The sequence below is a fragment of the Haloferula sp. A504 genome, assembly GCF_044385805.1.
In the GTDB taxonomy this organism is placed as follows: Bacteria; Verrucomicrobiota; Verrucomicrobiia; order Verrucomicrobiales; family Akkermansiaceae; genus Haloferula.
In genome coordinates, this window is the sequence record NZ_JBISBU010000003.1 from 115,344 (window position 1) to 171,981 (window position 56,638).

A 56,638-nucleotide genomic window follows, 5' to 3' on the forward strand; every position below is an offset into this window, starting at 1 on the left:
CCTCGAGCGGATTCGGGGGCCGGACCAGATCCGTCACGTCGACCGGCTGAGGGCCGTCACGCTCGAGCTCGAGCCGCCGCCGGGACAGCCGTTGGAGACGGTGATCGAGGAGGTCAATGGGGTGATCGCTGAGCTTCGGGCCGATGGCGTGATCCCGCCGGGGGTGGACGTCGGGCTTTCCGGCTCGGCCGGCAAGCTTGCGGAGATCCGCAACTCCCTGCTCGGTGATGGAACGATCAAGGGCACGGTCGCGAGCAGCCTGTTCATGGCTTTTCTCGTGATCTACCTGCTGATGGTGATCCTTTTCCAGAGCTGGAGCTATCCGCTGGTGATCATGCTGAGCGTGCCGCTCGCGACCTTCGGCGGATTCCTCGGGCTGGCGATCGTGCATCGCTGGAGCGAGCTCGACCGCTACATGCCGGTGCAGAACCTCGACATGCTCACGATCCTCGGTTTCGTGATCCTGGCCGGCGTGGTGGTCAACAATGCCATCCTCATCGTGCACCAGGCCCTCAACTTCATGCGCGACTCGGATCTCGATCCGCAGTCGGCGGTGGTGGAAAGCGTGCGTTCGCGGGTGCGGCCGATCCTGATGTCGACGCTGACCTCGGTGGGCGGGATGCTGCCGCTGGTGCTGATGCCCGGTGCCGGCTCGGAGCTTTACCGAGGTCTCGGGGCGGTGGTCGTCGGCGGGCTTTCGGTGAGCACGGTCTTTACGATGGTTCTCGTACCCACGGTGCTGAGCTCCATTTTCGCACTCAAGCCATCGACATCCGAAGCGTCATGAAGAGGCTGTTTTCCATGATACCGGTTGGTGCCGTGCTGCTTGCAGGCTGTGCGGTGGGGCCGGACTACCAGGTGCCCGGCGCCGAGCTGGAGGCGGCCTTCAAGAATGCCGGCTTCTCGAAGCCGCCGCCCGAAGGGTCGTGGTGGGGGCTGTTTGGTGACAGCGAGCTGAACCGCTACATCCGGATGGCCGAGTCGGACAGCCCGACCGCCCGGGCGGCCCTGGCGCGCTACGACCTGGCGCGGGGGACGCTGGGCCTCGAGTCGGCCGATGCGTGGCCGGCGGTGACCGCGGATGCTTTTGGACGGCGGCAGAAGGACAGCGGCAACTCGAATTTCTCCGCCGGCACCTACAACGACTACCGGGCGGCCCTGAATGTCTCGTGGGAGGTCGACCTGTGGGGTCGCGTGCGGCGGAAGATCGGCGCCGCCGTCGCCGAGACCGAAGCGGCGGGCTACGAGTATCGCGGAGCACTGCTCTCGCTGCGGGGAGAGGTGGCGCGCGCGTATCTTTCGCTGCGCTTTGCCGATGCGGAGATCGCGCTGCTGGAGAGAACCGAGACACTCCGCGCCGAGGCACGGCGCTTGATGAAGGCCCGCTTCGATGCCGGTGCCAGCAGCCGCATCGACCACGAGCGTTCCATCACCGAGCACGAAAGCGTGAAGTCCGAGATCGCCCAGCTCCGCGCCGAACGGGGGCGTTTCGAAAATGCGCTGGCGGTGCTGGTCGGCCGCAACGCCTCGGGATTCAGCGTGCCGGCCAAATCGGGCCGCCCCGCCGTGCCCGCGCCGCCCGGGGCGGTGCCTTCCGATCTGCTGCGTCGTCGCCCGGATATCGCCGCCGCCGAGCGCCGTCTGGCCGCTTCCAGCGAACGGATCGGCCTGGCGATCGCCAGCTACCTGCCGAAGCTCACGCTCACCGGGGAGGGCGGCTTCCGCTCCCTGAGTTCGAGCGATCTTTTCAACTCGGGCTCGAAGCTCTGGTCGCTGGGGCCGGAGCTGGAGATTCCAATATTTCAAGGTGGTCGGGCCTTCGCCGACAAGGATCGCGCCGAAGCCGCCTACCGGGAATCCCTCGAACTCTACCGGGACGCGCTTCTCAAGGCGGTCCAGGAGACCGAGGACTCGATGCTCGATGCCCGCCAGCTGCGATCCGCCTCCGATTCCCGTTGGCGGGGAGCGGGCAGCGCGAAGACGGCGGCGTCGCTCGTCCGGAAGCGCTACGAGGGTGGGGCGATCGATTACTTCGAGGTTGTCGAGTCCGAGCGGACCGCCCTCGTGGAGCAACGGGCGGCCCTGGCCATCGAGCGTGCGCGGGCGCTGGCGGCGACCCGCCTCATCCAGGCCCTCGGCGGTGGATGGAAACGTTGAGCTTTTCCAGTTGGCTTGACCCCGAATTCCGCCTTTAGCTGGGGTCATGAAACAATTTCTCCTACCCTGCCTTTGCCTGCTTTTCGGCACGAACAGCCTCCTCGGTGGCCTGCCCCAGCTCAGCGAGAAGCCGTGGATCGGGTGGTTCGCCGGCTACGAAGAGCGGGAGTACCGCTTCGGCATCATGGCCGACGGCATCGCCGCGCTGATCCCGCTCAATGATCGCAGTGACGAACCCGTGAGCCAGAAGCACTGGATCGAGATCGAACCCGTGATCGAAGAGGTGCTTGCAGGAGGGCGCGTGGTGACCAAGCAGGCGGACGACACCGCCTGGGAGGGCCTGACCGAGCCCACCGAAGAGGGCGGCAAGATGAGCTACCGCGGAAAAGTGACCGGAGGGGCGACCTTCGAAGTCCACTTTGAAACCGAGCGCGGTAGGATTCTCGCGGGAGGCCGTATTCTCGACAAGGGGGACCTGACCGAGCATCCGATCCGGCTCTCCATCCGGGTCAAGGTTCCCAACGTCTACCAGTTCATCGAGGATGAGGAAAAGGTCGAGGACCTCGCCGACGGTGATCGCATCCGCCTCGTCAAGGCGGACGGCAGGAAGGAGTCGCTGGATGCGTGGGAGCCGGTGTGGGCCGACAAGGACATCAGCGATCCGGGAGTCCGGAGCGCCCGGATCGACCTCGAAGGCTACGATGGACGCAAGATCGAGCTCGAGGCCGGCGACAAGGGATTGTTCGAATTCTGGAACGGGGAAAAGCGGCCGCTCTACAAGGGCTTCACCTTCGGCTGGAAGCCGGATCCCGCGAAGGACCCGGAAGGCAAGGCGCGCTTCGTGCTCGAGTTCGGTTGATGCGGGGTTGTCAGGACGATGGATGCCCCGCAGGCTCCGCGCCCGATGGCCATCCGACAGATCCTGACCCACCCCGGCGGCGCGCATAAGGACGAACTGCTCGCCTGCGCGGTGCTGGCCGCCGCGCACGGCTGCGGCATCGTCCGCCGTGAACCCAGCGACGGCGATCTCGCCGACCCCGGCGTGGCCGTCGTCGATGTCGGAGGTGAACATGAACCGGAGCGGTCCAACTTCGACCACCATCAGTTCGGCCCCGATCACGAACCGGTCTGCGCGCTGAGCCTCGTGCTCCAGCATCTCGGGATTTACGACGATGCCCGGCGGTTCTGCGACTGGCTGGAAACCACCGAGCGGCTCGACGTGACCGGGCCGCGCGAGACCTCCGCATGGCTCGGCATCGAGCCGGACGTCCTCGGCCGCTTGAACTCACCGGTCGACATCACCCTGCTGCGCCGATTCGCCTCGGTGGATCGGGTCGAGCCGGGCGAGGCGCTTTACGAAATCCTGCGTTGGGTCGGCGCCGACCTGCTGGAGTATCTGAAGTCCCTGCGCGAGCGGCTCGAGTATGTTGGTGAGCACGCCGGAATGTGGGAGGTGGCGGACCTGAACGTGCTTTTCATGCCGCGAACCGACCCCTTGCCACCGGAGCCATCCGCCGGTCTGGGTCGCCACCTCGAGGCCATCGGCATGGAGGAAGCGACCTCGGGCCTGGTATATCCCGATCGGCGCGGACCCGGCTACGGCCTGTCGCGTTTCCGGGATGATCCGCGCTTCGACTTCACCAGGATCGAGGGTGAGCCGGATGTTCATTTTGCGCATGCCCGCGGGTTTGTGGCCAAGACCTCGGCGACGGATCCAGAGCGGCTCAAGGAGTTGCTCCGGCTTGCCCGGGTCTAATGCTTGGGGGCGCCCCGCCTCCCACGCTTGCCCTCCGGGCCGTCGCAGGCTTGGATGCGACTATGAAAAAATTCCTGCTTTGCCTCGCCCTGATCCTGCCTCTCGCCGCGGAGGACCGCCCGCTGTTCCTGCCTTTTGATCTGACACTGGGCGGTGAGAAAGCCGTCATGGAGAACGGCAACGAGCTCTTCGCCCAGATCGACAAGCCGGTGAAGGCGGATGCCGTGCTCGAACTCGAAGCACAGGTCCCGTTGCTCATCGTCAACGCGTTCCCCTGCAAGGAGGACGGGACCGTCCTCGAGACCCAGACGGCGGCGGTGATCGTCGCCAACAACACGAAGCAGGTGAAGCTGAGCGATACGATGGACAAGAAGAAGCTCGAGCCCGGGACCTACCTCGCCAACGTCGTGGCCGGCGGCAAAACGTCACGCATCGTCTTTGAAGTCGGCGAGGCGAAGAAGAAGGTCGATTTCTCGAAGATCCTTGGCTTCCTGAAGAAGAAGTCGGAGTAGGCCGCCGACCGTTACCCGTTGTCCTTGCTCTCGGCCTCCTCCCGCCTGAACGACTTGACGATGGCGAGGCAGGCCTCGCGGGTCTCGTCGGCGAGTTGCGGATTCATGGTCGAGACGATGCGGACCAGGTGCTCCTTGGTATCGACGAACACCGCAAACATGGCGATCGATCCCTCTTCCGCATTCTGCGGCGCAAGGGTGAGGAACTTGGCGTCGCAACCGTCCAGCGCGCCATCCGAGAGCCTGGCCTCGCCCTTGAACTGAATCGCCGCCGCGTAGCTCTTGGCCGAGGCCTTGCCGGTGGCGTCAAGATCGGCCGAGGCCCCTTCCGGGACGGCATCGCAGTTCACGCTGATGATCACCGCCTTGTCCGGACTTTCACGCGCGAATTCCGCGTCGGCCGACGGGGCCTTGGTCTTGGTCCAGCCCTGGGGAAAGGCGAGCGAGTAGGCATCGCCGGCAAAGGTGACCCGGTCGTTTGCCAGAGCCGGAGCGAGGAGGGCGAGAAGGAGAATTGGCCATTTCATGGTTCTCACCTTTCGCCCGGCATTCCTACGGAGTCGAGCGGAAAGCCCCACCCATCATGAGCTGGCGGCTTCGCGACGGCTTCGGGCAGCGCCCCTTGGGGCGGTGTTCGAGCGCTTCGGGAAGGCCGGACTCGCGGCGCAGTCGCCACGCCCAGAATGCGATCATGAGCAACCACATGAAGGCCGCGTAGATGAAGTGGGAGACCCGAATGGCCGGGACAAAATCGGCGGCCACGCGGGTTGTGGCGGTGAGCAGGCCCATCACCCAGACGCCGTGCATCCACTTCATCGGCGTGGCCAGGCGGTCATGCCGCTCGTTGTGCCCGAGGATCACCCGGGTCGCGGCGCAGAGCATCAGGAGACCGGCCCCGGCGATGAACATCAGGTGGATGTTGCCGATCCGGAGGGCAGGGTAGACCGCCCCGAGACCCCAGCCGATGACGGCGGTGGGAAGAATGATGCGCAGCGCGAGCCCGAGGCCGTTGACCTTGGACAGCGCCAGCCATCCCGGCACCGCAAAGGCGAGGTAGGTGATGACGGTGATCGCCCGCAGGGCCATGCCGGGACGCCCGCCCCAGGCGACCTCGATGGCGAAGCTGGCGATCAGCACGATTCCGGCGGCGAGGGAGATCAGGAACGGTCGCCACCATCCGGCGGGAATGGTTTTCGACTCGGGGAATGAATGGGGCGAGGGGAGCCCGAAGAAGCGGGGGAGGAGGTAGGGGGCAACCCCGAGAATCGGCAGCCACAGGAATCCCTGGAAGAGAAGCAGACGGCAGAACTGCCGCAGGGGCGCGGGGAGTGAGAGCACCCCGTCGGCACTCAGCACGAAGGAGGACAGCGCGGCACCGAGAATCCCCAGCAAGGCCAGCGGCATCCCCGGCGGCGGGACGTCGCGTCGGCCGATGAAGAAGCGGGCGCCGAGGGAGAGGAGGACACCGGTCAGCCAGAATCCAGCCAGCAGGTCCGCCGTTCCGACGGCCGACAGGGCAAGGGCGAGCATCATGGCCAGCGCCACCCCGAGGTGCCACAGCAGTTCGAAGCGGCACCATGGATGACTCCCGAGCAAGCGCGGTCCCGCGGTTCCGAGGAAGCCGGTGACGAAGCATCCGCCGAAGCCGGTGACCATCCAGCGGGCGTGGGCCTCGAGCGGCCAGCCGTCGAGCCATCCGGCGAAGTACGCCGGCCATAGGAGCACGCCGAAGATGGACGCGGCGATTCCCAGGGGGAAGAACACCCGGAAGGGTTCCGCCGCGGCTCGTTCGATAAACTTCACGCGGTCAGGGTCTCCTCGAGGATCTCGCTCTCCGCGAGGTAGCATCCGGGATCGCTGCCCCAAAGGTCGTCGTTGCAGAAGGCGGCGCGGGTGCGGAAGCCGCCGCCGCAGACATTGAACCACCGGCACGAACGGCAGCGACCGTGCATGCGCTCGCGGCGCTCGTCCTGGCTGAGCAGGCCGATCTTGCGGATCTCCTCGAGCATCGGAGCGGTCGGGGCGTATTTCTCCTCCCAGATGGTGGAGAAGGGGGTGCGCTTGACGTTGCCCAGCAGGACATCCTGCCAGAACTGGTCGGGATGGACGTTGCCCTGGGTGTCGATGTTGGCGATGCCGCGCCCCGAGCTGTTGGCACCGCCGCCGTTCCAGCCGAGGAGTTGGCGCGCCTGATCGAGGTTCGGGTGGTTCTCCTGTTCCATCCGCAGCAGCAGGTAGGCGCCGTCGGCGGGTTGGGTCACGGTCAGCAGCTCGCGATGGACTCCGCGGGCGTGCCAGTCCTCGACCCGGCTGATCAGCGTGTCGATCGCGTGGCGGGCGGCATTCGGGTCGAGCACCTGCAGTTCACTGCCGCGGCCCGCGGGCACGAGGTGGTAGAAGCAGACGCGCTTGATTTCCTCCTCCTCGATGAAGTCGAGGATGCGCTCGATGTTCTCGACATTGTGGCGGGTGAGGGTGAGCCGCAGGCCGGTCTTCTGGTCCACGTCGTGACAGTGCCGGAATCCCCGGACGGCGGCCTTGAAGGCACCCTCCTTGCCACGGAAGTGGTCGTGGATCTCGCCGATGCCATCGAGCGAGATGCCCACGTAGGCAACCTCCGCCTGCTTGAGCTTCGCCGCCTTTTCCGGGGTGATCAGCGTGCCGTTGGTGGAGATCGTCAGCTTGAGACCCTTCTCCGTGGCGTAGTCGACGAGATCGAAGAAGTGCGGGTGAATCATCGGTTCGCCGCCGGAAAACAGCAGTGAGGGGACCTCGTAGGCGGCGAGGTCGTCGACCACCGCCTTCATCTGGTCCCAGTCGAGTTCGCCGGGGTACTGGCGGGCCATCGAGTCCGAGTAGCAGTGGATGCAGCGCAGGTTGCAGGTGCGGGTGATGTTCCAGACGACGATCGGGCGGCGCTTGCGGGCGCTGCCGGGGGCGCCGTGCCCGTGTCCGTAGCGGAGGTGGTCGGCCGGTTGTTCGTGGCCGGTCCAGAGTCGGGTGAGGTTGATCATGGGATGGTGGGTGGAGCGCGGACTTCAGTCCGCAATATGGTCTTCTGTCTTCAGTCTTGGAGTCTTCATTCTTTTCGGTTCGTAAACGCAGGCCGGGTCCGAGGCGAAGGGGTCGCCGGTGAGGCCGTAGGCACGGGCACGGGAGCCGCCGCAGACCTTGCGGAACTCGCAGCGGCCGCACTTGCCGCCGAGGGCGTCGGAGTCGCGGAGGCTGACGAAGAGCGGGTGCGCGCGGTAAATGTCTGCGGGATGGCGATCGCGGACGTTGCCGCATTCCATCGGCAGGAAACCACTCGGGCTGACGACTCCGGTGTGCGAGATGAACATCACCCCGCGGCCATCGCGGATGCCGAGAGGGGAACGCATGCCCTGACGCCCCTTGTGGCCGCCCATGCCCCGCTGGGCGAGGACCCGGCGGAAGTGGTGGCCCTCGGTGGTCTTGACCGCGAAGGGTGCCTTTCCGACCAGGTCGGCCATTTCGCCGAAGATGCGCTCGAGATCGTTGGGATCCGGAACCTCGTCGGCCTGCGCGCGTCCGGTGGGAACGAGCAGAAACAGGCTCCACATGGCCGGCTTGAGCTGGAACATGAGGTCGCGGAAGGCCGGGAACTCGTCGACGTTCGAGCGGGCCAGGGTCGTGTTGATTTGAATGGAGAGGCCGGCCTCGTGGGCGAGCTCGACGGCCTTGAGGGTGCGCTCGAAGGTGCCTGTGAGGCCGCGGAAAGCGTCGTGGGTATCCGCCGTGGCCCCATCGAGGCTCAGCGAGATCCGCTGGATCCCGGCGTCGCGGATCTTCGAAAAGTCGTAGCTGGTGAGTCGCGCGGTGGCGGCGGGACTGAGTCCGACCCGCATGCCCGCATCGCTGGCACGGCGGGCGATCGTGAGCACGTCGGTCCGCATCAGCGGATCTCCCCCGGTGAGGATGAGCATCGGCGGGGCGAGTTCGGCCAACTGGTCGACCAACCTCAAGGCCTCGGTCGTCTCAAGCTCCTCCGGGTGACGGTGGGACTGGGCTTCCGCCCGGCAGTGCCGGCATGCCAGGGCGCAGGCCCGGGTGATTTCCCAGAAGACCAGAAACGGCCGCTCGGCGAAGGGATCGGGTGGGTGGACAGGGGCAACCATCAGCGTGCCCCAGAGAACGCTTGGAGCGCGAGATTCGCCACGCTCCGGGCGGCAGGTTGTGTGCATATTTTGACCGGTAGGACCGCGCCAACTGGGTAATCCGCCGGTCCAGGCGCCCGATGACCTCGCCGGAGGCGCGGGATCTACCAGATCACTTCGACGCCCAGGCTGGGAAAAGCACGATCCCGCGTGAGGATCACCAGTCCTTCACTCAGGGCCTGGGCCGCAAGCATCCGGTCGAATGGATCGCGGTGGGGGTGTTCGATGGAAGCGGCGTCCGCGGCATTGGGCAAAGTGAGGGGGAGGGGAATCCAGCCTTCCTGAACCACGGCCCGAGCGAGGCTCTGACCGTCAACACGTGAAGCAGCCAAGAAAAACGCCCGCTTCCGAAATGGAAGCGGGCGTTCTTGGAGGTTTGGAGCGGGTGTCAGACCGAAATGTCTGACCTCCCTTATTCGCCGAGTCCGAAGCGGACGAAGCGGCGGATGACCAGTTCGTCGCCGAGGGTCTTGCCGGTGGCTTCGACCAGCTTGCCGACCTTCTGGTCGGGATCCTTCACGAAGGCCTGCTCGAGGAGGCAGCTCTCGGCGAAGAATTTCCCGATCTTGCCCATGATGATTTTCTCGATGATCTCGGCGGGCTTGCCCTCTTCCTGCATCTGTCCGCGATAGACGTCCTTCTCCTTCTCGACCAGTTCGGCCGGGATGTCGTCGCGCGACAGGCCCTGCGGCGCGGCGGCGGCGATGTGGAGGGTGATGTCCTTGACGAGATCCTGGAACTCCTCCTTGGCAGCGGTGTCGCCCTTGTCGGCGCCGACTTCGACGAGCACGCCGACCTTGCCGCCCATGTGGATGTACTGGGCGATGGCACCACCACCTTCGAGGTCGAAGCGCTCGAACTTGCGGAGCTGCATGTTCTCACCGAGTTCGATGACCTTCGATTTCACGAATTCGTCGATGGTCATGTCGCCGTGCCGGACCTGAAGGGCTTCTTCGAGGGTCTTGGCATCGCTGGCAGCCAGCGCGTCGGCGATGGCGTCGACGAAGCCGACGAAGTTGTCGTTGCGCGACACGAAGTCGGTCTCGCAGTTGACCTCGACGAGGATGCCGGATTTTCCGTCCTCGGAGAGACGGGCGGTGATGATGCCCTCGGAAGCCTCGCGATCGGCCTTGCCGGCGGCTTTGGAGATGCCCTTCTTGCGGAGGTAGTCGACGGCTGCTTCCAGGTCACCGTTGGTTTCGGTGAGCGCCTTCTTGCAGTCCATCATGCCCGCGTTGGTCTTGTCGCGGAGTTCCTTGACGAGTGATGCAGTGATCATGGGATGGGATGGTGAATTGGCTTCGGGAGGGGACCGCCCTTGCCAAAGGCGGGCGGTCCGGTCACCGGCTCAGCCCTTCTTGACGAGGACGTCGACGATGTTCTGGAGGATGATGCGGATCGAGCGGACCGAGTCGTCGTTGCCCGGGATCGGGTAGTCGACGATCGACGGGTCGGCATTCGAATCGACGATGGCGACGATCGGGATGTTCAGGCGGCGGGCTTCGGCGACGGCGATCGACTCACGGGCGGAGTCGACGATCACCAGCGCGTCGGGCAGGCCGTCCATGCCGCGGATGCCGTTGAGGTTGCGGCGGAGCTTGTTCTTTTCGCGGGTCAGCGCGGCGAACTCCTTCTTGGAGATCGTCTTGAATTCTGGCGACTTCTCAAGGCCTTCGAGCCACTTGAGGCGCTCGATCGACTTCTTGACCGTCGACATGTTGGTCAGCATGCCGCCGAGCCAGCGATGGTTGACGTAGAATTGCTTGGTCGCCTCGGCGGCCTGCTCGACCGCCTCCTGGGCCTGGCGCTTGCAGCCGACGAAGAGGATCTTCTTGTCCTTCGAGGCGAGGCCGGAGAGGAAGTCGGTGGCCTTGTCGAGGCACTTGACCGTCTGCTCCAGGTTGATGATGTAGATCCCGCCCTTGTCCTTCATGAGGTAGGGCTTCATCTGGGGATTCCACTTCTTCGTCTGGTGACCGTAGTGGACGCCGGCGTCCACCATTTCGCTGATGAGTTCGTTGATCATGGGATGGGGTCCCGCCTTGATTCAGGTCGGGCGATTCTTGGGAAACCCGCCGCGTGGTCGGTCCCTCCGGCTTCCCGTTGCTTGCTGGCGGCGTTTGAAGGGACGCGCGGGATAGGGACGCAGCCGACTCTTGGCAAGCCGGAAGTCGGAAAATCAGGGTGGGGAGCGCCGGCATCCTGCCGGCATCACCGGTCTTTCCGCCCGGTGTCGGAACAATGGGTCCTCCAGCGACGGGCCGTCACCACCAGGCGAGGCCGTGGCGGTCCCAGAAGGCGTTCAAGTCGCCGACGCTGCCCTTGAAGACGTTGCGCTCCATCGGATGGGCCATGTTGCCGAAGTAGCGGGGGCTGCGCCAGCGGGCCGTGTCGTAGTGTTTCGCGTTCGACCGGCCGTTCTTCCAGATCACGCCACCATACTGCCACATCGCCCAGTCGCTCCAGATCCCGTACTGGTCGGTCAGGTCATCCGGGGTGAGATCCCCCGATCCCATGCTGCGCTCGGTGCCGGCGGGGCCGTAGAGGGCGATCCAGTAGGGTGCGCGACGGATGACCCGCTTCTGGGCCGGGCTCGCGCCGTTCAGTCTCGTCCGCAGGCCGGCGCTGTTCTCGAGGTAAACGACGGGAGTGACGCCCGTGCGTTGCTCGACGCGGCGGATGAAGTCGACCAGCCGGTCGGGCGTCGATTGCGTGTCGAAGTCCCCGACCAGGAGGATCTTGCGCCGCGAAATTCCGCGGGCCCGGGCGACGGCCTCAACGCGATCGACGAAGGCATCGGCCTGGGCGGTGGCCGAGGGGGACATCGTGACGAAGTGGTAGGCTCCGAGCAGCATGCCCTCGCGGTCGGCGGATTCCAGGAAGTCCGCGAACTTGGTATCGAGCTCGTTGCCCTTGGCCGAGCGGGCGATGAGGCCCAGCGCCCCGTTGCGTCGCAGGGCCGAGACATTGTTTTCGCTGTAGCGGTCGCCTCCGCGCTGGACCTCCTTCGGATCCCAGCCGGAAACATTCAGCACTGCCGGGGATTGACTGACCGAGGTGCCGCCAAAACCGCCGCACTGGCAGAGGAGGAGGGGGAGCAAGAGCAGGGCGATGATTCTCAGCATGCTTCATCCCACCATGGCGGCGGAGCATCCGGCAAGTCCCCGGTAGCGGGGCAGGGGGGATCAAGTTCCCGTTTCGAAATTCTTGACACCCGGCCATTGGAAACGCTTTCTTCCGGCCCCGCGCCGCGTGCGGCCGGTCACAGCACCCGTAGCTCAATTGGATAGAGCGCCTGACTACGGATCAGGAGGTTTGGGGTTCGACTCCCTACGGGTGCGCCACTTTCAAGGCCCTGTAAATCCTTGGTTTACAGGGCCTTTTCTTTGCTTGGACGTCTGCGAGCACGATTCCGAGGAAGTCCACAAAGTCCGCCTGAATCTGCAAAATTGGGGATTTTTGGGCAACTCTCGTGGCAACTGTCTAAGGTTCCCAAAATAGTCTTGGTCATCATTCGGCGGACCCCGGGCGTTAAGCGGGATCCAGGAACTGGCAGGCAATTTACGGTGGATGAACTTGGAGCTGCGAGCCCGCGATTTGTGAGGCATCCTCCGACCATGTCTCGACAAGCCAAGAAGAAGCAGAACCCGAAGGACTTCCCCGAGTTCCCGGTGAAACGGGAGGTGATCTGTTCGATGTTCACTCCGCCCCTGCCCAAGAGCACTTTCTACGACCGGGTGGAGGAGGGGAAGATCATCCGCATGGCGGAGATGCCAGGGTTCTACCTGTTAAATGCGACGCTTCACCGTCTGGGTCTACCTCTGGTGACTCAGCCTCCGGTGGAGATTGAAACGCGGAGCATTGAGGATATCGTCTGCCTAGCTTTCTCCCTGATCGACCCGAGGGTCTTCCCGGAGCCCGCGTGGCTGTTGAACTGCGAAGCGATTGACATGAAGGATGTTGATCATGCTCGACGGATCGCAAGGCAGCATAGAGATGCCGTTGAGACCTGCGAGCCGGTGCAAGTCAAGCTGGCCTACTTCCAAGGCGTCCTCGATGCCCGGCACGCAATCCGGAAGGAAACCGAGGGCGACGACTGACGCCGGCTCAAACGAGCCCCCTGTCACCTGTCGGTTCGAGACGCAATCCATTCCGCCTCGTTTACTCAGCCGCTATGAGGAGCGGATTTGCGCCTCGAGAACTCCAAGCCTGTGCTGGTTGGAGCAGCCAACAGTCTTTTCTCCGCAGCCTTGGCTTCTCCATCTGACAGCTCGTAGTCGGCGCGAAAGAGACCGACAACGTGGTTCTCCAGGGCAAAGGACTCTATGGTTGAGGCGAGCGACTGCTCCAGCGCATGGGCCACGGCGGGGAGCCGTTTTGCTTTCCTTGCCGCTTGCGCAACGAGCGTGACAGCACTCGCGAGTCCCTCTTCCCAGAGGCCGTCCCGCTCCTCCATTATGGCACTCAGCATCGCGCGATGGTTGGTGTAGTCTTTCTGGACGTAGTCCGATCTCGTCCCGTCCTCCCGGGTCTTCTTGTCACTGACGTCCCACACCTTCTTCTGGCTGCCCTTGTCCTTCCTGAAGACAATTTCGCAGCCCAACTGGTGGCGGATTCTGACGGCCATGTCGTGGGACATCTTGAGACGCTTGTTTTCGAGCTTCTCTACGGTGTCCCTTGCCAGACCAATCTGATCGGCCAGCTGCTGCTGGGTTAATCCTGCGGCCTGGCGGACTCGGCGAAGGGAGCTGGTGACTGACGGTTGGCGAGGCATCGGCGTAGCGGAGTGGTGCGTATCAAACTGATCCCGGCAGCGAAACGGATGTAGTACCAGGGCGGCGTTGCGGATAAGGTGCGTTACGTGCTCGCAGGGACAGCTATTTCTCATGATTCCCCTCGGCGCGTCTGATCCTATGAATAACCAGAGCATTGAAACGAGATTGGTGGACGCCGCCCGGATGGCGGCGATCCTGAGCGTGTCTCCCCGCACGGTCCTGTACTGGGCTGAGCGGGATGAGATTCCGGTTGCGATTCGGAAGGGCCGGGTGATTCGGTTCGACCCGGAGGAGGTCTTTGAGGCGCTACGAAACACGCCGCTTAACAGAGAGGAGGGCCAATGAACCGGGAGACTGCGTTGCCCCTCACCGAGCTTCGAGGGAGCGCCGATCTGACGCGGACCCCGGAGGCCCGGATTGTCAGGGCTGCTGAACAGGACGGCGATGTTGCGTCGATCTCGCCCGAGCGCCTCGGACTGGAAGACTGCCCTCACGCAGGGGGTGGAGTGCATGACTGGCTCTTCTCCACCGCCTGTCAGCTCGTCCGCATGGGCGTGACTGACGATCAGATCGCCAAGCTACTCACCGAATGGACGACGCACGTCAACCGGTGCATCTACGACCGCGAGGTGCAGGATGCCGTTGGCAACGCCCGGCGAATCGTCACCGGGCTGGACTCCGAGAGGGTGGGGTGGAAGCACCGCGTGCAGAAACCATCCTGGCAGGAGAAGCTCCATGCCCTTGCCAGAGCGAAGCGGGAAACCGGGATCACAAGCCTCGATGGGCTGATTGCATCTTCTCCTTCTGCGCCACCTGAAGCCACGGACGACTTCATCGACGCGTTGTTCCCTGCTGAGAGCCTGATCTGTGCCGGAAGTGAGGTTTGGAACTGCAAGGTCTCGCCACGTGAGGAACTGCGTGGTTGCTGGGACAGCCTCCGGCACATCGTGCCATCCCCGATGAGTGCTGAAACCGGGATCAATCTTCAGGGCGAGGTTTCAAGTCGCTGTCTGGACAACACGGGTCCTCGCCGGTTCCTCGTGCTCGAGTCTGACGAGTTGAACTTCGACGACGCCTCAGCCATGCTGATGTGGATCGGGCGTCGGCTGCCCCTAGTTGCGGTCGTCTACAGCGGCAACAAGTCGCTCCATGGCTGGTATTACGTCGAAGGGCGGGACGAGGACGAGATCGACCGCCTACGTTCGGAACACGAGCTGCTGTGGCTTGACCCCAATACGTTCACTGTATGTCACCCTGTTCGCACGCCGGGTGTCGTGCGCAAAGATACAGGGCGGATGCAACGCTGCCTGTGGTTCGCAGACCTCGAAGGGGAAAGGGGTTCCCAATGAGTGTGTCGCCAAGTGAAGCCCCACCAGCACCACCGATTCGTGAGCAGCATTCCAGCAATGGAACCGCAGCATACGGGCTGCAAATGGAGCCGTCTGGGCCGCCGCAGCCACCGCCTGAACGCCTGCGTGCCAGGAAGCTTAGCGAGCTGGTGGTGCCGCGGGATCAGATCAAGGATCTCTACAAGCCGGTCCTGATCGACGGGTTCCTCCGGAAGGGTGAGATGGCCATCATCTCGGGTGGATCCAAGACCCAGAAGACCTGGCTGGCCCATGGAATGCTGGTGTCGGTGGCATCCGGGAAGCCGTTCGTGGGGCTTGAGATCTGCGGAGAGCACCGCGTGCTGCTGGTGGATTACGAACTAGACGTCAATACGCTCACGGCCCGGCTTTCGATGTTTGCCGGGCCCGGCGACAGGTTTGAGCCGGCAGCAACCTGGCTCGACAAGGTGGATGTGGTCTCGGTCCGAAACGAAAGGAAGGAGCGGAAGCTGGAGAGATTCGGTGCCGTCGAGGATATCCGTGCACTGCTCCAGCAGGCAGAGGACGATCATGCGTCCTATGATCTCGTCGTGATTGACTGCCTGAGCCGGGTGCCCGATGTTCTCGAAGTCCAGAGCGAGATCGACAACCACTCTCTGACCAAGACCTTGGAGCGATTTCCGGGGCTCTGCGACGAGTTCGGGTGCGGCATGGTCGTCATGCATCATACCGCGAAGGGATCGGGCGTCGGTCGAGACCTGATCGACCGGGGCAGGGGAGGCAGCGCGCTTGCTGCCGTGCCCGAGACCATCGGATCCCTGATTAAGGACGGGGGTGACGGGACGTGGCGGCAGTTCGAGTGGGTCGCACGCACCTTCAAGCCGACGCCGAGAAAGGTGATCGTTCTCGATAGCAAGAGTCATCCGGCCCGCTGGGTCGAGACCCATACGGATCCGGTTCAGCCACCGAAAGGCGGCGAGGGCGTCGGCGACAACCGTCAGGAGATCCTATCGGTGTTGCGGGATCTCGGACCCGAGGAATGGATCACTACTGCCAAGCTGCAGAAGGAGCTAAGTGACCGCATGGTGGAAATGAAAGACAACACGGTGCGCAATCACCTCAAGGGCCTGGTTGGGTCCAAGGTCGTGGAGAGTGAGCTGGCCGGGCAGAAGAACACGAAGCGTTACCGGCTAAAGGTGGGCCCCGTGGAACTACAGGTTGGCGGGGGTGCGAGCGGTGAAAAGTCGCCCGAAATGTAAACGGCTAGGTAAACGGCACCCCGGTTCCGGGGTGCCGTGGAACCCCTGAGAAATGGAGGTTTCCAGCAAATGGTAAACGGCAAGTCCCCTATAGACACATGCTGTTTGAAATATCCATCGGCCCGGAGGCAAATAGGACGGACGGGTCTACGACCGTCCATTTGCTCCCTTCTGGGCCTATGCGCACCCGGAGGAGGAACATGGACGTTTTCGCACCAAAACCAGATTCCGGGCCCTCGGATTCACTGCGACGAGGGGGGCAGCGCTGTGAATCTTGGAATGGGTTGGTATGGGGCTCTCTCGTACGCGCTGGCCTACGCGACACCCGATCCGGTACTTGCACCCTCCCGGAGCGTTCGCGTACGTCAGAATCGATCCTCGTACGAAATACACCGCAATCTGACCCGTTCATCGGGGATCTTCCTCGTCGCCGGCTCCGTGACATCGGAATCCGGGCGAATGGTGTCAAAATGACCTGTGTAGGTTCAGCACGTATGTTCCCGGTTTCTCGGCAAAATGTGTGTAGGACGAGCACCTACCTTCTTGTCCCGGGAATCCGAAGCTGAAGGCCCGAAAAGCTAGGTTTTTCCGGGCTTCCAGCGCCCGGAGGTGGATCTGGCGGAAGAGGCGTTGGCACGAAAGGGCCATGAGGCGGAGAAAATACGGATGATGGTGGGCTTTTGCGCGATGCCCGGATGATCGTCGGGCAGGCGGATCCGCCGAGAGTGCAACATTAGCCGACGGATTGCCTCGGGTTTGATGACTCATGGAGCAGCAATGAGAACGAAACGGTAGAATCGGCTCGCGGTTGCGGAGGGGTGACTCTCCGTCTTTGGCGGCCCGCTATCGATCCATTGCAATCGGTTGGCAGGTGCAGTGATGCTCGGAAGCACCCGCATCCAAGTGGTCATGTCCGGGCTGTACTCCACCGCGTAGGTGGCGCCAGGTATGCTCGCAATCTCGATCAGATGGTCGCCATTGCCCAACTTTTCATTCCGGGTGACATCAATCCCGGAGTCCGCCGCAACGGGTGGGGTCTCAGGGACCGGGAGCAAGTCGATCTTGTAGGTTGGATTGAAGTTGGGATCAAGCGACGGACGGTAGAACTCGACAGCGAGGGTGACGGAGTCACTTGGGCCGAGGGACTGGTTGTAAAGGAGGTAGGACAGGATCTCTGGAGGCGATCCCAAGCTGGCAGTTCCTGACGCGTTGTAGACGATGACGTCGTCAGGAAGGCCATCCACGAATAGTCGTATGGCGGGGATGGGATCAGCGTTTCCGTTGGTGATGGTGACTTTGCTGAAGAAGAGCCCGCTCTGGAGGTTGATGGCTGGAGAGGCGATGACGCCGACTTCGGTATCTGCCGCACTAATGATGGAGGCGGCTGCGGAGGCGCTGTTGTTGGTGCCGTCCGGATCGGGTTCATTGACAGCAGTCACCGCAAAGGCGACCGGAACATTTTCGGTACCACTCGCAGCACCGGCATCTGCGCGAATTGTCAACATCAGGGAGGAAGAGGATCCGCTCTCAAGGTCTCCCACCGTCCAGACACCCCCGGAGAAGGTGCCGGCGGAGGTGCTTGTTGCGGTGATCGCGACGCCTGGAAGCATGGACGAAGTTTGGGTCAGTTCGACTCCGGTTGCATTGGTTGGACCTTTGTTTGTTATTGTCACGCGGAAGGCTTCGGACGCATCGCCGCCTGCTACTAGCGTCGGCTGAAGTATGTCTATGGATGCCTCCAGATCGCATTGCGGATCCGGTATTCGAATGATGGACATCGTATCGAAAAGAGTTCCATCGGTGACCGCGTTCGAACGAATTATTCTTGCTCCACCGATCAATTCGTTGGGCGAGTAGTCGGTCCCCGAGAAGAAGCCTGAGGTGGTCGCGCCCCAAGCCACCCTGTAGCCGTAGCCGTAAAAGAGAGGAGCGCTTCCTTGATTCCATTGGATGGCTCCGAGATCCGGTCCGATGAATGCCCAAGTCGAGCCAATCGAAAACGTACCAAACTCATCCGGAACGTCGAAGCGTGTACCGTCTGAGCTTTGAGCGTGCATGATGATCGGAAGTGAAGAAGCGCGGGGCGTCCATGTGTCGGGCAGCCCGGGACGTTCAATCCACGACTCAAGCGTGAACGTGTCAGATTGCGTGTCTAGGATTCCGATCCATTGCACCTGAAATCGAGAATCCAGCTCTACCCGGTAGCGGGCTGCTTCTGCAGCGTGAGTGGCGATTCCCCACGCAACCAATGCCACAATTTGAAGTCTTGAGGGGGGTGTGCTGTGCCTCGTAACGACAGGTTTGACGGAGGCATTGCAGTTCCAATTCTTCATAGCTACTCGCCTTTGCAACAAACGCCGTATTAGTAGCGAAATCCAAGACCGATGCCGAGGCTCCAGCCTGAGAGGTCGATCTCGAACCGGCTTGGTCCAACGTTTCCATGCAAGGTCTCATTCCAGTCGTAGCGGAAGAAGCTCTCAACGCTCCATTGATCATTGAAGAGGTATCCCGCACCTCCTTTCACGTAGAGCCCCCAGAGGAACTCGTCGCCGCTTGACGCTCTGGCGTAGGTCCGAAGCGTGTTGACTGCAGGATCAACCAGCTGTGCGTTCCACGCGGCCTCCCAATCGGCGTGGTTGATCACCGCGCCTGCACCAAAGCCGACGTAGCAGTTCGTCGCAGGGCTCCACTGGAGTTCGCCGCCCAGCGCAAGACTGTAGAGGTCGGTCGAACTGTCGAAAAGATAGCTTGAGGTGCCTCCCGTGGGGGTGAGGACCGTCATTCGGCTGGTCGGTTGATTTCCAATCAAGGGTCCGGGTCCGGCAAAGCTGCCGACATAGCCCGGGGCGGGTGGGATGACTCCGTTCAGGGCGTAGCTGTCGAGTGTGGTGACCCCGGAGATAGGCATCCGGCTGACTGTGGTGCCGCCCAGGCCCACGAACGAAAAGTTGGCACCGAATCCCGCGACGAGGTGGTCTCCGATGGGTCGAAGATACGATGCCTCGATGTAAGGTGCGATCTCCGTGTTGGCATCGTCCTGTCCGATCCCGGGGGGAGCGAGGGCAATCCCGCCGGTCGAAGTGTAGGTAAGATTACCCCCGGCAACCTGCCCAGCGTTCTGATATCCCCAGAAGGTCGTCAAGCCGGTGAGCGGCGTCGCGGCCCCCTCGTTGACAAAACCGTCGTCGTAGGCGCGGTCAGCGTTTACCCCAGCTGGTCCGGTCGCCGGATTCGGTGAGAAGAAGTTTCCGGCGAAGGGGCCGGTTTGCAGGTTCGGGTTCACCGAGAGCTCGCCGATGTTCCTCCACATGACGCCGGTTCCAAATTGCCACGGACTCACCTCAGTGGGTCCTTCGATAGGAGACTCGGGCAGGACATTCCCGGCGAACAACGGGGTCGCGAGGAGGGAGGCGATGACGGGACGTGTGGTCATTGTCGGAGTGGTCGGGCTTAGCGGGAGGTAATGAGGACGAAGCGGTAGAATCGACTGCCGACCGTCGAAGGGTGGCTCTCCGTTTTGGGTGGTCCGTTGTCGATCCACTGAAGCCGATTGGCCGGCGCGGTCACGGTTGGGCTCACCCTTTTCCATGTGACCATGTCAGCGCTGTATTCCACCGCGTAGGTTGCCCCTGGAATGCTGGCAATCTCTACGAGGTGATCCCCATTACCCAGCCTCTCGTTCCGGGTGACATCGATCCCGGAGTCCGCAGCAATGGGCGGTGTCTCGGGTTCGGGGAGCAACTGGAGCACGTATATCGGCGTGAAAGTCGGATCGAGAGAGGGTCGGAAGAACTCGACGCTGAGTGTGACCGAGGAGGTCGGCGCAAGCGACTGGTTGTAGAGCAGGTAGGGGAGGTCCGCCGGGGGTGAGCCGAAGCTTGAGGTTCCCGTGGCGTTGTAGGCTACGACATCGTCCGGGAGGTTCTTCACATAGAGCCGGAATGCAGAAACGGGCTCAGAATTGCCGTTGGTGACCGTGACCTGGCTCACGAAGAGGCCACTCTGTAGATCGACAGCTGGGGCAACGGTGATGTCGACGCCGGCATCCGCGGCGCTGATGATCGAGGCCGTTGCTGCCGCGCTGTCGTTGGTTTCATCCGGGTCGGGCTCGTTGAGTGCGGTGACCGAGAACGCGAGAGGCACGACCCCGGTTCCACTCGCTGCGGCGGGCTCGGCCCTGACTGTCACCACCAACGTAGCCGACGCTCCGCAAGCGAGGGAGTCCAACGTCCATACACCCCCGGAGAAGGTGCCGGCGGAGGTGCTCGTGGAGGTGATCGCAACACCCTGGGGCATTGACGAGGTTTGGGTCAGTTCGACTCCGGTGGCACCATCTGGGCCGTTGTTCGCTACCGTCACGCGGAAGGTGTCGAGAGCATCGCCGCCAGCAACCAGCGTCGGGCGCAATACGTCGATCACGGTCGTGAGGTCGCTTCGTGGTTCAGGGACGGCAGATGCGACACGGAAGCCCATCGACGAAGCTCCCTTGGCCACCCCGATGCCATGCCGAGCAGAGGCCTTCAGGTAATCGAGCGTGTTGCCGAAACCAAGATTCGTAAAAGATCCCCCCCTGACTGATCGAGGCTCAAGTGCATCGTCATTGAGTCCGAGGTACGCTGATTCGACGAGTTCTTCCACGTTGCCATTCTGCGCCATCGTCCCCCACGGGCTCAATCCACCGGCATTCGTGATGATGGCCGGAGACGCAAAGTATGGTCTCCCATAAACGGCTGTGCCCGGGGTGGTGCCTTCCGAAACGCGTGTCGGCAGGGAGTCGGTGCCCGTGGCGTAATCCCAATACGTCCCGTTGCCGTTGTTTGGGATCGGATCAAAATACGCCGCCTTGTACCACTCGTTCTCACTGGGCAAAAAATAGAGCGCTCCGGAATTGCGGAATGGATTCTTTGGGTCATAGCCTGCATCTCCTTGCTCCCAAAGGAATATTCGGTCGTTACTACCTGCGACTGGATCAACCTTGTAGGCTGGTGGGTAGCAATGCTGCGTGTTTAGCCAATTCACGAACCGCGCTGCTTGGTTCCAATTGATGTTTGTGACCGGATGGTCGAGACTTGCTGAAGTCGGGAATATTGAGGGAAGACCCTTCTCGATGGCGTCGGCGTTGTAGGAGGCCAGCATGCGACCACTTACCTCATATTTTCCAATCCGGTAATCGTAGCCCACTGATCCATATCCGGTGTCATCCGGGGCGTTGCCTGGGGAGCCGATGACTACGAAATCAATGTCGAACTGGTTTTGACCAGTGCCGAATGTGTCTCCCGCCGCAGACGTAGTCAGGAATAGGGCCGACAGAATGCTGCCGAAGACCGCGTGAACCGGGCTCATGACAAGCGCACTGCTGCCCTTTGGAAACTACAGCGTCACCTTGATGCGGTCGAACTGCGCCCGGAGGTCCGCAAGCTGCTTCTCGGTGCGCAGGATGTCGGCATGAATCGATCCCAGCTTGGCGAGCTTCTGCTCAAGGCTGGCCGAGGCTGCCGGGGCCTTCGTTGCGGTCTTCTTCCCGGAAGGGGCGGGGGAGGCTGCAGGAGATTTCTTGGCCCAGCGACCGATGGTGATCTGCGTGATGCCGAACTTGCGTGACGCTGCGGCGGCACCACCCCGGCCCTTGTCCGCGTTCACCTCGTTTACAAACGCGATCACCTCGGCCTTCGCCTTGGCGGTGTAGCGCTTGCCCCGGGATCCGGTCTTCTTCTTGGCAACCGGTTCGGGTGCCGGGGTCGCAGGTGTCGGAGTCGCAGGTGCCGGGGTCGTCGGCGCTTCCGCGGCAGGTTTGGCGACCTTCTTGCGCCGGGCCCTCTTGGTGACGGCTTTCTTAGCGGGAGCCTTCTTGGTGGCGGTCTTCTTCCCGGCAGGCTTCTTCGACGGTGCTTTCTTCTTCGCAGGCATGGAGTTCAGTTGGTTGATTGGACTGGGCCTTGTTCCATACGCGACCCATGCCGACAAGTGCGATTGTAGGCATGCAGCACTCGCATTGGTGACGTGGGGCGGCGCTAGGCGTTAGGCGAAACCATGGAGCGCAACGAGCCCCGTGACGGGGTTATGTACGAGTGATCGCCCCGGGATGGTTCCGCGGTGCGCATCGCCCGGTCGGGCGGTTCCGACCGGTCTAAATCATCAACCTCAATCCCCATGCCCCGAAACACCACCTACCAACCACCCTTGTCCCGGTTCCTGATCAAGGCGCTCCACCACGAAGCAAGGCTTCGCAAGGAGCCCATGACCCGGCTCCTCGCCCGCATCGTGTCCGATGCCCTCGAACACAGCGAGGGCATGCGAAAGGCCCGTGCCGAAATGGCTGAATCCGCACCAGCCAGGATCGCCGCCTAAGCCTTCTGTCCCATCTCTGGCCCGTCCCGCCATCCCGGCGAGGCGGGCCTTTTCACGTACTGAAACCACCAACCAAACCAGCCAATGGCCATCAAGTTAATCGCCAACTACAGCAAACGCCTGGGCCTTCCCGGGTATTCCAGCCACCAGTTCTCCGTCTCGGTTGAGACCGAGCTGGTCGCCATCGACAACGTTCCCGATGAGGCGGAACGCATCTACCACCTGCTCCAGACGAATGTCGACGAACAGATCAAGGCCACCGGATTCGTTCCGCCCGGAGATTACGGCATGGATGACGCCCCGGCTTCATCCAACGGCACCAATGGTACAGCCCGGGCTATTTCAAATTGGCACTGCTCGGACAAGCAGCGCGACCTGATCCTGAAGCTGGTCGACGAGCACAGCCTCGACAAGGACGAGGTCGACCACCTCGCCCGCCAACGCTTCGGCAAGGGCGTGAAGCAGCTCAACAAGATGGAGGCGTCCGGGCTCATCGATGAGTTGCTCGAAACCCACGGTGGAGGCAACGGCAAGGCCCGTTCCAACGGCACCCGCCGCAACGCCTACGCACGGAACGGAGGTGGACGATGAGTCTGACGCTTGTCGAGCAGATCGCCCGGCAGAGTCCTGCACCCCCGGTCGAACCGGTCACTTCCGAAGTGCCCGATCACATCAGCCCCACGGCGGCGAAGAGTTACCTCGCGTGCAGCCTTCGCTTCTACTTCGAGCGGGTCTTGTGCCTGCCGAGGCCGACTTCGCCGGCACTCCATCTGGGCAAGAGTATCCACGCCGCCCTCCAGTGCTTCCACATCGCCTTGTGGAGGGGAGGGGACTGTTCTCCAGAAACCATCGCTCTGGCCTTTGACGGGGCCTTCAACGCCTTGGAAAAGGACGAGGGTCCCATCGCGTGGACTGCGAAGAAGACGCGTGAGAAGGCGCGTGAGGACGGCCTGCGGGTCGTTGCCGCCTACCTCGATAGTCCGGAGGTCGCAAAGGAGCCGCCCAAGGCCGTGGAAGTGTTCCTGCATGAGAACATCGACGGTTTGTCGGTGCCCTTGACCGGCGCCATGGATCTGGTTCGCCAGGACCTTACGCCGGTCGACTTCAAGAGCGCCGCTGCCCGCCCGGATTCGGACACTGCGGCATTCGAGCATGAGATCCAGCTCGTCAGCTATCAGCTCATGCTGGAAGCGGCTACGGGGGAAAGCCCTCCGTCACTGGAGTTGGTCTACCTCGTGAAGACCAAGACGCCGCAGGTCATCAAGGTGACGTCGCCCCCGGCTGACCGGCATCGCAAGGAGCGTGTTGTGCGCCTGCTCGAAACTGCGGTGAAGGGGATCACGGCAGCGCGGTTCCATCCCCAACCAGGCATGCAATGCTCGTGGTGCCAGTTCAGGAAGGAGTGCGCCGCCTGGAAAGGAGGTGCTTCGTGAATCCGCTCGAGCTGTGGCCCTGGGCTGTGCTGATCGGCTTGGCGATCTTTGCCTTCCTCCTGATGGGTCCAATCGTGTCAGGGATACTGCTGCTAATTGTCCTGGCAGTGGTCGTTGCAAACCTTCTGGACTAAGTCGGTTCACACGCCCGCTTCGGATCATCTCCGGAGCGGGCGTTTCTACTTTTCAGCGCCCGGAATTCACCGGGCGAATCAACGAAACCAAACAACAACAACCAGCCATCATACCATGTCCCAAGAATACAACCTCCCGCTCCTCGAGGCCGTGTGCCGCCGGGGAGTCCTGTGCAACGTCAGCGTCCGCTACTGGCGCGGTTGCAAAAAGCTCCGGCCCGAAGACCTCGGACTCGATCCGAGTCACGTCTCCGACCGGCTCATCCAGCTCGGCCACAAGAGGCTTGTGCCGAAGGAAGCGCTGCAACGCTTCGCCCTGATCGAAAGCCGCGCCCACTCGCTGGTTGAGGCGGCGTCGTTTCCGTTCCTCGGCGGCATCGCCCGCTTCGTGCCGAATCCCCGGCTCGTCGATCTGACCGACAAGCTCGACGCCCTGCGCGACGAGTTCCGCGAGGCGACCCTCGACTTCGTCGCCGGCTACTCCGGCCTGCGCGACGAGGCGCTGGACGAGTGGCGCGACGCCGCGCGGCAGATGAACCTCAACGGCAGCGCCGAACAGCTTCTCGCCACCATCGAGCAGTCGTTTCCACCCGCCGGGGACATCACCAGGCGCTTCGCCTTCGAGACGCGGCTGTTTCAGGTCGCGGCACCCGAAGGTCTGCGAATCGACGTTGCCGAGTCCATCGATCAGATGGAGATCGCCGACGAACGCAGCCGCATCGCCCAAGATGCCTCCCGACGCCTTCAAGGGGACCTCGACTCGTTCATCCGGGAAAGTGTCACCACACTGCGTCAGGAGACCGCAAAGCTCGCTGCGGATGTTCTCGCCACCATCGACGGCAGCGAGAACGGTGTCCACCAGCGCACGCTCAACCGGCTCACCACGTTCATCGACAGCTTCCGCAGCCTGAACTTCGCCGGCGATGCGCAACTCGAAGGCACTCTCGAACGCTTCCGTCAGCAATTGCTGAGTCGAAGCGCCGAGGACTACCGCAATGACAACGGTGCGATGCGGAGCCTGACCGAAGGGCTCAGCCGTCTCCACGACACCGCCATGGCCATGGTGCGCAACGATGGCCGGGACGTGCTCACACGCTTCGGACAAATGGGCAGTCGCCGACTTGAAGCGGTGAGCTGATCCCCCGCCACTGCCTCCACCGGCAGTGGCGACCCTTTCTCCCGAAACACGGAACCCCTCCCCGACAAGCCTGACTCCGTCTCCACACGCCTGATTTTCCAACCACTCCAACCTCTCCGACTGCCACTTCCTGACACGCTGAATCCTACTCCTGAAACCTCCTGACTCCCCCACGCGCGAAGGGCGGCTCCTCCACACCGGAAGAGCCGCCCTTCGTGCATCCAGTTCTCTCAACCCCACGCAAACGACAACCACCAACGAACAACGAAACCACCATGTCTCACTTCACCACCATCCAGACCCAGGTCCGCGACCTCGAGGCCCTGAGCGACGCCTGCGTCGAGCTCGGCCTCGAACTCCGGGCCGACACGCCATGCCGCGGCTATGCCGGCGTCACCCGCACCTCCCACCGAACCATCGTGCTCAAGGGCCCCTACGACATCGCCGTCGATCCCGCCCCGGAGAACAACGACACCTACGGCCTGACCACCGACTGGTGGGATGGTCACGTCGCCCGGGAGGTCGGCAAAGGCTTCGGTCGTCTGCTGCAATCCTACGGCATCCACAAGACGACCCGCGAGGCCCGCTCCCGGGGGCTGCGCGTGCGCCGCCAACAGGAACAGGACGGCAGCGTCCTGCTCACCCTGGAAGGAGGTGCGCTGTGAGCCGCCGCATCCTTGTGAGGGTTTCTCCCACCGGGGAAACCACCGTCGAGGCCGAGGGCTACCAGGGCAGGGGCTGCGAGGCCGCGACCCAGGCCATCGAGCAGGCTCTCGGCAGCGTCCGCGACCGCACCCGCAAGCCGGACTTCTGGCGTCAGGCGCGGAGCACACGCAACGAGCAGCAGCTCGGGGGAGGAGGTGGCGCGTGAGCGAGCCCTCCACCGCCTCGCTGCGCCTGTCCCCGGACGGTCGCATCGACTGCCTCTACACCGAGGCCATCGACCTCCGCGCGCTCGGACGGCTGGAAGTCGTCCGGGCGACGGAGATCGTCTTCGACCCCGAATCGCAATGCTGGGAGGTCCGCTCGTTCGCATTCGGCGGGCTCCTCTTCAGCGATCCCTCCCGCGAGGCATGCCTTCGCTGGGAACGGGAAAACCTCCAACCATCGTCAACTCCATGAACCTGCAAACCTACCTCCGCGCCGGACACCCCGGACTCGCGGTCATCAGCTCCGAGGAAGTGCGGGCCGAGGCGGAAATCGCTTCGGCCTGCGCCGCCCTCGGACGCTCCCTCCACGCCTGGTCCTCCACCGAGGGCCTGGTCGATACCGGCGAGGGACGGGTCACCCCGTGCCCCGATCCCCTCGAAGCCCTGCAACAACTCGACGGCCTGTTCGCCGCCGATTCTTCATCCGAGCCCCAACACGTCGTGCTTCTGCGCGACCTGCAGCTCCACCTCGACCAGAGCGACCCGATGCTGGTCCGTCGCATCAAGGACACGCTGCGTGTGGCCAAGGCCCACGGCCATGCCATCATCCTGCTTGGCTGTCGGCTCAAGCTGCCCGCCGAACTGGAGCATGAGTTCACGCACATCGACTTCAACCTGCCCGGGCCGGAGCAACTGGGTGTCGTCCTCGACGGCATCGCCAAGTCGGCGAACCTGAAGGACCTGCCCGACGAACTCCGCGAGGCCGCCCTGCAAAGCGCGCTTGGTCTCACCACCACCGAGGCGGAGAATGCCTTCGCCCTGTCGGTCGTGGAAACCTCCGGCATCGACCCTGTGGTCATCGCCCGCGAGAAGGCCCGCACGCTCAAGCGCAACGGTCTGGTGGAGGTCGTCGAGGCGTCCACCTCGCTGGAGGACATCGGCGGTCTTGATCAGCTCAAGGCCTGGCTCGACCGCCGCGCCGGGGCCTTCAGCACCGAGGCGCGTTCCTACGGGTTACCCGCTCCGAAGGGACTGCTCATCGTCGGCATTCCCGGAACCGGGAAATCGCTGACCGCCAAGGCCACCGCCGGCGCCTTCGGCCTGCCGCTGCTTCGCCTCGACATGGGGCGCGTCTTCGGTGGGATCGTCGGCCAGAGCGAGGCCAACCTGCGCTCGGTCATCCAGACCGCCGAGGCCATCGCGCCGTGCGTCCTGTGGATCGACGAGATCGAGAAGGGCTTTTCCGGAAGCCAGAGCAGCGGCAGCACCGACGGCGGAACCTCCTCCCGCGTCTTCGGATCGTTCCTGAGCTGGATGCAGGAGAAAACGAAAGCTGTGTTCGTTGTGGCCACGGCCAACGACGTGAGCAAGCTCCCACCCGAGTTCCTTCGCAAGGGACGCTTCGACGAGATGTTCTTCGTCGACCTGCCCGACAGCCGGGAGCGTGCGGCAATCTGGGACATCGTGATCGCGAAGTATGGCCGCAAGCCGACCGACTTCGACACCGTGGTCCTGGCCCGCGCCTGCGAGCAGTTCACCGGTGCGGAGATCGAGGCGGTGTTCATCGATGCGCTCCACGAGGCCTTCGCCGAGGGAGCCGAGCCGAGCGAGCGGAAGCACATCGTCACCGGCATCGGCAACACCGTGCCGCTGGCCAACCTGATGGACGGCCAGATCGCCGCCCTGCGCCACTGGGCGAAGGGACGGGCGCGGGAGGCGGGAGCGTCTGCGACGAATCCATCGTCCGCGCCGCGTCGTCGCAGGATCGATCCGAGGGCGAACTGACATGGACGCTCAACGATTCCTGTGCCGGGAGACCGACACCGAGCCTTCCGAATGGGAGGAAATCGATGGTCCGCAATCGCGCGTCGGCATCGACTGGTGGTTCCGACATCCGGAGCGGGGCATCTGGCTCGTCAACGACGACCAGGGCCACCTGAGCGTCTCCGGCGAAGAACCCGAGTGAAGCCCGTCGGTGCCGGGTCCGCAAAAGGCCTCCGGTCTGCCTGTCCCGGCAGGCCGGAGGCCAACCCCTTTCCAAACCAAAGCCCGCCCGGTCCGTGCCGCCGGCGGGCACGCCCTTGAAATGATCCCTTCCACAGGCGCATCGACATGCTCACGCTTGGCTGATCCGCTTCATCCGATGGTCGCAGCGCACGCAGACCGTCTCGTCATCGGCGCAGGAGTCGGTCCTGTAAGAGCAGATCGAGCAGTACATCGAATTGCAGTTGGCACACCAATAGACGGCGGTGGCGCGGTTGCGGCCCGGATCTTCGCCAGCTTCGCTCACTTCGCCGGCGCTGGCACCGCAGAACATGCACCACGGTTCCTGATCCTCCACCAGCCAGCTGGGTTTCCTTTTCATCGCTTGAAGATTCCCACTCGAACACGCCGCCACACCAGCGGCAGGATGCCCATCAGCAGCAACGCACCTGCGCCTGGCTCCGGAATCCCGGTGGTCTCAAGGATCCATCCCTCGTAAGGCTCCACCAACACCCCGCCGCCGATGTCGCCGAAGCGACCGCCATAGCCCTCCGTGAAGGTGTTGATGCCCACGAGCACCCACTGGTTTCCGTCCCACATCAGGGCGGCACCGCCCGAGTCGCCGGGGCCGATGATGGTTTCGAGGTCGTTGCCAAGGCTCCCGTCCGTCTGCCCGGTGGTGGAAGGATCGTCAAAGTCGTAGCGGAACACCTCCGCCACGCCCGAGCCCTCATCATCGAGGGATAGGGTGTCGATGACGTTGCTGCCGAAGCGACGGTCGGTCAGCGTGGCGCTACTGGTGTAGCCGTAGCTGCCGTAGCCGGACCTGCCAAAGCCCACCAAGGTCACGATGTCACCGATGTCGGTCGATCCGAGCGAGGGATAGACCAGGCCGGGAGGGAGCGGGTTGGCGAGACGCATCAGGGCGATGTCGTCGTTGATCGACGGATTGGCGAAGCCGGTGAAGGCCGGGTGGGTGAAGGCCTCGGCAACGGCATACGAACCGTAGCCGGGCAGATGGAGGTTTCCGGACCAAATGGGGTCGGGAAGGCCATCGTCATTCAGGTCGGCATTGTGGCCAGCGGTGATGATCCAGTTTTCAGAGATCGCCACGGCCGAGCCTTTGTAGGTGGAGACACCGTTGGAGATCTCCAGTGCGCCGACGAAAGAAAACCCGCCCCCTGTGTCCAGTCGGTTACTCGGTGTATCAGGAGGTGAGTCGAATTCTCCCCCAGCAAGGATGTTAGCGGTCAGCGTCGCCATCGTCCGCTATTCTTGGCTCGTAAGCTGACTCATTGATAACGGTTGATTTGAAGGCGCAGTCCTCCTATGTTATCGGAATAGGAGCCGCGTTCTACACGGTTATCTGCTACGCCGAAAAACACCGTCGTAGACTCGTGCAGATGAAGATACACGGATCTGGCTGCGTCGAGAGCTTCTTGAGCGGAATCCCCAGCCCACCGATCCCAGCCTGAGAGGAAAAAGTTGTCCACGCTGCCGATGGCAAGAGCGTAGTCTGTGAGATAGGGAACGTTTGGATAGGGATTCCATCGCCAATAAACAGGATCTCCGGACTTCAGGTTCGATATGAGGTACTTTCCTTCCGGAAGCACTACGGTAACAGGGTCTGGATTAATCCACCACTGACCCTCGCCCAGCGGATTGCTGTTTGCGCTGATGGAAACTTCCCAGGATTCCAGCGGGTCCCCATCAGGAAATACGCCAACCCTCGCGACCTCTGACCAAACCTCTGGGGCGCCTTCTCCATCGCCCTTCACCAGTGCGCGATACTCGCCCGAGTGCTCAAGCCTTGCATTACTGACCGTGAGAGTGTTCCCGGTCTGGATTAGTCGCTGATCGTTATGAAACCAACACACAGTGTAGCTGAATCCTGAATCGACAGCGACATCAAGCCGGAGGGTATCCCCGGCTGATATGTCAGTGGATTTCGGATGGCTGGAGATTTGCGGCGGGGTCGGCTGTGCAGAAAAGCTGTCGCCCCACTCTCGGGTGAAGAATCTGAAGGGAGGCAGCGAGGGTAGGCTGCCGGCGTCGAAGCCAATCAGGCTCAACCCCGCGTTGACGTCGGCGTATCCGCCTAGAAGCCAACTGGCCTCGGTGATTGCACCATCGATCATAGTAGCCGACCCGCTCAGCTCCAACCTCGGATCTACGTTCAGATAAAGCCCGGCTGCGCCATAAAGACGGACATCGATCTGAGGCACGAGGGAGACACTAGCTCCACCATTACCAGTGATCGTATAGGTGAATGGCACCTGCTGGAAGGGATTGAGTTGAAACCAGCGATCCCACTCCACTTCCGGACTCCCGTTCTTCACATAGACACCCTCCATTCCCATCGATGCTGTTTGTCGGAAACCGGTGGTGAACACTGCTTCGGCTCCGACTTGGATGGACGCATTGGCGGTGATCGATGCCGCGATCTCGACCCCGACCGGCACGTATCCGACAGCGGTCCATACCCAGAATCCGTGTCTCCAGAGCTCCTTGGAAAACTCCTTGGAGTAGCTGTCGCTGATGGTGAGCTGTGGCACGACCGCCAGGTCGAAGCGCCCTTCGGCACGAGCCGAGAAACGCTCGACCTCGCCTGCCCGGGTTTCGAGTGCCAGTGTGACCGAGGGGTAGAACAGCGCCCGGGCCTCAGGGAGCGTCACTTCAATGTTGCTGTCATCACCCTCGTCGACCGGGTAAACCGTGGATCCCGAAAAGTCGGCACCGATACTTGGTAGCTCGATGGTGAGGGAGCGCATCGCCACAAGGTTTCCATCCTCGTCAAACTCCAGGAGTTCCGCGTCCTCGCCGAAAGTGAACGATCCTTCCGGCATGAGGTCCGCCAACTCGAGGTCGGTCGTCTGGAGGGTGACGGTTTTCGCCGTCTCATCCACCGCCACTGCCGTGACTTCCCGGTAGAAGATTTCTTCCAACCGGGCCGGGGCGAGGTTCGAGATCTTCTGCCCGACCGAAAAGGTCGGGGCTACCACGGATGTGTATGCCACCACGACCGTTCCGGCATCCACCGAATCAATCGTCCACTCGGTCGGAGGCTCGTTCATTCGCACCGGGCCGCCGAAGCGGGCTGCTACGGTGGCGGCCAGACCCGCCAGTTTTTGGCCCGCTCGCACTGCGGCGGGAGAGCCGAAGACGAACAAATCCGGGACAACCTCGACTTCACGCTCCAGCTCGAAGCTCCAATCGTAAGCCGTCGAATTGCCGAGGAAATCGGCCACAGCGAGGGAGAAAGTGATGGTCGCGCCGTAGCCGCCGAGAGCGGTCTCACCCTCCAAGTCGTAGACCAAGGCTCCATCCACCAGGCTCAACGCAGGGTCTGCAAGGGTGATCGCAGGACCGCCGTCGATGCTCAGTGAGATGAGATCTGGATCGATACCCGTCCGGTCGGCGAGTTCCACCGTCACCGAGTTGAAACGTCCGACGCCGAAAGCGCCGTTCCCGGGGCTGAGTTCCACCAGCTCCGGCGGTTGCTCGTCCAGTTCGGCGACCCGGAAGAAGCGCCGATTCCCCGACATCTCGAAAGCGTGCTGTTGGGCCAAGGCTTCAGCCTCGGTGGGAAAACCGGCCACCGTGGTCCAGGAGTCGGGCTCCAGAGTCGTGGATTCCTGAATTTCGTAGCGGATGCCCGGTTCGGTGGACCAGACGACCCGCTTGGGCTTTTCGGGGTCAGCTCCCGGCTCATCGTTGGGAAGGATGAGCACGACTGAGTCCGGTTCTGCGCCAGAACTTGTTTGGGCGTAGATCGGCATGGTGGCGACAGGCGCAGCGGCAAACAAAAGAAGCTTCAGGGGCTTCATCAAAGTGGAAATACGGGGCAGCTTCACGAGAGTAAATTGTCATTTTGATTTGGAACAAAATTGCAGTAGTTAGACGATGTCGTCACGCCCTAAAGACTCGTTCTGTCAGCCAGATCTGCGGGTGCGAAAGAGTGCTCCAGCGAGAGCCCGGCTGCAGCTAATCAGGGATTCGGTATTGTGAAATCTGCCGGTGCTACTGACGCATACGGTTCAAGCCAACTGGTCACCGAAGGAGTAGATATGGAAAGCGCATCCGCTGCACTGTCACCGCCTCCCCCGGATGTTGTGTAGACATCGAACTGGAAGGTTTCACCAAGGGAGAGCCCGAGAGACCCTAAAGATGTAGAAATCGCGACAGTCTTTCCATTTATTGAAATATTTGCCTGAGTGTTTGCTGCTCCACTAGGCGCTGCGCCCCAATTCCCATCTTGATATGCCCACACACCAGCCCAACCGCCGGTATCCACCCAACTGCCGATCCAGTGGGTCATTCCCGAAGGCATGGAGATTGGCCTTTCCCATGCGCTCCCAGCTGTATCGCCCCCATTACTGGATCGAATGCCAATACAATATTTACCCCAACCCAAATCGAAAACATCTCCCTCCAGCTCAATTTTGAAAGTAATTCTCTGCCTCCAATCATCTACAATCACTGTTACCGATCTTACATCAAGCGCTGGAAAGCTACCGACTGAAACGTCTCCTATCGCATCGGGAAAACTTTCGGCCACGGGAGTGAGGTCCGAAGATGGATCTCGTCCCAGATCAATTTCTCGCTTGTCGTTGACCCCATCACCGTCGGTGTCCCATTCGTTTGGATCGGTTCCGGTGTCGCCACGCGAGACATAGCTGCGGGTGTTGGTTTCCGCCCCATCAGAAAGCCCGTCGCCATCGCTGTCCCACCGGTAAGGGTTGGTGCCGCGGTCGGTGTCCGAGACCCACACACCAGTGTTCGTTTCGTGGATATCCGGTACACCGTCGCCGTCGCTATCGACGTTTTTCGGAGCTTCCTCCTGCACGGTGAGCGTGGCGACCTCCGAATCAGCGATCAGGTCTTCGAGCGGAGACGTCCGATCAACCGTCGCCCGCACGAAGTAGCCGCCCGCGTGGCCGGCATTCACCCGCGGCAGGAACAGGCTGCGCGAGGTCTGCCCGGGAATCGGCGAGCCGTTGTGGAACCACTGGAAGGAGGGTGGCGAGGGCGCATCCATGGCACAGGTGAACGACACGCCTGCATTGGGCGCCACGGTCTGGCTCGACGGTTGGGTCTTGAAGACCAGCTCCTGATCCGTCAGCGGCCATTCGTCATGCCAGACATTGAGGCTCAACTCCGCCTCCGGGAGCAGTCCCGCAGTGCCGAGCACGAAATCGAGGTCGGCCTCCAACTGCCCACCGTAGTCCCCGGAGGTCGAGGCCCACGTATGCAGCCCTCCCGACGGCTCGATGGAAGCCCTCATTCCAGCCAATCCATACACGAGGAACTCAAGTCTGGGCTCGAGGATCAGCTTCAGGTCGAACTCTCCGGTCAAATCGAGTGTCGTGGGCTCGATGTCCGGCGCGCTTGCCTGAAAGGAGCGAATCCATTCCAGACCCTCCGCCTGGGTGTAGTCCACGCCGAAGCTCGCGTTGAACTCCTGCCGCCAGGCAAATCCGCTTTCGAGTAGAACCTGTGCCTCGGCCTCCGACTTCACCAGAAAATCGAAACCCAGCACCCCGTAGACCGGGATCCCGAACGGTGGAATCGGAATCGGGACCACGCCGATGAGCACGACGTGCTTCGGCTCACTTGCCTCGGGCAGGTCGAACAGGGTGGTTTCCGTCTTGGCCCCGACCAGCAGCGCGGAAATGTCCAGCGCGAGTGCCGTCGATACTTGTCCGCTGGCGATGGCCTCGAAGGACTTGACGCCGAAGCCCTGGGTTTCGAGCGCCACGTTGAGACGCGGCGTCAGCCACCAGAACCACTCGTCGGCCGTCACCGTGAGGAAATCGGGATCGTCGCCCACCGACACCGTGGCGAGATCCGCGAGGGTGAACTCGAAGCCGTCCTCACGCAGTGCCAGGCTGGTGCCCGAAAGGTCGTAGCCGACCCGGGGGAAGGTCACCTCCCCGTCCACGCTCAGGGCCCTGACTAGGGTTCCGTCGGCTCCGGTCTCGTACACCACCGAATCCGGGGAAAATGCCACCGCGCCCTGGGGGAGGAACTCGGTGAGGTCGGCGTCCTCCGTCATCACCGTGAGTTCAAGATTGGCTGCATCGTCAGTGGTCGAGAGCACCCGCCGGTAGAAGATCTCACTTTCCGTGGCGGGGGCCAGATTGCAAATCAACTGACCGTCGCTGAATGCAGGCGCTCCACCCGCCTCGTAGGTGATGACAATGCGGTCCGCCAGCACCTCATCGATCTCCCACGGCGGCGGATCGTTCGCCCGTTGCGGCCCCGCCGGCGCCGGGAAACGCGACGCGAGCGCGGCGGCCGGACCCACGACCCTCTGTCCCGCCCGCTGCGCGGTCGGCGAGCCGAAGACAAAGATACCCTCCGCCGCCTGAGGCTCGGGCTCCAAGCGGAAGCTCCACGTGTGGGTGAGCCTGTTACCCAGTGTGTCGTCCACCACCAGGGTGGCGGTGATCGTCTCTCCCCAGCCGCCGAGGGCCGTGTCACCTCCGCTGTCGAAGGTGATCGTCTCGGCGGCGAAAGTGAGCTCGGTGCTGCTTTCGGCGAAAGTTCCAAGGGCACCGACAGTGAGTTGGATCGTCGCAGGATCGATGCCGGTGGCATCCTCCAGCTTGACGGTGATGTCGGCAAACCTGCCGACTGCGAAGCCATCCACCGCCGGATACTGCCCCGCCACCAACGGAGGCTGCTCGTCGAGCGACTCGATTCGGAAGAACTTCCGGGTATCCGGCGTGAAGGCATACTCCATCGAGAGCCCGGTCGCCTCCATGGGGAAGCCATCGACCCTTTGCCAGTCATCGAGGTCGCCGGATTCCCAGAGGTCGTAGCGCACCCCAGGATCGGTGGCCCAGATGAAGGTGTCGGGGGACGTTGAAGGCGGCTCCGACTCAAGGAGGTAAGGGATGGTTTCGGCGGAGCCGGGCAGGAAGGCTGCCGCAGCAAAAAGGAAGGAGGCGACGACACCTCCCGACATGAGGCAGTGGATGGTCTTCATGGGGGCGATTTGTTCGGTCAAATCGTCCGCAGGCTACCGAACGACGCTGCATTTGTCAGCAACAGACGCCACCGGGGTGATGCGGGAACTCGGATTCCGTGTGCATGGATTGATCCACCGGGCACCGAGCCATTCCGAAGAACCAGATCAGCAAAAGATTTTCCAAGCCAAAGCCCGCCCGGTCCGTGCCACCGGCGGGCTTCTTCACATCTCCAGGCACGTCACGAATCCAAACCACCAACATCATGATCGAAATCCCCACCGATGCGCTCAAGGCCGCCGGGCGAATGCTCAAGCGGCTGCGCACCAAGCACTGCACCCTGCCGGTGCTCAACCACATCCTCGTCGAGGCTAACTCCGGTGAAGCTATCCGCCTCACCGTCTGCAATCTGGACCAGTGGCTCAGCACCCACGTCCCGACCGACCGGCCGTCCGACACCCCGGAAGTCCTGCTAGTCCCCACCGAGGCCTTCGAGGCTTCGCTCAAGGCCGACAAGGGTTCCTCGGTCACCTTCACCCGCAAGGGCACGAAGAAGGACCGGCGCGTCCGCCTGAAGATGCTGCGTGGCGGCATCACCGTCGAAACCCACCACCCGACGCTGGAGTCCGATGAGTTTCCACCCTGTCCGCAGGTCCCGGAGAACATCGAGGCCACTCCCGTCCCCGGTCGCACCTTCGAGATGCTCACCGAGATCGCCGGCTGCGCCTCGAAGGACTCCACGCGCTACATCCTCAACAGCGTGCTGCTCACGCCCGAAGACGGCGGCATGGTCGTCGCCACCGACGGACGCCGGCTCGCCGCCACACCCGCCAGCGTGCCCGACCGCAAGCTGGTCATCCCGACCCCGGCAGTCCATGCCCTCGGCCATCCGGACTTCCAGCAGGGAGTCATTCAGGTCACGCCGTTCCACCGTCCTGAGACGACGACCGAGACGGACGGGAAAGCCCAGGGCAAACCCGGCGATCCCGACCACGTCCGCATCGAGGCCGGCGGCCATGTCCTGGTCACCCGTCTCATCGACGGCCACTACCCGAACTGGAAGCAGGTCGTGCCCACCGACCGTGTCGCCTCGGCCAGCTTCGAGGAAAGCCACCGTCCGGCGGTGATCGACTGGCTCAAGGCGCTGTCGAAGGGAGGCAAGGAAGCCTCGGTCATCCTGCGTCCGGGCAAGCGGGGACACCTCGAACTTGCCCATGCGCCGGACACCAGCCACGCCTCACGCATCGAGGTGCCCGCCGAGATCACCGGGAAGCCGCAACCGGTGGCGCTCAACGCCGCCTACCTGGCCGACGCGCTGACCATTGCGCCGACGCTCTGGTTCATCGACGAGATGAGCCCGGTCGTGGCACGCAGGCTCGACGGCACCCTGTGCGTCGTCATGCCAATACGGATCGATGTCGCGGCCTGTGCCGCCTGATCCCGTCTTTCCCAGCGCAGACATGGCAACCCTGACGCCCGCCCGGCTTTGTTCCGTGGCGGGCGTCTTCATTCTCCTGCCCAACGCATTCCGCGACGGGCAATCCAACCCCGAAACCACAACCATCAACATGCCCAATACCACCATCGACTCGGCCTCCCTCCATTGCTGCGAGGGAGGCTCCGACAAAGTCTATCACGCTGCCATCGAGCCCGTTCCTGGCACTCCTGATGCCTACATCGTCACCTTCGCCTATGGCCGGCGTGGCAGCACCCTCACCACAGGCACCAAGACCCCGCAGCCCGTTCCGCTGGAGCAGGCCCGCAAGGTCTTCGAGAAGCTGGTGAAGTCCAAGCTCCGCAAGGGATACCGTCACACGGATGCGCCCGCTCAATCCCACTGCCACAACGACGGGGAGGGTCTCGACACCGGGATCCGCCCGCAGCTCCTCAATCCCATCGAGGAGAGCGAGGTTGGTCGCCTGATCGGCTCGCCGAAATTCTGCCTCCAGCAGAAGCACGACGGACGGCGGATGCTTGTGCTCAAGCAGGGCGACACCATCACCGGCATCAACCGCCGGGGACTGGCAATTTCCATCCCGGAACCCATCCGCGAAGCTGTCGCCGTCATTCCCTGCGACGTGCTCATCGACGGAGAGGCCGTCGGTGAAACGCTGCACGCCTTCGACCTCCTCGAGTTCGAGGGCACCAGCCTGCGCCAGCACGGCTACCTTGACCGCTTCAAGGTTCTCATGGGAATCGTTCCGATGGGAAACGGAGCCCTGTGCTGGATCGCCACACCCGTCGATCCGGAAGACAAACTGGCGACCTTCGAGGAACTCCGGGCGGAGGGAGCCGAGGGAGTCGTATTCAAGGACATCGACGCTCCCTACAGTCCCGGTCGCCCCAACAGGGGAGGGTCTCAGCTGAAGTTCAAGTTCGTCGAGACCGCCTCGTTCATCGTCGCCGGAAGGAACGGGACCAGGCGCAGCGTCGGGCTTGAACTGATCGCCGCTGATGGTGGTCGTGTCCCCGCCGGCAACGTCACCATCCCGGCCAACCACGAGGTGCCGGGGAAGGGGAGCGTGGTCGAGGTGCGCTTTCTCTACGCCCATCGCGAGAGCGGCGCGGTGTATCAGCCGGTCTACCTCGGCCCCCGGGATGACATCCCCGCTGACGAATGCACGGCGGATCAGCTGAAGTTCAAGGCCGAGCCGCTCGCTGCGGCGACGCCATGAGCGGGCCCGACCGCAACGCCGCACCCGGATCCTTCCGGGTCGGCGACCGGGTGCGGATCCACCCAGGCTGGCAGGATCCGGGTGACGGCGACTTCATGCGTGTCGTGATCGAGGCTCCGGAAGACAGCCCACGTGTCCTCATCCGGACCCTGATCCCCGGCTTCGAGCATCCTCCCACCGAATGGATCGAGGTCGAGAAGCTACTGCACCAAACGGATTGATGGCTCAGTCCACGAATGACGTGAGCCGAGCCTGACGCTCGCCCGCAGCGAGGCTCTTCACGGGCTCGGCGATGGTGTGGTGGGACTGGCGAACTAGAGAGAAAGCCCGTCCAAAGTGGCGGGCTTTCTTTTAGGTAGGAATGGAGAGCGTCAGACCACCCGAATCTCTCCTTTGGCAGTGTCCCGTCGACTGGCAACCTAACGAGCAAGGGCTGCGCGGAGCGCCTGCTTTCTATCGGGTTGCATCAGCGATGCTCCGTAATTGGAGTCCCGGACCGAGCGCATGTTTGAACTCGACGGCTGTTGGGGCCAGATCTATTTTCTTAAGCGTTATGAGCTTCGCTCCCTCAACCCCCTTGGTTTGTGCAATTTTTCTAGGCTTGAATGCTGTCTCTGGTTGGTCCGGGGATTCGCCACTGCCTTACGTTGTGCCAGCAGAGGAACGTGCAGCAGAGGTTTTGGCGCCATCATACATTGCGACGATCGGACTGACTACTCCCGGAGAGCGTGAGCAGGCGATGGCTTTGATTGAGCAGTTCGAGGAAGAGGAGATCAAATTGATCTCTAGAACTGAAAGCGAGGCGAAGTTCCATATTTCGGGGGCACTGGTGGAGGATCTGGTGAAGAAGAGGATCTCGTTCCGGTCACTGACTCCCACTCTATCGCAAGTAGGCACGGTTGCGCGTTCGGATTTGTCCTACATTGAGATGGACCAAGACGGAGATCAGCTGACGGATACCGAGGAACGCTGGTGGGGGACCAATCCAAGCAACCCGGATACGGATGGCGACGGCGTCAAGGACGGTCAGGAAATTCGGCAGCTCCGAAGTGGAGACACATCATCCGGCATCCCTTGGCCAAACTGGCCGATCTGGGGCCAACGACCGAATGCCAACCCTGGTTGGGGGTGGGGCGACGAAGACGAAGCTCCTATCGTCGATCTTGATCAGGATTCCATCCCGGATGCGGCTGAGCGGTTTGTGCTAGGGTTCAATCCATATCGTGAGTCCACGGACAACGATCGCTACGATGACGGCCAGGAATTTTGGGGTATTACCCAGATTAACCGTGGCTCACTTCCCCGTGCAGTGGATAGCGATTTTCTATTGGCCGAGATGCCCAATTTTGTCGATGCCCCGGGCAATAGTCCCTTGGTCGCTGCCTACCCAGACATCAAGATCAAGATCCCCGACAACACCATCACGGTGACAACCAGGCAGGTGATTACCTCCGAGTCCAAGGAGATCAATGAGCAGGAGAACGTGTATGAGACGACAACCACGGAGGAGAACGTAGAAAGGACCTTTCCGGAGCAATCACCCCAGTTGACGGCGATTCAGAATCAGCTTGGCAACGCTCTTACTGAACTCAGCACCAGTCTGAGTCGTTTGGCGACAAGTCTTGATGGTGGGCAACTCATGACACCTGCCTCTCCTGAAAGTGGCTTCCAGCCCTATTCAAATTTGCACATCACCCAACCCAAGTGTAATGCTTCCCTATTGGCTGAAGTCCAAGAAAACATCGGATTTTATCAGCACCAACGAGGTGATTTACTGGACTCTTACTCTTTACAAGTTGCAGAATTGGCTACCGCAGAGAGGTATCGCGCAATTGGTCTTGAGAATGTTACCGGGCTTGATTCGGTTACTCTGAGTGCAGACGCTGGCGCAAGTGTGGAAGCCGGATGGAGCAAGAGCTTTAAGGGAATCGGCAAACTTTCGGCGCTGGGAAAAGCCGGTGGTGGTGTGGGCGCCGGTCTGACAACCTCAATTTCTCGACTAGCCTTTGGTTTTTCCGATACATTAAGCGGCCAGCGAGAAGAAATCGCTGAGCGCAGGGGAAAAGTTGCACTTACGGAGTCGAAGCTTGGAGCGATCGAGGCGGATCTTAATCGCCAATACGAGCTACTTGGAAAATTCGCAACATGCGACCCGGGAGCAAGTGGTCGCAGCCTGAGTCGAAGCTTGGTGGTCAGTAGAACCGAACCTGATGAGCCTGCCACACAGAATTTTAAGAGCCAGCGAACAAGCCGGACCACCTCACGAAACTATCAGCGCATCTTCAACCGCACAGAATGGTCTCACGCCACCACGACGGACACCTCGCATGCCGCAGACCTTACGTTTGATATCGAATTCAAGAACGCTGGCACGGACGTGGTGCGAGAAATTAGCTCCGTGATTGCGAATGTCTATATCGGAGAAAGCGAAGACGTTGCAAAAACTGTGATACTGGTCGGGGGGGGATCGGGAGTCTCCTCGGTCACGAACCTCTTCCCGGGAGCTGCTTTCCGTATTAATACTCCGGTGACAATCCCCCTCACGCTGGAACAAACCAAGGAGATTGACTTGGGTAATGCGATTCGTGTGGAGATCGTTCGAGTGGAGTATGGTGATGACCAGCTATTCTACGAAAATGCCTATACGGGCGGAGTCTATGTTATGGTCGATAATGGGGTGGACGATGGCAACGAAGAGGTTCGTCCGTATCTGATCCCAACGTGGGGAGATGAAACCTACATGGATGTTTTGTCTCGAATTCAGGACGTGGTGAAGTTCGAGTTTCTTAGCAACGGCGCGATCAATTACATCGAACTCCCCGAGATGAACGGGCAGGGCCGGATCATTGGTTCCAAAAGGTATCCCAATTCCGAAAACTCAGCATGGGCGATCTACTCTCAAGGGCCGGATGGGCGGAGTTTTGGTGAGATGACCGCAGAGCCGGAATCCTCTGTAATGCTCAAATTCTTCAAGGACGAGGATCAGGACGGCTATCTGGACAGAGAAGAGCTTCGCTACGGCACCGACATGCAGGATCCCACGGATGCTCCATCGCCACGATTAATTGCGGGTTATGTGGATGAGACTGCCGCTGATGGGAAAAAACACCGCACCTTGGTCATTAAGAATGTCGGCAACTACCCCGCGACGGATATTGAGGCAGTGACATATTCCCCGGACGAGAGCGTGGAAATCACGAACAATATCTCGGGGGTCGGCGGCTACATACACCCAGGACAAAAGGTGGTGCTCGGACCACGCTTCACCGGTCTCAACCTTGAGGGATGGAGAGGAACCGGAGTCCCCGCTTTTGACGGCATCTATAAAGGGGATGAGACGACAACCTACACCTTTACCGTTACCTCCGGAGGTAACGTTGGAGCAGAGGCCAATACCGTAACGGTGGCGGCGACATGGGGAGCCAGTGGCGCCACCACTTTGAATTTTGGGGATGGGTATGAAGCGCCTGGGCCGCAAGCAGTTGGACCTGACGGACTCCAGCTTGGATTTAGCTCTGGCAATCTCAAGGAGGGCGACACTTTCCAAATCACCGCCAACCCATACGCAGACAGCTTCGCCTACGCGGCCACGGACTCACCAGTTTTGGAAACGATCATAGGTTTCAACTCCGCCCGGGGACACAACAAGATCCAAGTGAGCCAGATGCTTGCCACTCGAGACGAGGAACCAGAAGACAAGCCGGAGGCGCGCGGAACTCACGTCAAAATCCTGATGCCAAACCGATTGGCAATGGATCAACCAGCTCTGCCATACTCCATTGCCTGCTACAACGGATCCCAATTAGACTTAAAAGTGAAAATGCTGGTGGAACTGGTCCGAGTGAAAGACGGCGTATCCACGCTCATGCAGACGGCGTCGGTGACGGATGTCATCCCGTATGGTCAGCAAGTAATCCCAAGTAGCATCGATCTCTCCTCCTTGTCCGGGGGAAGCGTGGCAGAGGGAGACAATTTGCTGCTATCTGTCACCATGGCAGAAGACGGTGTTTCCAGTGAGCAGTCATCATACATTGATTCCGCAATGGGAGTAATCACAATGGTGCAGACCAACGAGTCGGGGCAATTGTTCGCAATGAATTCGGGCCTAGACCTCGGTGATGTTCAATTGGGTGAGAATTCAGCAGTGAATTTTATTTTCGGCAATAATGGGGATCTCCCGAATGGAATCTACCTTGAACCACTAAATGGCTCCGTGTCTTCAGCGGGTTTGAGTGACATTTGGTATTTAGAGCGTGGTGACCTCGGTGAAGTTGAGTTACTGATCGACACCTCGACCTTGGGTATTGGTGATCACTCGATCCCAGTTCGATTTAGGTCCCTCGATGGTGAGGTGTATGATTACAACATTCTGATTCATGTGGACGATTCGATCGGCGGAAGTGTGGTTTTGTTTCCCGTCGAGAATCGGCCGTGGGAGTTGGATATGGTGATTAATGGGCCCGTCGGCCTGGATCAGGAGGTGGTTGTGGTGCTTCCAGAAAAATTCAGGGCAAAAAGCTTTGAGCCAATTGGTGTCTATGATCGCCAAGAGACAAAGATTGTTGGTGGCCAGTTTACCCCAAATTTTGCGACAAGCGGAGCACGAAGAGTAGAGTCCAACTCATTCACGCCGCATGTCGTGATGTTTCCTTGTCCCCAAGAGCTACAAGCTGGGGATAGTGCTCGATGGCGGCTAAAAATGGGCCAACTTGTCACTTTTGGTCTAATAGAGTCGGTTGATTTGTCTGATTTCCTCACTTCGCCAAGCCAGCCTTTTGAATGTGATTTCATTTCAGCGACACAAGGGAGAGATCCGACTGATGTATTTTACCGTGCTGCCATCAGGACGGCCGGAGTGGCTTCGGCATCGGTGTCTTTTGATGAAGAGTTACGTGAGTTGAATCTGGACGTTAGCGACAACCTCAAGCTGCCACACGCAGTCATTGCGCCGGTTGGCTATGCTGAATCTCAGATTTATGTAGATTTGGATTGCAAAGCGACGCCTGTTGATAAGCTTAGTTTTGATTATTCGTGCACTGGTGGAGCGATCGCGAAGCTTTTGATCTTTAGTGGTGGGCAGGATGAGTTGGTTCTCGCGGAGGTCATTACGATTCCCAATGGTCAAAATAGGCTTGATCTAATATTTGACCGGGTTGGTGGTCAGGTTGATCTTCAAGTTGATGGCCAACTGATCGACACGCTAATGTTGGTCGGGTCTGAGTGGAAATTCGGGCTTGGAGCGTATGCGCATGACACCAACGATTCGAGTGCCTCGGTAGCTCAAGGCACCATGCGAGTTTCACAGGTGTTTGTGGATGATGACGGTTTTGGCGTCGGCGATGGCCAATCCTTGAGTATGAGTGCAAATATTGGGCAGTATGGAAATGCGTCGATCGATCGCTCTTTGAGGTTAATTGTCGATGGTAGAGATCAAGCTCTTCGGAGCGGCCTGGTTAACTTAATGTATCCCCATGATTACAATAGTTATTCAGTTGACTACTCGTTTGCGAATTATCAAAACTGGATTGAGTCTTTGGTTTACACAGGAGTTAATGGTGGTGCGGATCTCATCCATAATGTTGCAGACGGAGATATTGGTGATAGCCTTAGATATGTAAGTGGGACAACAGTCGATCCGTTCTTATCCCTTAATCATGCGATCAGTCACTTGACGTTCGGGAATATCTCGTTCACTTCAAACTCTGCTCAGGGTGTGCTTTTGCATACGCAAACTATTAATGAAGATTCTAGAGTCTTTGAATCCTTGAGTAGTGAGGGTATTGGCGAGGAGTCTAGCCCGGCCCTTGAATTCAGCGCTCAGAACTTTGACGGTTTTCGATTTATGGTTGGAAATCTTGTCACCGGTGAGGAGGGTCCTGACTATGCGATCAAGCAGGTGACGGCTGGCGTTGATGGCCAGTCTTTAGACCTGGTGATCAGCGGGTCTGTAACCGAGGATCCCCTCGTTGTCTCATTAATTGGCCGAGAGGGTTTCTTGATTTCAAGCGAATTTGTCGTGCCGGTTTCTGGAGGGGACTTAAGCCTTAATATCCCTGTGCCGAACAGCGCCCTCGGCTATGGTGAGAACACGCTCACATTGAAAGTGGAAACATTGCTTGAAGACAGCGATTTGAGTAATAATTCAATGACCATCTCCTCTGCTAATGGTTTTGAGTTTTACAAGCCTTATCCCGAGAGTGTCGAGTTTGACTGCGGTAATGGCGTGACTGAAGCGGCCTATTTCGCGAATGGGGATGGATACCTGGATGGATCTGCCTTTACATGGGGTGGTGATTTGCAGTTGGAAACCGTTCGGATGGGTTTTGGGGGCGAGGTATCGTATCGTTTTGACTCGGTTGATCCAGCCGCGAGCTACGCGCTCTCACTGTCCCATTATCAGCCCGATAGTATGGAGGTTTCGTATCAGATCTACGCGGATGGTTTTCTGATGACCCCGATTATTGGAGATCGGTCTGCCGCTGAGCCTTCTGCAACAATCGATCTGAATCAGAACGGTGCCGGCATCACGGCGTTTGCCACGGCCTACTTGCCCGCTGCCGCGATTGCAGATGGTAGCGTGACGATCAAGGTCAAGAGCGTTGGGCCCTACCCTGCTTCGGTTTCCTCCATCGCATTGCATCGAGGGAGGTCTCTCTTTGTTGATTGCGGATTGATTTCCGCTGATCCTCCCTACGGAGAAGTAGATTCGGCGACGGGGATTGCCTTTGGTCACACAGGTCCGATGAGTATTCCTTACGGCTCTGGAGCGTCCTCGATCGATACTCGTCGCTATGCCCCGGGTAGCACCTTGTCATATCGATTCTCAGGTGGTGGGCTGGACGCCTTTGAGAACGCCTACGTCGTCAGGACGATCCTGCAGAGTGACGCCCCGATGTTTGTGCGTCGCCGCTTGGGTGATTCAGCAGTCATTGATGTGGATCCGCTAGAAGTCGGTGCACAGTTCAAGGGCCATTACCTGCAACTGAGTTCTGTATGGAACTCTGACTTCACCCTTCACGTGGACCGCGTGGACGAGGGTGGCAACCCGATTGTCGGTCCGGTCTCGATTGTAGATTTGGAACTCCTCGAGTTCCCCGGACTCTTCAATGCCAGGAATAGAGACACCGACGAGGATGGGATTCCCGACTTCTGGGAGCTTGATGACGCTCCTTTGGCTTTGCAGCTTTCGGCCACGGTTGCCGATTCGTCTCTCGATCATGATCACGATGGTCAGAGCACGCTTCAGGAGTATGAGGCGGGCACGGATCCACTCGACGGCAGCTCCAGGTTTGAACTTGTATCCTTTAGTAAGACCGAACTGGAAGGTGATTGGGTGATCAGCTGGACCAGCCGTCCTGATCGATTCTACGTCGTGGAGAAATCCAGTGACATGCTGAATTGGAATCGTGCAGCGGATCCAGTGTCAGGCAGTATTACCGGAGTGAGTAACTTGACGGTTCCTGGTAATGGTGAAGCAAGATGCTTCTTCCGCGTTTATGTGACTTCCTCTAGTCAGTAGGTTGATCGGGAGAGGTCGCTTGCCGAGTTGCTGCAGGGAAGGGCCTGTTCCTTATTCTTGCAGCGAAGGCGATCATTCCGAGGAGAGTGAGAAGACTGCTGCTCACTTCGGGAATCTGTGTCGTGGATTGGATCCAGTCACTGTGCTGGGCTACGTCGGTGTAAAAGGCGACATCACCGTAGATGGAGTTTTGTCGGTCCAAGCCGTCTTCCAGGAGCGGGTTGGTTCCCCATGAAGTGATTCCGGCGACCTCCCATTCCCCGGTGAGGGGGTTCAGAACATACAGGGGGCCACCGCTGTCGCCTGCAGCGGTGGTTCCCTCCAGAAAGGTGTCCGGCAGGCCATCAAAGAGGTCAGCTGCTGAGGGCGTCGTAGGGAAGGCGGCCAGACTTAGGGAGGTGGAATCAGGAATGAGGGCATTCTGTAGGCCTGGAAAGCCGTCGTCGTAGTGAATCGTTGGAGCAGTGGGTTGATTCAAAGAGTTGAAGAATGAGCTGCCATTATCAAAATCAGTCACCAAGAAGCTCCCGGATGCTCCACCCGGAAGCACTCGGTCGATCAGATTCATGGCGGCAAGGATCGTGCCGGCATCATCAGAAGATCCAGTGTATCCGGTCCCACTTCTTCCGCTTCCGAGTGTGATGCCCACACTTCCAATTAAAGGAGCGTTCTGAGCGATGGAGGAACTGAAGGTGGATGGCCCGCTAAACCTGATGAGTGCTAGATCAGACCCTTGGCTGAGGCCCACGGATGGTGAGCTAATCCAGTCTGGGTGATGCACGATCTGCGATGCGGCATAATCGATCCCGTCGTAGGCAATGGCGACCGAACCAGCCGATTGGCTCCCCCAAGTCACGTGGGCCGCAGTGAGAACCCAACCATCACCGATCATGACGCCACCTCCAGACCGTTGTAGAAGTCCGCTCGAATACGTCACTTCCACGAAACTCCCGAAAGGAGTCTGGGCTGCCATTGCTTCGTAGCTTGAGCTTGGCACATCGTGCCTAATCGTTACGCCTTTCACTCCTCCAAGAGCAAATATGGCGAGAACTGAAAGGCGAGGGAGCATCCGACGGGCCATGCTCTTGCCAATGTCGTCGAGCCCACGCCAGAGGTCCAGATCGAATCCCAGAGTTGCCGTTTAGGCGCGCTTGCCTGAGGGCGATCTCCGCTGCCGTGGTGTTGCCCTTGATGATGTCCATCACCACCGTGGCCGTGCGACGGGCCGTCCAGCGTTTGATCTCTTCGGGTTCCTCGCTCATGACCAAGTCGGAGTGTAAGCGTTTGCGCGAAGTGCGTCGATCTCGTCGCCGCCGGACAAAGTCCCCGACTTCGTCTCATGGGGGACCTTTGTCCGTCGCTCCTCAATCTCCTTATTCCCTGACCAACTCTTCAAGGGGAGGCTTTCACAGCCTTGGCCCGGGGCGTGCCGGCCATCTCAAGGGCGTCGTGGGTCTCGTCGATGACAGAGGCAGGGTCGTGCCCCTCCCTCCGGGCGGATTCGAGAACGAAGCAGACCCGCCGCAGGCTGCGGTTGGCTGCGCGCTTGCCCTGGAGTCCGTCGAGGCGGTCCGGGTCGATCAGCCCGATGACCTCGCCAACGATCTCGAAGGGGATTTCTGGGGCTTCCGGTTCCGCCAACTGCCGGGTGGATTCCGGAATGGGGGGAGGGGGCGTCTGAATGCGCTGCTGGGCTTCTGTAGAAGCCTCCACACGCGACGGAATCGGGTTGCTGCGGTCGCAGGACGGGAATAGCAAGAGGAACCCCAGAATGGCCGCCTGACGCTTCAGAACCATGACGCTGGCGTGGTGTTCATGGCGAGGGACGCCTCTCCACTACCCGGCATCACGCGCTCCTGCGTGGAGCCGTCCGCGCGATGCACGAGCAGCCTCGAATCCTTGGCCAGCATCCCGGCGCGGTGACGGGCGTAGTCTGCTGCACTGCGGACGTTTCGGAACCAGTGGGTGCCGACGCCTCCCAGCATCTCGCCGGACAGGTTCACGCCGTCCCGGGTCGGGCGCGGATGGATCTTAAAGGTGTGCATGCGCAGATCTTGCGTTCATTTGCTGGTCGATTTCCAGCCCGCCTGTCAGAAATCCGGCGTGAAAAGCGCGATTCAATCCATCACAGGCAGGCTGGGTGTTGGGAATGCTCTGCTTGGTGCCATTTTGCTCTGCGGAACCTCCGGGCTGTGCCTGTCGGCGGAATACAAGACGCTGATGCGACCGGGGCAGGGTGAACACGTTTTGCTGGAAGTCGAAGCGGGTTCCGTCGTCGAGGTGACGGCAGGCGGTGGAGTCTTTTATGGAGGAGACCTAGGGGACTACACTGAACAAGGGGTCGATTTGTTCGACATTGGAATAGTGAATCGGGGCGACTACATGATGGGCTTCGAGAAGTTCTCGCTGACCTACTACGGTGGCCCGGGATTCGTTACTCTTAAGATTATGACTTCCGAAGAGGCTTCACTGGGAGACGTGATCGTCTCCTCGCCAGATCAAATGAATCAAATTGATGTGCCTAATGGCTACGGTCTGAGAGTTATCGTGGCACCGGTTGAGAGCTGGCAAGGCGAACGAAACGGCACCCTTATCGCTGTGACACCGGGCGAGGGAGTTGAAGAGGAAGTGCAATACCTCAATGGTGTTAAGAGCGGCGACCTCATTGCAGGCTTCCCTCAGTTCCGGATGTGGGGATACGGCATCTTCAAGTTGGTGCTCTTGAATCCACAAGCAATGACATTGACGATTGAGCAAAGCGACAACGCCCAAGCCTGGGAAACTCTTGAGAGCAAACGAATCGAGGCAACGGAAGCGAAGCAGTTCTTTCGTGCGCGTCTTGAGTCGGTAGGCGAATGAGTTCAGAAGCAGAAGGACTGGCCGATCTCGGCCTCTGGCAGGACGCGTGGGATGCGCTCGAATCCCTCCCAGCAGAGGATCGAGCCGAACCTGCCGCCCTGCGTGTCCGGATGAGGTGCTGCCCCGGGGTCGGTGCCTGGGAGATTGGCGAGCACCTTGCCCGGGTGCTCCGTGATGGCGGGGAGGAGGATCGGGAGGTCGCGGCCCGGTTCTACCACCAGCTGGCGGTGTTCCATGCCCGGGTCGGCAACCGGGAGGCGGCGGAGGGGGCGATCAAGTCAGCCGTGGATGCCTGGCCCGACATCCGGATTGAGCTGATCGAGGGCCCGGTGCTGGCGGAGGAGATCTGGTAAGGGGGGGGGGTCGCCCTCTGGGGGCCTTCGTCTCGGGGTTGGCGTTGACCCTTAGACTTGGAGAGCTAGAAGTAGTCGTGAAGCCGTCACCAGTGAAGATCTTCTGCGTAACCGACGAGCCCGAGCGGATCCTTGAGTCGGGTTTCACCGACGAGGAGGTGATGGACTTCGGATCGGGAATGTTTTGCAGCAATAACCCAGCTGCCGAGGCGACCTTGAAGACAGGAGCAAAGAGCCTTAGCTTAACGCTTCCGGATTCACGTTCGATGAGAGCCGGTCCCGCGAAACGGAGCCAGTGAGCTTGTTATGATGTGGTAGGCTTCGGGTGGCGTCAGCCAACCGAAGAACCGTGAAGAGAAAGAGAAGAACGCACAGCGCCGAGTTCAAGGCGCGCATCGCCTTGGAAGCCCTGAAGGGCATCAAGACCATCAGCCAGATCGCCCAGGACGAGGGGATTCACCCCGTCCAGGTCAGCCAGTGGAAGAAGGACCTGCAGGAGCGGCTTCCCGAGGTGTTCGCCTCGGGCAAGGCCGGTCGTGACGAGGCCCGCAGGGCCGAGCGCGACCGGGAGCGCCTGGAGCGCAAGGTCGGCCAGCTGGTCATCGAGAAGGAATTCCTCGAAAAAAAGTGCGGGGAGCTGGGAATCGATCTGAACGAAAGGCCATGATCGAGAGAGAGCATCCCCAGCTGAGCATCCGCAAACAGGCCAAGATGCTCGGAGTGAACCGCAACCGCCTCGAAGCGAAGGAGCGGATCAGCGACGAGGATCGCGCGATCATGCGCGATCTCGACGAACTGCACACGCGCCGACCGGTCTATGGCCAGCGCAAGCTGGCCGTGGAGCTGCGCAAGCGTGGCTGGAAGATCGGGCGCAAGCGGGTCAGGCGACTCATGGAGATCATGGGCATCGTGGCGGTGGCACCGAAACCGCGCACCAGCGTGCCGGACAAGTCCCACCGCACCTATCCGTACCTGCTGCGGGGCCGGGAGGTGTCCGCGCCTGACGAAGTCTGGTGCGCGGACATCACCTACATTCCGATGGGCCGCGGCTTCGCCTACCTGGTGGCCATCATGGACTGGAAGAGCCGAGCCGTGCTCTCGTGGCGGATCTCCAATACCGCCGACACTCGCTTCTGCCTGGAGGCGCTTGCCGAGGCGGTGGCGGTTGCCGGGCGCGCGCCTGACATCTTCAACACCGACCAGGGCTGCCAGTTCACCAGCCGCGAATGGACCGGTACGCTGGAGGAACTCGGCGTGAGGATCAGCATGGACGGTAAGGGCCGCTGGATGGACAACGTCTTCATCGAGCGTCTCTGGCGCAGCCTGAAGTGCGAGGACATCTACCTGCGGGACTACCGGAATCTGGCGGAGCTGGAGGCCGGGGTCTCACGCTGGATGGTCGATTACAACCGGGAGCGCATCCACGAGGCGCTCGACTACGAGACGCCTTGGTCGATCTACCGGCCGCAACCCGAGCTTGCCGAGGCGGCCTGAAGAGATGAAAACCAGCTCCGGAAAGTTGCCCACAAGAACCCGTCGCTCCGACGAGCTTCGTCCCGGCCCATTCTCGCGCCGGAACCTTGTGGACAACTTTCCTCCAAGGGCGGAACCAACCGAACCAAAACCACCAGCCACCCGGGCCACCGCATCATAACTTAAATCCGCCCGGCACTGGCTCCGGGCAGGGGACCGGCTCTATGTGGGGCACGACACCGCTGTGCATCGAAATCAATGAGTTGCTCCTCGATGATTTTCTCGTTTCAAGCTATCCCTACTGGGATCCCGTTGAAGCCCCGGAAGAGGCGGCGGATATCCCCTGTCCAACTCCTCAGGGGGACGCTCCACGGTCAACATCCCGGCGCGATGACGGGCGTAGTCCGCCGCGCCGCGAACCGAGCGGAGCCAGTGGATGCCGAAGTGCAGATCCTTATGGCGTGACTACAACCTTCAGCCTCGCAAAAAGCTGATCGCCATCGGAAATGCTGGCGGGCAGCGAAACCGTCACCTTGTCAATACCGCGAGCAAATCCATTAGGCTCTTCCGTGATTGTAATCTGATCCTTGCCTGGTCCCTGATGGACCGCTGCCGTCCATCCAACAAGATCGCTACAATACTCCAACTGAATTTCTGTGCTCGCGTCATCTTTTGCCTCAACGAAGCGGCGGAACACGATCTCGACCTTGTTATCCTCCGAATCGGTGTCGAGTACCTCAGGCCCCAATGATCCATCGTCACCTCCATTGGTTGGATCACCTCCGAGGACCCACTCTAGACCGGTCGCAAGTCCTCCATGATCAAAATCATGCTCTGGATCTGTGTTCGTCAATCGGTTCTGGAATATGGAGCCAACCCATGCGCTGTAGCGACTGGCAAGGGCAGACGCTTCGTGGAGTCCAATCATTGATCGGCCCATCGCGTCTCCAACAAGCATGTATGTCTCAGCGTTGTAGTTGTATCGTCGTAAATAATTTCCGGGAGAAATACCTGAATCTCGCCAATATGGACGAGTGTCAACGGACATTACATTGTTTTTGAACTCAGGGTAGTTAGCTGAATCACCATCCACAGCCATTTGTGCATTAGCAATCTGCAAAAAATTTCCACTCTGAGCATCGCCAAGAAAGCCTATAGTGGCCACAACAAAGGGAGTGGATAAACTGGATCGCCCAGGGTATCGATCAGCGAAGTATTGTCTCAAACTCTTAATCAACCTTACAAGGTTCTCCTCGTATTTGATGGTGTGTGCCGCCTGCGTCTCAACCTTTCCGGCAGCGTCACGATACCCTTGCCACCACACGTAGCCGGCAATTTCAAATCCCTGGCCCGACCAATCTGGGTACTCAGTCGAAAAATTGTCGAGAATATCGACGACGTTGTCTACCGAGTAGACAGACCAGAAATTAGTCCACGATAAACCAAAGCCAGGCTCTGAATCACTATCTGAAAAATGAGCCGATTTACTAACGTAAAGTACTCCATTATGAAGAACAGGAAAATTGGAATTGTACAAGTAAGAATCTTGCCATGATCGGGATACAAACATATCGTTCTCATCGAGAAAATAATCATTGTAGTCCTTGCCAGCATACCACCCGATGGGTATTGGGTTTGAGCCCGTAGCCCAATATTCGGGTGATTCTCCGTGACCGGGATAAGTTAAGCCAGTGCCGGCGTCAAACCTAGGACTAGATGGTGGGAGCAGGTCCCATCCGAGCGCTCTGTTTCCTGTAGAGGCCCGGATCAAAAGGACGGGTTCGTCGTGAAACCAGCCAAGGACGCTACCGAAACCTAGCTCTGGACCAAAGTATCCCGGTCGCGCGTCGTACCATGTCGGAGAAAGCAGGCTCTTCTCGGCGTTGTTTCCGTTTGATTCGTAGGCGTGTATTCGAACATCCTGCCTGGTCTCCCATCCCCAATCAGGTTCACTGACTGAGGTCTGAAGGTAAGTGAACTTGTGTTCACTTCTAACGATTTGTTCGAGACTTCCTTGTAGCGTTCCTCCGACAAAGCCCCAGCCATTCATCCCGTAGGATCCTGACATGATGTAGACTTTTACGGGCTTTGTGGTTTCTCCGGGAGATTGATCGGGATTGGGAAGAGGGTAAGGTATGCGCGGCTTTTTGGATGAATCATTTGGATCTGTGAAAGAGGCATAGACCTCGTACCAGTCACCTGCACCGTCTTCATCGGAATCTGGGTTTCTTGGAGACGTTCCGGTATTTTCAGGAGAAACGTAGATCCCTGTTCCAGTCTCGGCGAAGTCTTCCAAGCCGTCATGATCAGTATCAAACCCGAGGACATTGAATGTGCTGGAAAGGAATGCAACCGCTGCCAAATAATGGGGTAGCGGAAGAACAAATTGGTTGTACGAACCTTCCCTTTTTACGGCTAGGACGATGGAGGACCAGAGGCAGCGGATGGAGGATTTGGATGTTGTGGAAGGGGTGAATTTCATGGGGAATAGGGTCTCCGCAAATCGCCTAATCCAAAATCAGGAGCGGAACAAGTTTGAACTTAGGAGTGTGTCGGTTCCAGGTGCCAGGAGTATTTTTGGGCCCTCGATTTCTCAAGAGGATCGGCAACCGGGACGCGGCGGAGGGGCCGATCAAGTCGGCAGTGGATGCCTGGCCGGACATCCGGATTGAGCTGATCGAGGATTCGGTGCTGGCGGAGGACGTGTTTTAGGGAGAGGTGAGGATGGCGACCCGCCTCCAGTCACCCGCAAACGAGGTTCTCGCGCAACTTCGCGCCCGGTGCTGAAGCGCTCCCATCCGGATCACCCGGAAGATCGCAGAGGGCGCAAACGGGAACGTTTGGGCGGCGATGGGGGATTTGGAGGTGTGGATGGGGTGACGTGCGGCGCTCAGCCTGATCGCGACCGGACCGCCGAAGGGCTGCTCAGGGATCGGGTTGGAGGGGGTATGATCCGTCCGTTTGGCTCTTCCCGGGCGTCCTGTCAGCTACGGCGGAGTCCTTGTGTCCGTTGAGAAGAAATGGAACCACTGCGTAGGCAATCCCTAAGACTAAGAGGAGGATGAAGAGTTTGCCGAGGCACCCGGACCGCTTTTTCTCCTGGCTCGATCCGATCTCATCATCGTAGGGAGGCTTGTTTATGATGTCCGCAAGAGGCACATGGCAACTACTGCAAGTAGTCGTTCCTCGCGCCCAAGGGGCATCGCACCTTGGACATTTGAACCACTTGAAGCCACAAGAGAGACAAGTGAGGGCACGCGGGTGTAGGCCTCTTCCGCATTTCGGGCAGGGTGTTTCTATTCCTTCCTCGCGTGGGCGCTCTCCTCGGCTGCACGGCGTGCAAACACCAGCGTTTCTTTCCGAAATTGCCACGAAAATTAGCGTGCCGCAGTTTGTGCAAGGAACTTGAGTTTCAATATCTATTCCCGGATTTCCGCGTCTTAAGATCTCCCTTTTCGCTATTTGCCGAAATGAAGAGCAATCGATCTTATCTTTCTCAATTGACTTTGTTGTTTCATCAATCCAGCCAAATGCATCCTCGTATTTGTAGTGGTCCTCCTTAATAAGGTTGTAATTAATATCTTCTATTGTTGCTAGTTCGAGCAGTGTTTCGTCAGATAAAACAAAAGAAGTTCGTTCGAGAATTTTGCTTATCCGCTTCGCGACTACCGAGACCTCATCGAGGGATTCTACCTCGATAGTTTCGCATTTACTTACTAGCTTTCGCAGCAAACCGGGGGTAAGCAATTTGGCAAATACACCCAAGGAATCTACAACCTCGGTTTCGCTGTAACGGTTTGAGGCGACTCTAACCTGAATAAACGCAAATAGTGGTATTGTTGGGCTATTGTCCTTTAACGGGTCTATTGCGTAGCTGTCTTTTATTCTAGCTAGGACTTTGATGACCCTGAACATTCTCTCAATGCTCACGGTGTTTAATGCCTGGACCAGTGGATCTATAGCCGGTTCCCCGACTGAAACTAAGTCATCCGATGCTTTGGCCCGTAGCCTGTAGTCCTTTTCGTTAATCAGCGTGTTTACAAGGGAGTGCATTAGATATCCTAATTAGGTGCTAGAAAATTGCATTTTCACCCTGCTCGTCATGCCCCGGATCGAAGGGCTGTCGGGTCGGTGTTAGGGGGTTGCATGAGGGGAGAGAGGAGGCGGTGGAGTCTGAGAAGCTGATATGCTGTATGGTGCCTGGTGGTTGGCGGGCGCGGTTTGGGGCTCAAACGCGGCATTTACTTCTGTTTTGTGTTGGTTGCGGCATGGCCTGGGCGATTGGCAAGCTGCTTCTAGCAGCGCATCGACTGCCTTTACAAGGCATTGACCCTCATAAGGAAATCTATTCCCGCCCCCGCCAAAGTCCTTGGGTCTCCCCACCCCCATCCAAATCCTGACAAAGTTGCCAAACGTGCTTTACACCTTTTCGGGGCCTACGACGGGCCGCTCAGGGGAAGCTGGTTTTGGCTCACCATCCAGGTAAGTCGCTGACTTCAAGGTGCTCGCAAAGGCTCGGCTGGTAGCTCGCCAGAAGCGGCCCGGTGACCTATCATTCCGGCAATGATCAAGCGCATCGTCAGTGGAGGTCAGACCGGAGCCGACCGGGCCGGGCTGGATGCCGCGATTGCCGCAGGCGTGCCGCACGGCGGGTGGTGTCCCAGGGGGCGGAAGGCCGAGGACGGACCGATTCCCGAACGCTACAACCTGACAGAGACGAAGTCGGCATCCTGCCTGACCCGCACGGAATTGAATGCGAGGGATTCAGACGGGACGGTGATCCTCACCATGGGAGCGCTCTCGGGCGGCTCGAAGTGGACGGCGGAGTTCGCCGACAAGCACGGTCGCCCGTGGCTGCACCTGCGGCTCGACGGGATGACCGACGAGGGCGCTCAGGCGGCGGTTAGAGCCTTTGTTGAGGAGAACGGGATTCGGGCGCTGAACGTGGCAGGATCCCGGGGCAGCAAGGAGCCTGAGCTCAATGGGCGGGTGAGATCGATTCTCGTGGCTGTTCTGCGCGAGTTGGGCGGATGAAGAGACCGGGGACACACATCCCCCTATCCCCATGTTGGCCGCCACGGGGTGGAGAAGGCTCGGCAGCCCCTGCCGCCGAGCCTCCTGTTCTTCATTCGTCTTCCCTGTTCGCCATCTCCAGCAGGATGTCGGCGTGGCATTGCTCACCGGGCTTGCAGTAGCAGGCCAGGTCCATGCCACGAATTTCCGGAAGGGAATCGAGGAGCTTCTGTCTCCTTTCCGCTTCGAAGTCCGGCATGTCGCCATTGATCCAGCGCTTGAACATGGCGATGGCTTCGGATCGAGTCATGCCGTTCTCGCCAATCTTGAAGGGATTTCCGAATCGGGATCGGCGGGCCACTCGCTTGGTGTTCGGCGGCAGCTTCTTGTACATGCCGCATTGGATGCGCTTGGGCATGGTCTTCTCGGTGCTCTGAGTTTCGGGACAACTTTCTGTATCGTTCATCGTCGTGTGATGGTGGTGCCCCGGGGGGATTGGACCCCGGGGCTGTGCTATTCATGCAAGCAGTCGCTCCAGCTTCTCAAGCAGGGCTACGAGCTTGTTCTTGGGGAGTCCCTTCTCGACCGCTTCGCGGAGCTCCCGGTAGGCGGCGAGCCGCTGCTCGCCCACACTGGGATCCTTGGGCTGCTTCGGTTCTTCATCCGTTTCTTCGCCGATGGTCTCGATAACCACCGCTTCGACAGTCTTCGCAGATGGAACGCCTCCATCACGCTTCACCGCCTCAGCCCACACTTCGGACTGTTGGTCACGATTCTTGAGTCGGGCGAGGGGACGAACTTGGGATTCAGCTGTGGGTAGGACGACCTTCTCGCCGGCACCAACTGGTACCGCCTCGGCCAGATGCCCCGCGATCTGTGTAGCCTTGATCAGCCGGTTCGCATGGGTCTTGGAGAGGTCCTCGTACTGCTTGCAGTACTCGTCCCACGAGTTGAAGTCTCCCGCACGCCACAGCTTGCGCTCGCGGATCTCAGCCAGCGCGCTGCCGACCTCGAAGAACGCCCGCATGCCCTTGCGGACCTTGCTGTCGAGCTTCCTGAAGTCGGCCTTTTCCTCGGAAGTCAGCTCCTTCTTGGGCCGCTTCTGTTCCCGACGGCGGGCCAGGGCGCTCGGGCGGTCGAGGTCCACCTCGTCACCGAATGGGTGCTCGTGCCAGCGCTTCCCGTCGAGCAAGGCTGGATGAGCCTTGTCCCGCTTGTTCGTGCCGGCGAAGTAGAGGGTCAGGCCCTCCCATTCGGTCGTGGTCGGGTTCTTGACCCCGGGAGTTGGTGTTTCCGCCCACGACCCCCACTGCTTGAAGAAGAAGGGGACTTCAGCTTCGACGCAGGCATCGCGAAGGGCGCGTGCCCAGTCGGGATGCATCGGGCGGGTTTCCTTAGGGTCGGCCTCCCTGTGGCTTTCCCCGCCGCAGACCACCATGTGGATCCCGTCCAGGTTGCCCCGCAGATCCACGGGACCGATCATCGGCTCGACCGAGAGCATCCGCCACCGGGCAGGGACCGCCCTAAGGATCTCGATGCGCTCCAGAACCTTCTTGTCGGAGTTCTCCACGGTGGCGGCGAGGCAGACGTTCTCGTAGCCGCTCTCGCCCCAGTCCGGCGGGAGCATCTTGGCAATGTTCTCCGGACGCTTGGTCAGGATGATCCAGATCAGGTTCGGCGTGTCCCGGATCGTCTTCCAGGCCTCTACCCTCCATGGTCCGACCTCCTCCTTTTCTTCGAAGAAGTCGGAGAGCGACGAGCAGAAGACCACGTCCTTGCAACCCATCTCGCGGGCGGCGGCGTCGAACTTCCGTGCATTTTCGTGAGCGTTCTCGACGAATCGGCGGGGGGCTATTGGGCTCCAATTCGCGCGATCAAAACGCTCGCAGAAGACTTCCGCGTAACACA

Annotated in this window: 51 protein-coding genes, 1 tRNA gene and 1 pseudogene (2 of these 53 only partly in view); 28 read left to right on the forward strand and 25 right to left on the reverse strand. The window is 60.5% G+C overall.

Annotated elements, in window-relative coordinates; translation table 11 throughout:
* The 5 genes from ACG2LG_RS02520 to ACG2LG_RS02540 form a co-directional block, all read left to right on the forward strand.
* Positions 1-787: the end of an efflux RND transporter permease subunit gene (locus ACG2LG_RS02520; RefSeq protein ID WP_396256022.1), read on the forward strand. Its footprint begins 2,561 nt before the window's first position; 787 of the gene's 3,348 nt are visible here — the last part of the coding sequence; its start codon lies off the left edge, out of view; its stop codon occupies positions 785-787.
* The gene (locus ACG2LG_RS02525; protein ID WP_396256024.1) at positions 784-2,157 is read left to right on the forward strand and encodes an efflux transporter outer membrane subunit; all 1,374 of its coding nucleotides are present in this window, start codon (positions 784-786) and stop codon (positions 2,155-2,157) included. Before ACG2LG_RS02520 ends, ACG2LG_RS02525 begins: the two co-directional genes overlap by 4 nt.
* 46 nt (positions 2,158-2,203) lie before the next feature.
* Positions 2,204-3,016: a hypothetical protein gene (locus tag ACG2LG_RS02530; RefSeq protein WP_396256026.1), complete on the forward strand. Its 813-nt coding sequence runs from the start codon at positions 2,204-2,206 to the stop codon at positions 3,014-3,016.
* A gap of 45 nt (positions 3,017-3,061) precedes the next feature.
* Positions 3,062-3,913, forward strand: coding sequence for an MYG1 family protein (locus ACG2LG_RS02535; protein WP_396256028.1), 852 nt, complete (start codon positions 3,062-3,064; stop codon positions 3,911-3,913).
* 62 nt (positions 3,914-3,975) lie between these two features.
* On the forward strand, positions 3,976-4,425 hold the full coding sequence (locus ACG2LG_RS02540; RefSeq protein WP_396256030.1) for a hypothetical protein: 450 nt from the start codon (positions 3,976-3,978) through the stop codon (positions 4,423-4,425).
* An 11-nt stretch (positions 4,426-4,436) separates the two neighbouring features.
* Here the strand turns inward: ACG2LG_RS02540 and ACG2LG_RS02545 are convergent, their stop codons facing one another.
* From ACG2LG_RS02545 to ACG2LG_RS02580, 8 genes are all read right to left on the reverse strand, one after another.
* On the reverse strand, positions 4,437-4,952 hold the full coding sequence (locus ACG2LG_RS02545) for a hypothetical protein (protein WP_396256031.1): 516 nt from the start codon (positions 4,950-4,952) through the stop codon (positions 4,437-4,439).
* 25 nt (positions 4,953-4,977) lie between these two features.
* Positions 4,978-6,228, reverse strand: a complete 1,251-nt coding sequence (locus ACG2LG_RS02550) for an NnrS family protein (RefSeq protein ID WP_396256034.1) — start codon at positions 6,226-6,228, stop codon at positions 4,978-4,980.
* Positions 6,225-7,439 carry a radical SAM protein gene (locus tag ACG2LG_RS02555; protein ID WP_396256036.1) on the reverse strand — a complete coding sequence of 405 codons (1,215 nt, stop codon included), beginning with the start codon at positions 7,437-7,439 and terminating at the stop codon, positions 6,225-6,227. The genes ACG2LG_RS02550 and ACG2LG_RS02555 overlap by 4 nt, the downstream gene beginning before the upstream one ends.
* Positions 7,440-7,463: 24 nt before the next feature.
* Positions 7,464-8,561, reverse strand: a complete 1,098-nt coding sequence (locus ACG2LG_RS02560; protein ID WP_396256038.1) for a radical SAM protein — start codon at positions 8,559-8,561, stop codon at positions 7,464-7,466.
* A gap of 143 nt (positions 8,562-8,704) precedes the next feature.
* Positions 8,705-8,890 carry a PIN domain-containing protein gene (locus ACG2LG_RS02565; RefSeq protein ID WP_396256040.1) on the reverse strand — a complete coding sequence of 62 codons (186 nt, stop codon included), beginning with the start codon at positions 8,888-8,890 and terminating at the stop codon, positions 8,705-8,707.
* A 122-nt stretch (positions 8,891-9,012) separates the two neighbouring features.
* The gene (gene tsf / locus ACG2LG_RS02570; protein WP_396256042.1) at positions 9,013-9,879 is read right to left on the reverse strand and encodes a translation elongation factor Ts; all 867 of its coding nucleotides are present in this window, start codon (positions 9,877-9,879) and stop codon (positions 9,013-9,015) included.
* A 69-nt stretch (positions 9,880-9,948) separates the two neighbouring features.
* Entirely contained in the window at positions 9,949-10,626 is a 678-nt protein-coding gene (gene rpsB, locus ACG2LG_RS02575) for a 30S ribosomal protein S2 (RefSeq protein ID WP_396256044.1), read from the reverse strand.
* 238 nt (positions 10,627-10,864) lie between these two features.
* Positions 10,865-11,725: a GH25 family lysozyme gene (locus ACG2LG_RS02580; protein WP_396256046.1), complete on the reverse strand. Its 861-nt coding sequence runs from the start codon at positions 11,723-11,725 to the stop codon at positions 10,865-10,867.
* A 142-nt stretch (positions 11,726-11,867) separates the two neighbouring features.
* Here ACG2LG_RS02580 and ACG2LG_RS02585 point away from each other — a divergent pair.
* Positions 11,868-11,944 (forward strand) — tRNA-Arg (locus ACG2LG_RS02585).
* A gap of 273 nt (positions 11,945-12,217) precedes the next feature.
* Complete coding sequence (locus ACG2LG_RS02590) at positions 12,218-12,700, forward strand: hypothetical protein (protein ID WP_396256048.1); 483 nt, start codon at positions 12,218-12,220, stop codon at positions 12,698-12,700.
* 65 nt (positions 12,701-12,765) lie between these two features.
* Here ACG2LG_RS02590 and ACG2LG_RS02595 read toward each other — a convergent pair whose 3' ends face one another.
* Positions 12,766-13,530, reverse strand: a complete 765-nt coding sequence (locus ACG2LG_RS02595; protein ID WP_396256050.1) for a helix-turn-helix transcriptional regulator — start codon at positions 13,528-13,530, stop codon at positions 12,766-12,768.
* Between ACG2LG_RS02595 and ACG2LG_RS02600 the strand changes: the two genes are divergently transcribed.
* From ACG2LG_RS02600 to ACG2LG_RS02610, 3 genes are all read left to right on the forward strand, one after another.
* Positions 13,487-13,720 (forward strand): helix-turn-helix domain-containing protein, encoded by a 234-nt coding sequence (locus tag ACG2LG_RS02600; protein ID WP_396256052.1) that lies wholly within the window; start codon positions 13,487-13,489, stop codon positions 13,718-13,720. The two genes, ACG2LG_RS02595 and ACG2LG_RS02600, sit on opposite strands and share 44 nt — an antisense overlap.
* Complete coding sequence (locus tag ACG2LG_RS02605; RefSeq protein WP_396256053.1) at positions 13,717-14,724, forward strand: hypothetical protein; 1,008 nt, start codon at positions 13,717-13,719, stop codon at positions 14,722-14,724. Before ACG2LG_RS02600 ends, ACG2LG_RS02605 begins: the two co-directional genes overlap by 4 nt.
* Before the next feature lie 83 nt (positions 14,725-14,807).
* On the forward strand, positions 14,808-15,962 hold the full coding sequence (locus tag ACG2LG_RS02610) for an AAA family ATPase (RefSeq protein ID WP_396256055.1): 1,155 nt from the start codon (positions 14,808-14,810) through the stop codon (positions 15,960-15,962).
* A gap of 764 nt (positions 15,963-16,726) precedes the next feature.
* Here the strand turns inward: ACG2LG_RS02610 and ACG2LG_RS02615 are convergent.
* From ACG2LG_RS02615 to ACG2LG_RS02630, 4 genes are all read right to left on the reverse strand, one after another.
* Positions 16,727-18,217 (reverse strand): DUF11 domain-containing protein, encoded by a 1,491-nt coding sequence (locus ACG2LG_RS02615; RefSeq protein ID WP_396256057.1) that lies wholly within the window; start codon positions 18,215-18,217, stop codon positions 16,727-16,729.
* A gap of 107 nt (positions 18,218-18,324) precedes the next feature.
* A complete protein-coding gene (locus tag ACG2LG_RS02620) occupies positions 18,325-19,395 on the reverse strand; it encodes a hypothetical protein (RefSeq protein ID WP_396256059.1) in 1,071 nt (356 codons plus the stop codon).
* Positions 19,396-19,412: 17 nt separating this feature from the next.
* Complete coding sequence (locus ACG2LG_RS02625) at positions 19,413-21,305, reverse strand: SUMF1/EgtB/PvdO family nonheme iron enzyme (RefSeq protein ID WP_396256061.1); 1,893 nt, start codon at positions 21,303-21,305, stop codon at positions 19,413-19,415.
* Positions 21,306-21,332: 27 nt separating this feature from the next.
* Entirely contained in the window at positions 21,333-21,869 is a 537-nt protein-coding gene (locus ACG2LG_RS02630; RefSeq protein WP_396256063.1) for a hypothetical protein, read from the reverse strand.
* Between the two features lie 243 nt (positions 21,870-22,112).
* Here ACG2LG_RS02630 and ACG2LG_RS02635 point away from each other — a divergent pair, with 243 nt between their 5' ends.
* The 9 genes from ACG2LG_RS02635 to ACG2LG_RS02675 all read left to right on the forward strand — a co-directional run bounded on the left by ACG2LG_RS02635 (position 22,113) and on the right by ACG2LG_RS02675 (position 27,850).
* Positions 22,113-22,310 (forward strand): hypothetical protein, encoded by a 198-nt coding sequence (locus tag ACG2LG_RS02635; protein WP_396256065.1) that lies wholly within the window; start codon positions 22,113-22,115, stop codon positions 22,308-22,310.
* 84 nt (positions 22,311-22,394) lie between these two features.
* A complete protein-coding gene (locus tag ACG2LG_RS02640) occupies positions 22,395-22,901 on the forward strand; it encodes a hypothetical protein (RefSeq protein ID WP_396256067.1) in 507 nt (168 codons plus the stop codon).
* Positions 22,898-23,743 carry a PD-(D/E)XK nuclease family protein gene (locus ACG2LG_RS02645; RefSeq protein WP_396256069.1) on the forward strand — a complete coding sequence of 282 codons (846 nt, stop codon included), beginning with the start codon at positions 22,898-22,900 and terminating at the stop codon, positions 23,741-23,743. The genes ACG2LG_RS02640 and ACG2LG_RS02645 overlap by 4 nt, the downstream gene beginning before the upstream one ends.
* 249 nt (positions 23,744-23,992) lie before the next feature.
* A complete protein-coding gene (locus tag ACG2LG_RS02650) occupies positions 23,993-25,015 on the forward strand; it encodes a DUF3150 domain-containing protein (protein ID WP_396256071.1) in 1,023 nt (340 codons plus the stop codon).
* 275 nt (positions 25,016-25,290) lie between these two features.
* Positions 25,291-25,680, forward strand: coding sequence for a DUF1257 domain-containing protein (locus tag ACG2LG_RS02655; protein WP_396256073.1), 390 nt, complete (start codon positions 25,291-25,293; stop codon positions 25,678-25,680).
* Positions 25,677-25,886, forward strand: coding sequence for a DUF2997 domain-containing protein (locus ACG2LG_RS02660; RefSeq protein ID WP_396256075.1), 210 nt, complete (start codon positions 25,677-25,679; stop codon positions 25,884-25,886). The genes ACG2LG_RS02655 and ACG2LG_RS02660 overlap by 4 nt, the downstream gene beginning before the upstream one ends.
* Complete coding sequence (locus ACG2LG_RS02665; protein WP_396256077.1) at positions 25,883-26,137, forward strand: hypothetical protein; 255 nt, start codon at positions 25,883-25,885, stop codon at positions 26,135-26,137. Before ACG2LG_RS02660 ends, ACG2LG_RS02665 begins: the two co-directional genes overlap by 4 nt.
* Entirely contained in the window at positions 26,134-27,669 is a 1,536-nt protein-coding gene (locus ACG2LG_RS02670; protein ID WP_396256078.1) for an AAA family ATPase, read from the forward strand. Before ACG2LG_RS02665 ends, ACG2LG_RS02670 begins: the two co-directional genes overlap by 4 nt.
* Before the next feature lies 1 nt (position 27,670).
* Positions 27,671-27,850 (forward strand): hypothetical protein, encoded by a 180-nt coding sequence (locus ACG2LG_RS02675; protein WP_396256079.1) that lies wholly within the window; start codon positions 27,671-27,673, stop codon positions 27,848-27,850.
* Between the two features lie 150 nt (positions 27,851-28,000).
* Here the strand turns inward: ACG2LG_RS02675 and ACG2LG_RS02680 are convergent, their stop codons facing one another.
* From ACG2LG_RS02680 to ACG2LG_RS02695, 4 genes are all read right to left on the reverse strand, one after another.
* Positions 28,001-28,249, reverse strand: coding sequence for a hypothetical protein (locus ACG2LG_RS02680; RefSeq protein ID WP_396256080.1), 249 nt, complete (start codon positions 28,247-28,249; stop codon positions 28,001-28,003).
* Positions 28,246-29,130, reverse strand: coding sequence for a trypsin-like serine protease (locus tag ACG2LG_RS02685; protein WP_396256082.1), 885 nt, complete (start codon positions 29,128-29,130; stop codon positions 28,246-28,248). Before ACG2LG_RS02685 ends, ACG2LG_RS02680 begins: the two co-directional genes overlap by 4 nt.
* A gap of 29 nt (positions 29,131-29,159) precedes the next feature.
* On the reverse strand, positions 29,160-31,721 hold the full coding sequence (locus tag ACG2LG_RS02690; protein WP_396256083.1) for an immunoglobulin domain-containing protein: 2,562 nt from the start codon (positions 31,719-31,721) through the stop codon (positions 29,160-29,162).
* 134 nt (positions 31,722-31,855) lie between these two features.
* The gene (locus ACG2LG_RS02695) at positions 31,856-34,858 is read right to left on the reverse strand and encodes an immunoglobulin domain-containing protein (RefSeq protein ID WP_396256085.1); all 3,003 of its coding nucleotides are present in this window, start codon (positions 34,856-34,858) and stop codon (positions 31,856-31,858) included.
* A 245-nt stretch (positions 34,859-35,103) separates the two neighbouring features.
* Here ACG2LG_RS02695 and ACG2LG_RS02700 point away from each other — a divergent pair, with 245 nt between their 5' ends.
* The 4 genes from ACG2LG_RS02700 to ACG2LG_RS02715 all read left to right on the forward strand — a co-directional run bounded on the left by ACG2LG_RS02700 (position 35,104) and on the right by ACG2LG_RS02715 (position 45,032).
* The gene (locus ACG2LG_RS02700) at positions 35,104-36,276 is read left to right on the forward strand and encodes a hypothetical protein (RefSeq protein WP_396256087.1); all 1,173 of its coding nucleotides are present in this window, start codon (positions 35,104-35,106) and stop codon (positions 36,274-36,276) included.
* Positions 36,277-36,298: 22 nt separating this feature from the next.
* Positions 36,299-37,513, forward strand: coding sequence for a WGR domain-containing protein (locus tag ACG2LG_RS02705; protein ID WP_396256088.1), 1,215 nt, complete (start codon positions 36,299-36,301; stop codon positions 37,511-37,513).
* Positions 37,510-37,734, forward strand: a complete 225-nt coding sequence (locus ACG2LG_RS02710) for a hypothetical protein (protein ID WP_396256090.1) — start codon at positions 37,510-37,512, stop codon at positions 37,732-37,734. Before ACG2LG_RS02705 ends, ACG2LG_RS02710 begins: the two co-directional genes overlap by 4 nt.
* 332 nt (positions 37,735-38,066) lie before the next feature.
* The gene (locus tag ACG2LG_RS02715) at positions 38,067-45,032 is read left to right on the forward strand and encodes a hypothetical protein (RefSeq protein WP_396256091.1); all 6,966 of its coding nucleotides are present in this window, start codon (positions 38,067-38,069) and stop codon (positions 45,030-45,032) included.
* Here ACG2LG_RS02715 and ACG2LG_RS02720 read toward each other — a convergent pair.
* From ACG2LG_RS02720 to ACG2LG_RS02735, 4 genes and pseudogenes are all read right to left on the reverse strand, one after another.
* A complete protein-coding gene (locus ACG2LG_RS02720; protein ID WP_396256180.1) occupies positions 45,022-45,600 on the reverse strand; it encodes a trypsin-like serine protease in 579 nt (192 codons plus the stop codon). The genes ACG2LG_RS02715 and ACG2LG_RS02720 overlap by 11 nt on opposite strands.
* A gap of 117 nt (positions 45,601-45,717) precedes the next feature.
* Positions 45,718-46,113: pseudogene (locus tag ACG2LG_RS02725) on the reverse strand (trypsin-like serine protease); the annotation flags it as partial.
* Between the two features lie 311 nt (positions 46,114-46,424).
* Positions 46,425-46,829: a hypothetical protein gene (locus tag ACG2LG_RS02730; protein ID WP_396256092.1), complete on the reverse strand. Its 405-nt coding sequence runs from the start codon at positions 46,827-46,829 to the stop codon at positions 46,425-46,427.
* Positions 46,820-47,077 (reverse strand): hypothetical protein, encoded by a 258-nt coding sequence (locus ACG2LG_RS02735; protein ID WP_396256093.1) that lies wholly within the window; start codon positions 47,075-47,077, stop codon positions 46,820-46,822. Before ACG2LG_RS02735 ends, ACG2LG_RS02730 begins: the two co-directional genes overlap by 10 nt.
* 58 nt (positions 47,078-47,135) lie before the next feature.
* On the opposite strand from ACG2LG_RS02735, the gene ACG2LG_RS02740 reads away from it, so the two are divergent.
* The 3 genes from ACG2LG_RS02740 to ACG2LG_RS02750 all read left to right on the forward strand — a co-directional run bounded on the left by ACG2LG_RS02740 (position 47,136) and on the right by ACG2LG_RS02750 (position 49,738).
* Positions 47,136-47,891, forward strand: coding sequence for a hypothetical protein (locus ACG2LG_RS02740; protein WP_396256095.1), 756 nt, complete (start codon positions 47,136-47,138; stop codon positions 47,889-47,891).
* Positions 47,888-48,244: a hypothetical protein gene (locus ACG2LG_RS02745; RefSeq protein WP_396256097.1), complete on the forward strand. Its 357-nt coding sequence runs from the start codon at positions 47,888-47,890 to the stop codon at positions 48,242-48,244. The genes ACG2LG_RS02740 and ACG2LG_RS02745 overlap by 4 nt, the downstream gene beginning before the upstream one ends.
* A gap of 349 nt (positions 48,245-48,593) precedes the next feature.
* Positions 48,594-49,738, forward strand: a protein-coding gene (locus tag ACG2LG_RS02750) for an IS3 family transposase (RefSeq protein ID WP_396256099.1) whose coding sequence is annotated in 2 segments (ribosomal slippage) — positions 48,594-48,864 and positions 48,864-49,738 — 1,146 coding nt in all. Because the reading frame shifts where the segments join, the coding sequence is not laid out codon by codon here.
* Positions 49,739-50,171: 433 nt separating this feature from the next.
* Here ACG2LG_RS02750 and ACG2LG_RS02755 read toward each other — a convergent pair.
* Positions 50,172-52,199: a hypothetical protein gene (locus tag ACG2LG_RS02755; protein WP_396256101.1), complete on the reverse strand. Its 2,028-nt coding sequence runs from the start codon at positions 52,197-52,199 to the stop codon at positions 50,172-50,174.
* Between the two features lie 80 nt (positions 52,200-52,279).
* Here ACG2LG_RS02755 and ACG2LG_RS02760 point away from each other — a divergent pair, with 80 nt between their 5' ends.
* Positions 52,280-52,429 (forward strand): hypothetical protein, encoded by a 150-nt coding sequence (locus tag ACG2LG_RS02760; protein ID WP_396256103.1) that lies wholly within the window; start codon positions 52,280-52,282, stop codon positions 52,427-52,429.
* A gap of 213 nt (positions 52,430-52,642) precedes the next feature.
* Here the strand turns inward: ACG2LG_RS02760 and ACG2LG_RS02765 are convergent, their stop codons facing one another.
* Positions 52,643-53,770 carry a hypothetical protein gene (locus tag ACG2LG_RS02765; RefSeq protein WP_396256105.1) on the reverse strand — a complete coding sequence of 376 codons (1,128 nt, stop codon included), beginning with the start codon at positions 53,768-53,770 and terminating at the stop codon, positions 52,643-52,645.
* A gap of 510 nt (positions 53,771-54,280) precedes the next feature.
* Here ACG2LG_RS02765 and ACG2LG_RS02770 point away from each other — a divergent pair.
* Entirely contained in the window at positions 54,281-54,751 is a 471-nt protein-coding gene (locus ACG2LG_RS02770) for a putative molybdenum carrier protein (protein ID WP_396256106.1), read from the forward strand.
* 91 nt (positions 54,752-54,842) lie between these two features.
* Here ACG2LG_RS02770 and ACG2LG_RS02775 read toward each other — a convergent pair whose 3' ends face one another.
* The gene (locus ACG2LG_RS02775) at positions 54,843-55,196 is read right to left on the reverse strand and encodes a DUF4326 domain-containing protein (protein ID WP_396256108.1); all 354 of its coding nucleotides are present in this window, start codon (positions 55,194-55,196) and stop codon (positions 54,843-54,845) included.
* Positions 55,197-55,247: 51 nt separating this feature from the next.
* Positions 55,248-56,638 carry the 3' portion of a DUF5131 family protein gene (locus ACG2LG_RS02780; protein ID WP_396256109.1) on the reverse strand. The gene runs 82 nt beyond the window's last position, so the window shows 1,391 of its 1,473 coding nt (coding positions 83-1,473); its start codon lies beyond the right edge, outside the window; it ends in the stop codon at positions 55,248-55,250.

Coding starts and splice junctions, on each gene's coding strand:
- ACG2LG_RS02675 (WP_396256079.1), top strand. CDS start 27,671: ATGGACGCTCAACGATTCCTGTGCCGGGAGACCGACACCGAGCCTTCC.
- ACG2LG_RS02545 (WP_396256031.1), bottom strand. CDS start 4,952: ATGAAATGGCCAATTCTCCTTCTCGCCCTCCTCGCTCCGGCTCTGGCA.
- ACG2LG_RS02670 (WP_396256078.1), top strand. CDS start 26,134: ATGAACCTGCAAACCTACCTCCGCGCCGGACACCCCGGACTCGCGGTC.
- ACG2LG_RS02680 (WP_396256080.1), bottom strand. CDS start 28,249: ATGAAAAGGAAACCCAGCTGGCTGGTGGAGGATCAGGAACCGTGGTGC.
- ACG2LG_RS02655 (WP_396256073.1), top strand. CDS start 25,291: ATGTCTCACTTCACCACCATCCAGACCCAGGTCCGCGACCTCGAGGCC.
- ACG2LG_RS02775 (WP_396256108.1), bottom strand. CDS start 55,196: ATGAACGATACAGAAAGTTGTCCCGAAACTCAGAGCACCGAGAAGACC.
- ACG2LG_RS02765 (WP_396256105.1), bottom strand. CDS start 53,770: ATGCACTCCCTTGTAAACACGCTGATTAACGAAAAGGACTACAGGCTA.
- ACG2LG_RS02580 (WP_396256046.1), bottom strand. CDS start 11,725: ATGCTGAGAATCATCGCCCTGCTCTTGCTCCCCCTCCTCCTCTGCCAG.
- ACG2LG_RS02535 (WP_396256028.1), top strand. CDS start 3,062: ATGGCCATCCGACAGATCCTGACCCACCCCGGCGGCGCGCATAAGGAC.
- ACG2LG_RS02640 (WP_396256067.1), top strand. CDS start 22,395: ATGGCCATCAAGTTAATCGCCAACTACAGCAAACGCCTGGGCCTTCCC.
- ACG2LG_RS02735 (WP_396256093.1), bottom strand. CDS start 47,077: ATGCACACCTTTAAGATCCATCCGCGCCCGACCCGGGACGGCGTGAAC.
- ACG2LG_RS02555 (WP_396256036.1), bottom strand. CDS start 7,439: ATGATCAACCTCACCCGACTCTGGACCGGCCACGAACAACCGGCCGAC.
- ACG2LG_RS02630 (WP_396256063.1), bottom strand. CDS start 21,869: ATGCCTGCGAAGAAGAAAGCACCGTCGAAGAAGCCTGCCGGGAAGAAG.
- ACG2LG_RS02685 (WP_396256082.1), bottom strand. CDS start 29,130: ATGGCGACGCTGACCGCTAACATCCTTGCTGGGGGAGAATTCGACTCA.
- ACG2LG_RS02560 (WP_396256038.1), bottom strand. CDS start 8,561: ATGGTTGCCCCTGTCCACCCACCCGATCCCTTCGCCGAGCGGCCGTTT.
- ACG2LG_RS02595 (WP_396256050.1), bottom strand. CDS start 13,530: ATGCTCTGGTTATTCATAGGATCAGACGCGCCGAGGGGAATCATGAGA.
- ACG2LG_RS02645 (WP_396256069.1), top strand. CDS start 22,898: ATGAGTCTGACGCTTGTCGAGCAGATCGCCCGGCAGAGTCCTGCACCC.
- ACG2LG_RS02710 (WP_396256090.1), top strand. CDS start 37,510: ATGAGCGGGCCCGACCGCAACGCCGCACCCGGATCCTTCCGGGTCGGC.
- ACG2LG_RS02525 (WP_396256024.1), top strand. CDS start 784: ATGAAGAGGCTGTTTTCCATGATACCGGTTGGTGCCGTGCTGCTTGCA.
- ACG2LG_RS02695 (WP_396256085.1), bottom strand. CDS start 34,858: ATGAAGACCATCCACTGCCTCATGTCGGGAGGTGTCGTCGCCTCCTTC.
- ACG2LG_RS02770 (WP_396256106.1), top strand. CDS start 54,281: ATGATCAAGCGCATCGTCAGTGGAGGTCAGACCGGAGCCGACCGGGCC.
- ACG2LG_RS02715 (WP_396256091.1), top strand. CDS start 38,067: ATGAGCTTCGCTCCCTCAACCCCCTTGGTTTGTGCAATTTTTCTAGGC.
- ACG2LG_RS02540 (WP_396256030.1), top strand. CDS start 3,976: ATGAAAAAATTCCTGCTTTGCCTCGCCCTGATCCTGCCTCTCGCCGCG.
- ACG2LG_RS02720 (WP_396256180.1), bottom strand. CDS start 45,600: ATGAATCTGATCGACCGAGTGCTTCCGGGTGGAGCATCCGGGAGCTTC.
- ACG2LG_RS02605 (WP_396256053.1), top strand. CDS start 13,717: ATGAACCGGGAGACTGCGTTGCCCCTCACCGAGCTTCGAGGGAGCGCC.
- ACG2LG_RS02730 (WP_396256092.1), bottom strand. CDS start 46,829: ATGGTTCTGAAGCGTCAGGCGGCCATTCTGGGGTTCCTCTTGCTATTC.
- ACG2LG_RS02530 (WP_396256026.1), top strand. CDS start 2,204: ATGAAACAATTTCTCCTACCCTGCCTTTGCCTGCTTTTCGGCACGAAC.
- ACG2LG_RS02700 (WP_396256087.1), top strand. CDS start 35,104: ATGATCGAAATCCCCACCGATGCGCTCAAGGCCGCCGGGCGAATGCTC.
- tsf (WP_396256042.1), bottom strand. CDS start 9,879: ATGATCACTGCATCACTCGTCAAGGAACTCCGCGACAAGACCAACGCG.
- ACG2LG_RS02620 (WP_396256059.1), bottom strand. CDS start 19,395: ATGACCACACGTCCCGTCATCGCCTCCCTCCTCGCGACCCCGTTGTTC.
- ACG2LG_RS02590 (WP_396256048.1), top strand. CDS start 12,218: ATGTCTCGACAAGCCAAGAAGAAGCAGAACCCGAAGGACTTCCCCGAG.
- ACG2LG_RS02600 (WP_396256052.1), top strand. CDS start 13,487: ATGATTCCCCTCGGCGCGTCTGATCCTATGAATAACCAGAGCATTGAA.
- ACG2LG_RS02635 (WP_396256065.1), top strand. CDS start 22,113: ATGCCCCGAAACACCACCTACCAACCACCCTTGTCCCGGTTCCTGATC.
- ACG2LG_RS02755 (WP_396256101.1), bottom strand. CDS start 52,199: ATGAAATTCACCCCTTCCACAACATCCAAATCCTCCATCCGCTGCCTC.
- ACG2LG_RS02650 (WP_396256071.1), top strand. CDS start 23,993: ATGTCCCAAGAATACAACCTCCCGCTCCTCGAGGCCGTGTGCCGCCGG.
- ACG2LG_RS02705 (WP_396256088.1), top strand. CDS start 36,299: ATGGCAACCCTGACGCCCGCCCGGCTTTGTTCCGTGGCGGGCGTCTTC.
- rpsB (WP_396256044.1), bottom strand. CDS start 10,626: ATGATCAACGAACTCATCAGCGAAATGGTGGACGCCGGCGTCCACTAC.
- ACG2LG_RS02625 (WP_396256061.1), bottom strand. CDS start 21,305: ATGAGCCCGGTTCACGCGGTCTTCGGCAGCATTCTGTCGGCCCTATTC.
- ACG2LG_RS02745 (WP_396256097.1), top strand. CDS start 47,888: ATGAGTTCAGAAGCAGAAGGACTGGCCGATCTCGGCCTCTGGCAGGAC.
- ACG2LG_RS02610 (WP_396256055.1), top strand. CDS start 14,808: ATGGAGCCGTCTGGGCCGCCGCAGCCACCGCCTGAACGCCTGCGTGCC.